The organism is Haloarcula sp. H-hyl6 (genome assembly GCF_056934455.1).
This window is the reverse complement of record NZ_JBRIIK010000002.1, coordinates 868,449-922,741: the sequence shown is the minus strand read 5'-3', so window position 1 is coordinate 922,741 and position 54,293 is coordinate 868,449. Positions and strand designations below refer to the sequence as shown.

The following is a 54,293-nucleotide window of genomic DNA, read 5'->3' as shown; positions in this document are numbered from 1 at the left end:
CGAGACAGCGAGCGGTGGGACCGTTCGCGCCGGACGTAGTTCGTCTCGGTCTCCTCGGTCTCCCGACTGTGTTCGGCGTCGATTGCGAGGGTCTGGTCGGTGATGAACACCTCCACGTCGTCCTTGGTGAACCCCGGGAGGTCGGCCGTGACGACGAAGGCGTCGTCCTCGTCTACGACGTCCACGCGCGGTGACTCCATCTCCGGCGTCCACGCCTCGAACCCGCCGCCCCATCGCTCGGCGGCCTCCTCGAACTGTCTGCTCATCTGTTCGAACCACGACTCCATGCTGTCGAGTGGTGACTGTCGCGCCATCACGAGAGTCCACTCCCGTCCGTCGCTTAGTTAGACAGGCAGTACGCCGAGAAAGCCAGACGTGCCAGCGGTTCGGTCTGCGTTCGCCCGCGGTAGGTTGACCTTTGCCGGCCGCAGTCACACCATCCCCTTGCCGAGGAGTTCGCGGGCGATGATGTTCTTCTGAATCTCGGTGGTCCCCTCGTAAATCTGGGTAATCTTCGCGTCCCGGTAGAACCGCTCGACGTCGAAGTCGTCGACGTAGCCCGCTCCGCCGTGAATCTGGACGGCCTCGTCCGCCGTCTCGACGGCGACTCTGGAAGCCTTCTCCTTCGCCATCGACGCGAGTTGCGTGAGTTGGTCGTCCGAGTTGTCGACGCTCCACGCCGACTTGTAGGTGAGTTGCCGGGCCGCCTCGATTTCGGTGAACATCTCCGCGAGTTTGTGCTGGATGGCCTGGAACTCGGAGATGGGCTTGCCGAACTGCTCGCGGTCCTGCGCGTATTCGAGTGCCCGCTCGGCCGCCCCGCGAGCGATGCCGACGCCCTGTGCGGCCACGCCGGTTCGGGTCTCGTCGAAGAACTGCATTATCTGGAGGAACCCCGCGCCGCGGGTGCCCACGAGGTTCTCCTCGGGAACCCTGACGTCGTTCAAAACGAGTTCCGCCGTGTCGGAGGCCCGGATGCCGAGTTTCCCCGTTATCTTCTCGGCCTCGAACCCGTCGCGGTCGGACTCGACCAGAATCTGGGAGAACCCGTTGTACCGACCCTCCGCGTCGGGGTCGGTCTGACAGAGGACCACGAAGTAATCGCCGACGGTCCCGTTGGTAATCCACATCTTGTTCCCGTCGACGACCCACTCGTCGCCGTCCTTTCGCGCCCGTGTCGAAACCGACGATACGTCCGACCCCGTGTCCGGTTCGGAGATGGCGGTCCCCATGATGGCGTCGCCCGTCGCGACCGGTTCCAAGTACTCCTCTTTCTGGGCCTCGGTCCCGAACCCGACGATGGCGTCCGCGCCGAACGCCGCCGACTGGATGCAGAGGCCGATGCCGGGGTCCGCCGCGAACAGTTCCTCGGCGATGATGGCGTTGGTCAGCGTGTCGTAGCCGACGCCGCCGTACTCCATCGGGATGTTCGCGCCCGTCAGTCCCATCTCGGCGGCCTTCTCGACGACCTCGCGCGGGAACTTCTCCTCGCGGTCGTACTCGGTGGCGACCGGGAGTATCTCGTTCTCGGCGAAGCGGCGGACCTCGTCTCGAATCTGGCGTTGCTCGTCGGACAGTTCGAAGTCCATGTGCGGTGTGTTGACGTGGGCGCCCAATAATGGTTTGTAATCCGAAATAAACGCCAGAGATGTTTATCCCCGAGAGAAACGTTGAAACGTCGGCCGACAGTGGGGATATATGTCATGGATTTCGAGGACATCGAGACGGTAGCAGTGCTCGGCGCGGGCAACATGGGCCACGGTATCGCAGAGGTGGCCGCCCTCGCGGGCTACGAGGTTCGGATGCGCGACATCAAAGAGGAGTTCGTCCAGAACGGCTACGACAACATCGAGTGGTCGCTGAACAAACTGGCCGAGAAGGACCAATTGACAGACGAAGAGGCCGAGGAGGCTCTCGAGCGGGTCACGGCCCTCGTCGACGTCGAGGCGGCAGTCGGCGACGCCGACGTGGTCATCGAAGCCGTCCCAGAGAAGATGGAGATCAAGAAGGACGTCTACACAGACGTCGAGGAACACGCGCCCGAGGACGCCATCTTCGCGACGAACACCTCCAGTCTCTCGATTACGGAACTCTCCGAGGTCACGGACCGCCCCGAGCAGTTCTGCGGGATGCACTTTTTCAACCCGCCGGTGCGGATGCAACTCGTCGAGGTCATCTCCGGGCGACACACCAGCGAGGAGACTCTCGAAACCATCGAAGCCCTCGCCGAGGACTTCGACAAGACGCCCGTTCGGGTCCGGAAGGACTCGCCCGGGTTCATCGTCAACCGCATCCTCGTGCCCCTGATGAACGAGGCCTGTTGGCTGGTCCACGACGACGTCGCCACCATCGCCGAAGTGGACTCGACGACGAAGTTCGACATGGGCCTCCCGATGGGGTCGTTCGAACTCTCCGACCAGGTCGGCAACGACGTCGGCCTCCACGTCCTCGAATACATGCACGAGGTGCTCGGCGAACCGTACGCCCCGTGTCCGCTCCTCGAGGAGAAAGTCGAGCGCGAGCAACTCGGGAAGAAGACCGGCGAGGGCTTCTACGACTACGAGGACGGTGGCGCCGACATCCCCACCGACGCCGGACGCGACGACATCGAGCGTCGCTTGCTCGCGGTGATGGCCAACGAAGTCGGGAAACTCGTCGAGAACGACGTGGCTCCGGTCGCCGACATCGACGAGGCCGTGATGCTCGGCGGCGGGTTCCCCGAGGGACCGGCGAAACTGGCCGACAAGGCCGGACTGGAGACGCTCGTCGAGACGCTGGAGACCGTCCACGAGGAGACCGGCGAATCCCGGTACGCCGTCTCGGACGGCCTGCGTGAGGCCGCGGAGTCCGGCGGGTTCTACGGCGGCCCGGACGAAGAGGCCGCCGACTTCGAGAACATCGCAATCGAGTACCCCGGCGAGATGGTCGGACACATCGTCCTCGACCGCCCCCACCGGATGAACACGGTCAGCCCCGACCTGATGGACGAACTCTCGGAGGCAATCGACCTCCTCGAGGACGACGACGAGGTCCGGTCCATCCTCGTCACGGGGGCCGGCGACAAGGCGTTCTCCGCGGGCGCCGACGTCCAGTCGATGGCCTCGAACGCCACGCCCCTCGAAGCCGTCGAACTCTCGAAGAAGGGACAGGAGACGTTCGGGAAACTGGAGGCGTGCTCCATGCCCGTCGTCGCCGGCATCGACGGCTACGCACTGGGTGGCGGGATGGAACTGGCGACGTGTGCCGACCTCCGAGTGGCCTCGAAGCGCTCGGAACTCGGCCAACCGGAACACAACCTCGGCCTCCTACCCGGGTGGGGCGGTACCGTCCGCCTCGCAAACATCGTCGGTGAGGGCCGCGCCAAGGAGATTATCTTCACCGCAGAGCGCTACGACGCCGAGGAGATGGCCGACTACGGCTTCGTCAACGAAGTCGTCGACAACGGGTCGCTGGAGGACCGCGCCTTCGAACTGGCCCGTGACCTCGCGGCCGGTCCGCCGGTCGCCCAGAAGTTCACCAAGCGCGCGATGCACGCCGGCCGCGACGACACCGACGCCGGCCTCGAAGTCGAGTCGCAGGCGTTCGGTCACCTCATCGGCACCGAGGACGTGATGGAGGGCATCACGGCGTTCATGGGCGACGGCGAACCGGACTTCCAGGGCAAGTAAGCCCAGACCGGCCGCCTGACCGTTCTTCTGTCTGTTTTTTGGCTGGACATCGATTGACGGAGGCCACTCGAACGTACCGTGTCACCGCGCCACAGATAGTGGTGATTTCGATGGGGTTAAATTGGAGCACCCGAAACGCAGGAATGCGCTCGGTTGGTGTAGTCCGGCCAATCATCTTGGCCTTTCGAGCCGAGGACATGGGTTCAAATCCCATACCGAGCACATTCCTGCCGCGAACGAAACTCTGAGCGCCAGCGTTGCGTCTCTTCTCTTGCGGTTACGCCGCCCCCTTGCGTAGTGGCCCGTCAACCGACCGGTTCTCGACCCGTCCCCTCCCGACGTGACCGACCGCTTCTGTCTTAGACGTGGGATAACCTCCCGATTGGGTCGGTGTCACGACCCAGTTAGGATGCCAGTAGCTATTTTTCCGGCGGGCGCCAGCGCCATACCATGCAAGCAATCGTACTCGCGGCCGGCGAAGGGACACGAATGCGCCCGCTGACCGCGAACACGCCAAAGCCGATGTTGCCCGTCGCGGATAGACCGCTCGTCGCTCACACGGCGGATACGGCCATCGAGGCAGGCGCGGACGAACTGATTTTCGTCGTCGGCTACGAGGCCGACGCCGTCCGAGAGTACTTCGGCGACTCTTACCGCGGCCACCCCGTCTCTTTCGCCGTGCAGGAGGAACAACTGGGCACGGCTCACGCCGTCAACGCCGCCAGCGAGTACCTCGACGGACCCTTCGCCGTCCTGAACGGTGACAACCTCTACGACGAGGCGAGTCTCTCCGCGCTGTTCGACGCGGCGCCCTCTATCGCCGCCTACCGGGTCCCGGACCCCTCGAACTACGGGGTCCTCTCGACGGACGGCGACACCGTCACGGGTATCGTCGAAAAGCCGACGGACCCGCCGACGGAACTTGCCAACGCCGGTGCCTACGTCTTCCCCGCCGAGGCCCGAAACTGGCTGGACGTTCCGCTCAGCGACCGGGGCGAACACGAGATTACTGACGTCCTCGCCCGCGTCGTCGAGGAGCAGTCGGTCACGGCCGTCGAGGTGGACCGGTGGCTCGACGTCGGCCGCCCGTGGGAACTGCTCGAAGCGAACGAGTGGAAACTCGGCCAGATGACACGCCGCATCGACGGGGAGATCCGCGGCGACGCCGACCTGCGCGGGGCAGTCGTCGTCGAAGAGGGGGCCGTCGTCGAACCCGGCGTCACCATCGAGGGGCCGGTGCTCGTCCGGTCGGGCGCGGAAGTCGGGCCGAACGCGTACGTCCGCGGGGCGACGATGCTCGGCGAGGACACCCACGTCGGCCACGGCGTCGAGGTCAAGAACAGCGTCGTGATGGCCGACTCCGCCGTCCCGCACGTCTCCTACGTCGGGGACAGCCTCCTCGGGACCGGCGTGAACTTCGGCGCTGGGACGCAGGTCGCGAACCTCCGACACGACGGCGACGCGGTGAAGATGACCGTGAAGGGGGACCGGGTCTCGACCGGCCGACGGAAGTTCGGCGTCGTCGCCGGCGACGGGGCCCACACCGGCATCAACACCAGCCTCAACGCCGGCGTCGTCCTCTCTGACGGCGCGACGACGGGACCCGGCGAGAGCGTCACGCGGGACCGATAGGGTCGGCGTCGGCGCGCGCCGAGTATGTGGGATTAAGTAGGGTGAAAACGACCCTCAGATAAGATGGTCGACCCGACTTCGGACCACCACGAAGACATCGACGAGGCGGACGCACCGAACTGCGAGGTATGCGGCGACGCGATAGCCAACGAGACGACACACCGCGTCATCACGTGGATAGAGGACGGCAGCGTCGAGACGGCCCACTTCTGTGACGACCGGTGCCGCGAGCAGTGGGACGGCGCGTAGGAGGCTTCGGTCACGACTAGCGTTTACAGAAGACCTTTTGTACGGTGGCTCGTCCCGGCGACCAGATGACAGATGCGTAGTTCGAGTCGCGCCGTCGCCCGAGCCGCCCTCGTAGTGATACTTCTCTCGTCGGTCCTCGCGGTCGGTCACTCCTACGCGACCACGACCGGACTCGCCGAGACGACAGTCTCCGCCGATGGCCCCTCTGCGACCGAACCGGCCGTCAGCGACGACGGACCCGAGCGCCGAGTGCGCGGACCCGTAGACGTCGAGTCGCGGTTCGCCGCCGCCCGCGACGGGACGGTCGGCGCGGAGAACTGGTCCACGCGGCGCGTCAGCGAGGCCGCGGCCGACTACGACCGGGGCCTCACCGTCGTCGCGACGCAGGGGTTCTACGTCAGCGACGAGCGAGCGGAACTGGCCGCGTTCCTCCCGAACGGGACGCTGGTCCACTACGACGACCGCTATCGCGTCTACTTCGACGTGGACCCGGTCGAAGGGGAGCGATACACCGTCGAGTACGTCGCCGCCGAGCACCTGCGGGGTGAGGCGTGCGCCGAGGTGGGCGGGGAACCGTGTACCCGCAACGTGGTCAACCGCGTCAATCTCACCACCGGCGAGGAAGAGCGCGTCTACAGCGAGGTGACCCCGCGGGTGTACTCCGCGCGCTGGCACGACGTCGACCGCATCAACGAGACGCACCTCCTCGTCGCAGACATCGTCGGCGACGGCGTCTACGCCGTCGACACGCGCGACGGGAGCGTCGCGTGGCGCTGGAACGCCTCGGCACACTACAGCCGCGACCAAGGTGGCTCCGACGCCGACTGGACCCACATCAACGACGTGGAACTGCTGGACGACGGGAGCGTCATGGTCAGCCCCCGCAACATGGACGAAGTCGTCTTCGTCGAACCCGGACCGGACGGCTGGGCCGTCGACGAGAGCCGGACGGTCGGCGAAGACGAGAACCACGACCTGCTGTACGAACAGCACAACCCGGACTACGTCCCGGCGGAGCGCGGCGGGCCGGCCGTCCTCGTCGCCGACTCGGAGAACGGCCGCATCGTCGAGTACGGTCGAACGGCCGACGGTACGGGATGGGAGCGGACGTGGACGTGGCGCGACGTGCGACTCCAGTGGCCCCGCGACGCCGACCGGTTGCCCGACGGCAACACGCTGGTCGTGGACTCCCACGGCGACAGAGTCGCCGAAGTGGGCGTGAACGACTCCGTCGTCTGGAGCGCCGACGTGGGGATGCCCTACGACGTCGAACGCCTCGGCACCGGTGACGAGAGCGCTGGGGGCCCCGCCGCGGAGTTCCGCGGCGTCGTGAACCGCCGGCCTGGCAACGCCACGGAGGTCATCGCCAACGTCACGAACGCGTCGGCGGTCGAAGACGGCCCGGCCGGTCGGTCGCTGGTCGACCGCTTCTGGCTCGGACTGAAGGCGCTCGTGCCGAGCCTCGTCGCCAACGGGTTGCTGTACGTCGCCCCCTCGTGGGTCCGGTTCAGCGACCTCGTGTTCGCGGCCACCGCCCTCGCCGCCGTCGTCGTCTGGGGCCTCACGGAGTTCTACTGGTCGCGGTACTCGGTCCGTGGATTCGGGCGCTGGGTCGCGGGGGCCGCTAGTCGCGGTACCGAGGCTATTCGGCGTCGGTGACCTCGATGTCGTCGTAGGTCCGTTCTATCGCCTGCTGGCCACCTACTCGGGCCGTCACCGTTCTGGTGAGTGCGTCGAACAGCGCCACCGCCGGGTACAGCACGAGTTCGGCGTAGCGGAGCGGTCGCACGATTCGCAGGGCGTACGACTGGGCGTGGCCCAGTCCGTAGGACTTCGGCACGATTTCGCCGGCGACGAGGATGACGCTACTCGCGACGACTGTCGTCAGCACCACGGCCGTCCCGGATTGGAACCGGTCGACGAACAGCGCCGTCAGGAGACTCGACAGTGCGATGTTGACGACGTTGTTCCCCACGAGAATCGTCACGAGGAGCCGGTGTGGGTCCGAGAGGACCTCCTCGACGGCCGCCGCTCGCGGGTCGTCTGCCGCCGCCTCGGCCACCAACTCACGCGAGAGCGAGAACAGCGCCGTCTCGCTGCTGGAGAAGAAGGCGCTACACCCGAGGAGCACGACGACGGCACCGAGCGTCGGCAAGACCTGTGTCGACATACGTCCTACTCAGGCGTGGCGGCCGTAAAGAAGCGACCCCGCAGTCTGTTCCCAATCACGAGTCGCTCGGGGCGGGAACGGGCCTCGCTGTCGCTCGGCACGTTCCAACTGAAGGATGCTCCGTCAGGGATTCGAACCCTGGTCATCACCGTGAGAGGGTGATATGATTGGCCGGACTACACCAACGGAGCGTACACTGAAACGAAGGGAGGTGGAACGTATAATGATTGCGTTTCGGGAGTGCCCTGTGTGGGTTTCTCACTCCTCGTCGAAGGGAGAACCGGCGGCGTCGGGTTCCTCGCCGGCGAGGCTGATGATGTTCTCCCGGCCGACGCGGAGTTTGCTGATGTCGCCGTCCTCCTCCATGTCCGAGAGGAGCATGCTCACCTTGGACTTCGACCAATCGGTCGTGTCCACGATGTCGACTTGCTTCATCCGGCCGCCGTTCTCTTCGAGGAGGTTGAGCACCCGGTCGCTGTCGCTCAGCAACTCCTCGTCGGAGACGGCCGGTTCCGGGTCAGTCTGTGCGGGTTCCTCGGTGGAGGGTCCCTGCTGTGTCGTCGACTCTACGGCGGTTCCACCGCTCTCGTCGCCGCCGAGGGCGGCCGCCGCGGCGCCGGACCGCCACGCGGCGGCGGCGACGGCCCCGAGAGCGAGGACGACGGCGACGACGGCCAGCGGCCACATCCCGTTCGCAGCGCCCGGGACGTCTGTCGTACCCCCCTCCTGTGTCGTCGCTTGCGCGCCGTCGGTGACGGCCGACCGGTCCCCGAGTTCGACGTAGGGGCGTCGGTCGGGGAACGACTGCTCGCCGACCCAACTGACGCTCTCGCTCCGGGCCAGCGAGTCGGGTTGGCTCCGGGAGTCCGGCGGCGGTTGGACCTGTGCGAACGCCAGTTCCGGTCCGCGTTCGACGACGAACGATTGGCTGGGCGCGATGTAGAACCCGCCCTCGAACACGTCGCCGACGACGACGCGGTCACCGGAGACGTTGGCGAAGTTCGTCCAGAGGAACTGCATCCGGACGGTACCGGTGCTCTGGACCGGGTTGGTCGACGCTGCCCGCTCGAAGTTCCGCGCCTCCATCTGCCGCCCCGTCTGGTTGGTGCCGTACTGGGTGAGCAAACCCGCCCGTTCGACGAAGTTCACGTACAACTCCGTCTCGTTCTGCTCGAAGGAGCGGGCGAAGTCCTCGAACCGCTGCCGCTCCGTCTCGTTGGTCAGCGGCGTCTGGTGTTCGATGGCCCACGTCGCAGAGCCGTTCTGATAGACGGTGACACGGAACGTGGTCTCCTCGAACTCGTCCGGCGTCTGAACCCGGGCCGGCGACTGAGCGCCGAGCGCGGGGCCGGCGGCGAGGCTGGCAACCAGCAGGAGGGCGACGACGACAGCGGCCGCGCGTGACATCTAGGTCGTAAGACCCAAGGACAGCATAAAAGGGCTATGAATAGCCGCCCTATCGTCCGGTCGTCCCCACGGCGTCTGCGAGTTTCTCTATCGGATGTGGGGGTTCGCTCGCGAGCGGTCTGTCGGCCAACTGCGTCCGACAGGAGGCCCCCGGTGCGACGACTTCCTCGCCGTCGCTGTCTGCTATCTGGTCGTAGAGGATGCCCGCGACCGCCTTGCTCATGGAGTAGTGTTCGGCCTCGTAACCGAAACTGCCGGCCATCCCGCAGCACCCGGAGTCCAGCGGGTCGACGTCGTAGCCCGCCCGACGGAGGACGCCGACCGCGTGGTGGTCCTTCTTCGTCGCCTTCTGGTGGCAGTGCCCGTGGTAGGTCAGCGACGTGGACGCCCCCGCCCAGTCGACGTTCGCGTCCAGCGCGAAGCGGTCGAGGTACTCACAGACGCCGAAGGTGTTCGCCGCCACCGTCGTCGCCTCGTCGTGGTCGTGGCCGAGCAGGTCCAGATAGTCCGACTGGAACATCACCGCGTCGGACGGTTCGACGGCGACGACGTCCCAGCCATCGGCGACCATCGGTTCGAGGGCCGCGACGTTGGTCGCCGCCCGGTCGCCGGCGACGTCGACGAACCCCTTCGAGTGGGCCGCCCGGCCCGACGCGGTCACCTCGTTGGGAACCTGCACGTGGACGTTCGCGGCCTCCAGTACCTCGACGGCGGCCTGTAACACCGCTGGGTGGCTGTAATTGTTGTAGGTGTCGGGGAACAGCAGGGCCCGCCGCTCCGCGTCGGCCTCGGCGACTCGTGGCCCGCGGTCGGCCCACCAGTCCTCGAAGGACTCGCGCTCGAACGTCGGCAGGTCGCGTTCGCGGGCGATACCCAGCAGTTTCTCACCGAGGTAGTCGCTCCCCGGGAGTTTCTGCGCCCAGTTCGAGACTGGCGCGAGCGCGCTCCCCACCTTGCTCACCGTCTCGACGTTGGCGAACACCTTCTCGCGCAGACTCGCGCCGTGTCGTTGGTGGTGTGCGTGTTCGACCTCCGTCTTCAGTTTCGCCATGTCCACCTCGCTCGGGCAGTCCTTCGCACACCCCTTACAGCCGATACAGAGGTCCATCACCTCGGAGACGAACTCGTCGTCGGTCGGGTCGTCGGGCAGGTCGCCGCTCATCGCCTGCCGGAGCATGTTCGCCCGGCCGCGAGTGGCCGTAATCTCCTCGTCGGCCGCCCGGTAGGTCGGACACATCACCCCGCCGGTCGTCTCCTGCGGTCCCCGACAGCCTCCGCATCCGTGACAGAGTTCGACCATCCCCTGCATCCCGTTCTCGTTGGGCCAGTCCAGCGCGGGGTCGAAGTCGAAGTCGAAGTCGTACTCCGGCGAGAAGCGCAGGTTCTCGGTCATGTCGACGGTGCGGGCCCGCGGCGGGGCCTCGCCCGCCTCGATAGTCGACTCGTCCACGCCGACGACCTGTCCCGGGTTCAGGAGCCAGTCCGGGTCGAACGCCGTCTTGAGGTCCTGAAACACCTTCCAGACGTCGTCGCCGTACAGTTTGTGGTTCCACTGCGTGCGTGCGCGGCCGTCGCCGTGTTCCCCAGAGACGGACCCGCCGTACTCTCTCACGAGGTCCGTCGCGCCGTCGGCGATGGCCTCCATCTGCTCGACGCCCTCCAGGGTCTTCGTGTTCACGAGCGGTCGGATGTGGAGACACCCCGGCCCGGCGTGGGCGTAGAAGGAGGCGAAGGTCCCCTGCTCTTCGAGGACGTCCTGAAAGTCCGCGACGTACTCCGGGAGGTTCTCCGGCGGGACGGCGGTGTCCTCGATGAAACTGATGTGTTTGGCGTCGCTGGTCCGGGAGAGGAGGATGGGGAGGCCGGACTTCCGGAGTTTCCAGAACCGCGTCCGCTCGGCCTCCTCGTGGGCCTCGCGGCCGTGGAAGGCCCGCAGCGGTGCGGCCGTAATCTCCTCGGCCCCCTCCTTCGGGACGGCGTCCGTCGAGACGTCGCCCACGCGGTCGGTGAGGAGGTCGGCCACCTTCTGCTTGCCCTGCGGGTCGTTCTCGGCGTAGAACTCCACGAGGAGGACGGCCCCCGTTCCGTCGGGGACGATTTCGGCCACGAGGTCGCCGAACTCCTCGGTGTCGGCCGCGAGGTCCAGCAACACGTCGTCCAACACCTCGACTGCGGCCGGGTCGTGGTCGAGGATGGGGGAGACGTCCTCCATCGCCGAGACGAGGTCGTCGTAGGCCAGCAACGCGAGCGACTTCGTCTCCGGGATGGGTTCGAGCGAGACGGTGGCCTCGGTGACGATTGCCAGGGTCCCCTCGCTCCCGGCCAGCAGTCGGGCGAGGTTGACGGTGCCGGCCTCGCCGTACTCGCCGTCGGCCTCGGCGACGAGGCGGTCGAGGTTGTACCCCGAGACGTTGCGCTTGAGGTCCGGGAAGGCGGCCTCGACGTCGTCTCGCTCCACGTCGAGGATGCGGGCGACCCCCGCGTGAATCCGGGCTTCGAGGTCGCCGTCGGGGTCCGCGTTCTCCCGAAGCGTCTCGACGTCCACTTCGCCGAACGTCGTCACCGTCCCGTCGGCCAACACCACCTCGCACTCCTCGACGTAGTGGTCGGTCTTGCCGTACTGCAGGGAGTGCGCGCCGGTCGAGTTGTTACCGATAGCGCCGCCGAGCGCGGACTTGTCCCCCCACGCGGGGTCCGGCGCGAACTTCAGGTCGTGCGGGGCGAGTTCCGCGTTCAGGTCCCCCAGCGTGGTCCCGACCTGTGCGGTGGCGCGGGCCGCGTCCGGGTCCACGTTCAACAGTGTGTCCATGTGGCGCGTGAAGTCGAGGACGACGGCCTCGTTGACCGACTGGCCAGCGAGACTGGTTCCGCCGCCCCGGGGCAGAACCGGTATCTCGCGTTGCGAGCAGTAGTCCATCACGGCCGCGACGTCGGCCGTCGACTCGGGGTAGACGACGCCGACGGGCGTCACCTCGTACGCACTGGCGTCGGTGGCGTAGAGTTGCCGCGAGTACTCGTCGAACCGTACGTCGCCCTCGACCCGGTCCGAGAGGTCGGCCACCATCGCGGGGCGGTCGACGGAGTCCGTCCGGTAGTCGTAGTCCGCCCGCGCGTCCGTGGCCGGGTCCTCGGTCGGTCCCTGTTCGGTTGCGCCCATACTCCGACGTTCGGCCGGCCCGACGTTAACCTGACGCACACGAGGGAACTTTCGGGCGTATCTGCCAGCAGACCGACGCGAAACCACCGGAGCGTTATTTACGCTCCAGTGTAGAAGCATTGCTAACCAATGGGTATCGCAGAAACTGTCTCGGGTAGCAGACGACTGGCAGTCGCGCGACCGGGAGCGGGTGTGGTCGCGACAGTCCTCGTCTATCTGGTCGCCGACCTCTTCACGAAACTGCTCGGAACGACCGTGTACGCCTTCGGGTTCCGGGTCATGGGCGGCGCGCTGACCGTCGGGTCGCTGGCCTCGATGGTCTTAGACGGCATCCTCGTGGGCCTCGCGGTCGGTCTGGCCGGCATCGGTCTCTCGATGACGTACAGCATCCTCGACTTCGCCAACTTCGCCCACGGCGATACGGTCACCGTGGGAGCGTTCCTCGGGTGGGTCGCCGCATACGTGACGGCGAATCTGGCCGTCAGCGCACCGCTGTCGTCCCTGTTTCTGTTCAACGGCGGGCAGCAGTTGAGCACGAGTGCGACGTGGGGACTGGTCCTGTTCGGGTTGGTCGTCGCCGCCGTCGGCACCGTCGCCGTCGTCCTCGTCGTCGACCGTCTCGTCTACCGACCGATGCGCAACTCCGACAACATCTCCTTGCTCATCGCCTCTATCGGGGTGGCGCTCGCCCTTCGCTACCTCGTCGCCTTCGTCTTCAGCACGCAGACCAGCGGGGTCGCCACCAGCGGCGCCCGCTTGCAACTGGTCGCCGGCGTCGCCATCACGGACAACGAGATAGCCCTGCTGGTCGTCTCGCTGGTCCTGATGCTCGGGGTCCACTTCCTGCTCCAGCGGACGAAACTGGGGAAGGAGATGCGGGCGATGGCCGACAACGAGGACCTCGCTCGCGTCACCGGCATCCCCACGGAGCGTGTCGTCCGTCTCACGTGGATTCTCGGAGGCGCGCTGGCGGGCACGAGCGGCTACCTCCTCGTCCTCGAGAGCGGGACCATCTCCTTCAACTTCGGCTGGATTCTCCTCCTCCTCATCTTCGCGGCGGTCATCGTCGGCGGCATCGGCTCTATCTACGGCGCGATGGCCGGCGGCGTCCTCATCGGCCTCGTCGACAGTCTGGCGCTCATCTGGCTCCCGTCGGGCCTGACGCGGGCCGCCGCCTTCGCCGTCCTCATCGTCGTGTTGCTGTTGCGTCCGTCGGGCATCTTCGGCGGGGTGAGTACCGCATGAGCGCCGTCGAGGACGTTCGGGACCGACTGGCGGAACTGCCCGACGCCGCGCTCGTCGTTTCGTTCCTCGCGGCCATCTGGCTCCTGCTGACGATACTGGCGTTCAGCGTCGGCGGCGCGCAGGCGGCGAACCTCGCCGCCGGGTTCGTCGGGAGCGTGACGGTGCTGGTCGGCGCCTACGCCATCCTCACGCTGGCGCTGAACCTCCAGTGGGGGTACACGGGTCTGTTCAACATCGGCGTCGCCGGGTTCATGGCCGTCGGCGCGTACACGACGGCCATCCTGACGGCACCGGCCGACCCGGGTGCCGGTGGGGTCCCCGGGTTCGGTCTGCCACTGTGGGTCGGTTTGCTCGCCGGGATGGTGATGGCCGCAATCGTCGGCGCCGTCGCCGCACTTCCCGCGCTTCGCCTCCGCGCCGACTACCTCGCCATCGTCACCGTCGCCCTCTCGGAGATTATCCGCCTGTTCGTCAACTGGGGCGGCGTCGCCGAAGTACAGGTGTTCGGCAAGCGGTTCGGGACGGGCGGCGCGACGGGCATCTCGTTCGCCTCGCCGGACGACATCGTGGCAGACGTCGTCAACGGTCCCGGCCGACCGCTCGTCGTCGCCGCCGAGAGCGTCGGCATCTCCGGCCCGAACGTCGTCAACATCGCCTACGGTCTCACCCTGCTCGCCGTCGTGGCCGGCACCTACTGGGTCCTCAGCCGCGTCGTCAACTCCCCGTTCGGCCGCGTCCTGAAGGCCATCCGCGAGGACGAACAGGTCACCCAATCGCTCGGGAAAGACACTCGCCTGTTCAAAATCAAGGCGTTCATGATTGGCTGTGCGCTGATGGGGCTGGCCGGGGCCCTGTTCCGGGGGAGCGCCGGCTACATCAGCCCCGCGCAGTTCCGCCCGGCGATTACGTTCTACGTGTTCGCGGCGCTCATCATCGGCGGGTCGGGGTCGAACACCGGGAGCATACTCGGGGCGGCGACGTTCTCGGCCCTGCTGTTCTATCTGCCGGCCCGCCTCGGGGAGTACTTCCCGACGTTCGGGACGAGCGCGCCGGGAAACGTCTTCGAGGCCATCGCGGCGCTCGGGTCGCTCGACCCGACCCCGCTCGTCGCCTACACCGTCGGCAACGTCAGCACGCTCCGGTTCGTCCTCATCGGCGTCGTCCTCATCTACATCATCCAGAACCGGCCGCAGGGGCTGCTGGGACACCGCAACGAACCCGCGGCGAGCGTGGACTTGACTCGGCCTCGCGGCACCGACGGAGGTGTGGACGATGAGTGACGCCGAAGCGGTCGGCACGGAGCAGTCGCCGGAGAGCGACGTGCCGACCACGAGCGACGCCATCGACTCGCCGCTCCTCGAAGTAGAGGGACTCCGCAAGGAGTTCGGCGGGGTCACCGCCGTCGACGGGGCGTCGTTCAAAGTCGGGACCGGGGCGTTCACCGGCCTCATCGGACCGAACGGGGCCGGGAAGTCCACGACGTTCAACTGCATCACCGGCATCCACGACCCCACCGGTGGAACGGTCCGGTTCGACGGGCAGGACGTGACGGGCCTCGCGCCCTACACGCTCGCCAAACGGGGACTCGTCCGGACGTTCCAAATCGCCCGCGAACTCTCCGAGATGACCGTGCTGGAGAACGTGATGCTCGCTCCGCCCGGACAGGTGGGCGAGTCGGCGCTCCGCTCCGTCGTGCCGGGTCTGCGCGAACGGGTCCAGCGCGACGAGGCCGCCGTCGTCGAGGAGGCGTGGGAGACGCTGGAGTTCTTCGAAATCGACCACCTCGCACACGAGAACGCCGGGACACTCTCGGGCGGCCAGCGGAAACTGCTGGAGATGGCGCGCGTGCTGATGACCGACCCCGAGATGGTCCTGCTCGACGAACCGTTGGCCGGCGTCAACCCGACGCTCGAAGAGAAGTTGCTGGACCGCATCGACGAACTGCGCAAGCAGGGCCTGACCTTCCTGCTGGTCGAACACGACATGGACGTCATCATGAACCACTGCGAGCACATCATCGTCATGCATCAGGGACAGGTTCTCGCCGAAGGCGACGCCGACGCCATCCAGTCGGACCAGCGCGTTCTCGAAGCGTACCTCGGAGGTGACGTATGAGCCAGCAGGCACAGCGGTCCGAGGACGCGACACTCCCGGACCCCGCGGAGAGCCTGCTTGCGGTCCGTGACCTAGACGCCGGCTACGGCGACCTGCAGGTGCTCGAAGGCGTCGACATGGACGTCGCGGACGGCGAGTACGTCGTCATCGTCGGCCCGAACGGCGCGGGGAAGTCGACGGTGATGAAGTCCGTCTTCGGACTGACGACGTACATGGGCGGGTCCGTCGAGTTCGACGGCGAGGACATCAGCCAACGTCGCCCAGACCAGATAATCCACGAGGGCATCGGCTACGTCCCCCAGACCGACAACGTGTTCGCGTCGCTGTCCGTCCGAGAGAACTTGGAGATGGGGGCGTACATCCTCGACGAAGTGCCCGAAGACCAGATTCAGGCGGTGTACGACCGCTTCCCCATCCTCGGAGAACGGTCGACCCAGAAGGCCGGGACGCTCTCGGGCGGCCAGCGGCAGATGCTGGCGATGGGACGGGCGCTGATGCTCGACCCCGACCTGCTCTTGCTGGACGAACCGTCGGCGGGACTGGCACCGGACCTCGTCGACGAGATGTTCGACCGCATCGACGGCATCAACGACGACGGCACGGCCGTCCTCATGGTCGAACAGAACGCCAAGGAGGCGCTCCGTCGCTGTGACCGCGGCTACGTCCTCGTGCAGGGGCAGAACCGGTATCAGGACGCCGGGGAGACGCTCCTCGCGGACCAGCAGGTCAGACAGGACTTCCTCGGCGGATAGCGCGAAAAACCGGCTGTTCGGTTACTGGTTCAGTGCGCTGTTGATTTGGGAGGTGTACGAGGACTGCTGGGACTCGAAGCCCACCTGCTGAGCGATGCTGCCGCCCTGCTCTTCGAAGGCCGTGGCGAACGCCTGTTGGAGCGCCTGCCCGTAGCTGTTGTTCAGGTACAGCGTCGAGGCGGTCGAAGCGCCCAGTTCCTCGGTGGCAATCTGTGCGAGCACCTGCCCCTGCAGGGCGTCGCTCGGCGGCGTCCGGAAGAGGAAGTCCTCGTCCTCGAGCGTCGTAATCGCCGGCGACGTCGCCGACGGCGAACAGCCCACGACCTGATTGTCGACGTAGACGTTCCGGGCGACCTGAATCGTCGCCTCGGAGCCTGCGGGACCCGTGATAGACGGGAAGCCGGCGCTCACGAGCGAGTTGGCCGCGTTGACCGCCGCCTGCGCCGTCGACTGCGTGTCACCGACCTGCGTCTCGATGGTCTGGTCGATGGAGTCACGGAGTTGAATCGCGGGGAGGAGCGCCCCGTCGCGGATGGCCTGCCCGAGCGGACCGAGGTCGCCCGTCTCTGGCTGGAGGACACCCAGTCGAACCGTCCGGTCGCTCCCGCTACCACTCCCGGACGGTTCCGGTTGGGCGAGGTCAGCGTTGCCACCGAAGTCGATGGTCTGTTTCGTCTCGACGCCTTCCTGCGTGAACCCGAAAACCTGATACTGCGCCGAGGTGATGTCCCCGGCGTCGTCGAAGTTGACGTTGCTCGATGCTCCCTCGTACTGGATGTTCTCGCCGGCCGCCGCCGCTTCGGCCGCCTCTGGCAGTTCGGATGGCGTGTACGTCGTCCCGCCGGGGTTCGCGACGACGCGCATGTGGTCGCGAATCGCGGTGCCGTCGTTCTCGCCGGCCATCAGGTTGGCCAGAATCTGGACCGCCGAGGCGTCGTACGCCTGCGAGGTGAACACGCCGGCCTCGTCGTAGTCGAACTCCGACGTGAAGAGGTCCGTGAACGTCTCGACGCCGGGCCCAGCCGCCGACGGTGCCGACCCCTGTACGTTGGACATGTCGTTGCCCACGTCGCCGGGGAGACTCCCGTCTTGCAACCCGTCCGTGACGAGGATGTCGACGGTGTCGTCGCCGTAGTCAGAGTAGTAGTCCTTGAACAGTTGGACGCCGCTCTGGGGGTAGCCGACCACCATCAGGACGTCGGGCGTGTCCGCACCGCCACCGCCGTCACTCCCGCCGTCGCCGGTGGTGCCGCCGTCGCCGCCGTCGCTACCACCGTCACTACCGTCACCGCCACCACCGCCGTCGCTCGGTTCCGTCGAACACCCTGCGAGTCCGACGAGACTCAGTGTACTGAGCGCACCGGTGCGCTTGAGGAACGTTCGTCGACTGGTATCACGACTCATATCTATCCGTCTTTGAACCCACTAGTAGAAATATGTTGCCCGTGCTGGGACGCTGTACGGCGGCCTGATAGCGTGTTCTCTCCCGCTCGGTCGACGTGGTTGGCGACCTGTCAGGGAGCGAGCCTGTTCTTGCGGTTCTTCATCTCGCGCTCGTAGTGGTCGAAGGTGATGGGGCACCACTCGCCGGCGATGTCCAGCAGTTCCTCCGTCAACTCGCGAATCTCCCACTGGGCGTCGGCGGCGGCGCGCATGTCGGCGACGTGCATCAGCATCCGCGCGTTCATCGACATCACGATGTTGACCTCCGTCCCGATGGGGAGGACGAACCGGGCGTCTTCGGGCGGCATCCCGAGGTCCAGCAGTTCCTGATAGGACTCGACGGCGTCCGAGATGGCGTCGCGGAAAATCTCGGCCCGTTTCTCCACGTCGCCCTCGTCGACGGCGCCCTGTTTCTGGTTGCGACCCACCCACTCGGGGTCCGTCGCCGACGGCGGCACGACGACCATCTCGCCCTCTCGGACGTCTTCGGGGTCCACGTCGTCGAAGGAGACGTACCGCATCGACTGCACGTCGAAGGAGACGTGGCGGTGGCGCGTAATCTGTGCCATACAGGACCGGGAGACGCCCTCCACGGCGAACGTTATCTGGGGGTGCTCGAACGGTCCGAAGTGGCCGTGGTCGAGCAAGTGCCCGATGAGCGTCGCTTTCTTCTCGTCGAGGGTCTCTCCCTCCACCGTCTCCATCGTCGCTTCGAGGGACTGCCCGCCGACGAACTCCCCGCTGTAGTCGTTGCGGGCCGCCTTGCAGACGACGTCCTCCGGGTCCTCTGTGGCTTCCAACAGCGTGACTTCCATACCGGGTGGGAACGCCCGAGGGTGAAAATACTTCCTCCCCGACCGCGACAGCATGCAGAACCATCGGCACGGCGGCGGCTTCCGAAGGGGCTTCAGATGCGCTTCCAGTCGGTCGGTTCGCCCGCCAGACCGAGGAGGCGCGACTCTCGGCCGCCGCCCTCGGCGTCTCTGACCTCGATGAGACCGTCGAACGCCTGCTTGATGACCTGAATCGTCTGCTCCTCGTGGGCGCCGGAGTCGATGGTGAACACGCCGATGTAGTCTGCGGCGTCCAGTCGGGACGAGAGGACGTGGCAAAACTTGAACACCGTCTTCTTGTCGGTGTAGGTGAGCATCGTCGACAGCGAGATGAGGGCCAGTCGACCCCGCTCGCGGCCCGAGTTGTGCAGCCCCTCCAACGTCTTGGTGATGCCGATACCGATGCCCGTCAGGTCGGCCGGCGAGGACACCTGATGGACGTACGCGCCGTCGACTGACCCGCTCTCGGACCCGCTCTCGCGGCGGCAGTCGACCACGCCGAGTTGGGACTCCTCGAGTTCCGGGACCCGCTCACGGAACTCCGAGACGACGTCCGTCGCGTTGTCGCCGGTCGTCACGACGACGGTGCCGTCGCCGTTTTTCGCACCGTCGGCCAAGATGTCGTAGGCCAGCCGTTGCTTCCCGGTCATCGCCGGGCCAGAGATGAGGATACTGGACCCAGGCGAGACCTCAGACAGCGCCTCGAAGTCGAGTACAGATGAGAGGTCGTACATATCTTCCGCCACCTCAGTTCTCTTCGCCATTGCTCAGTCCCCGCAGTGTTGCGATGAAGTCGTCGTCGTCCTCGATACCGCCCAGCGTATCCGAGAGTCCGTCCCGCATCTCGGCGACTTCGGCTTTGAGCGCCGCGTACTCCTCGCTGTCTGCGAGTTCCGCGTTCGACTTCGTCGCTTCGAGCGTCGCTTGCTTCTCGACGAGAGCGTAGTAGTCCTGTAGAAGTGTGTCGTACTCGGAACGTTCGAGCAGGTTCGAGACCGTCTCGTGGAGCTGTTCGCTCCGAATCGGCTTCGAGAGGTAGGCGTCGAACCCCATCTCGAGGATGTCGAAGTCCGGTTCGACGGCCGTCACCATGGCGACCCGGCACCCGAGGTCTCGCTCCCGGATTCGGTTGAGCACTTCGTCGCCGGAGAGCCCCGGCATCATCCGGTCGAGGAGAACGACGTCGACGGAGTCGTCGAGCAGTTCGAGACCCTCGTCTCCGTTCTGGGCCATCCGGACCTCGTAATCACCTTCCAACCACAGTTTGTACGTCTCGGCGACGTCCGGTTCGTCTTCGACGATGAGTACCACAGGCGGGTCCGATTCTGACATACTGGTCTTACTGTTGCCGTTTTACTATCCACATACATAGCCCTGTGGGTGCTGACACGGGCGGGTGCGTGTGTTAACCGGTGCCAGCGGACCGTTCCGGGCCAGAACGACACCCACATTGGGGTCCCTCGGCTACGGGGAGACATGATACGGAACCTGTCTCGTGGCGTCCAGTCGTTCACGAGTAACGCATTCCTCGTCACCGGGGAGCGGACCGTCCTCGTGGACGTCGGCAACGAGTACGATATCGCCTCGAAAGTACGGGACCACGCCGACGGCCTCGACGGGGTCGTGCTGACCCACACCCACTACGACCACGTCGGCAATCTGGACGACGTCGTCTCGGCGTTCGACGTCGACGTGTGGGGATACGACACCGAACAGACGGGCGTCGACCACGCCGTCGGCGACGCGGAGACAGTGACGCTGGGCGACCACGACTACCGGGCGCTCCACACACCGGGACACAAGAACGACCACCTCTGCTTCTACTCGCCGGCCGCGAGCGTCCTGTTCGCCGGGGACCTCGTCTTCGCCAACGGGAGTTTCGGTCGGACCGACCTGGAAGAGGGTGACCGCGACTCACTCGTAGAGAGCATCGACCGGGTCCTCGACGTGGTCGACGAGGACCTCGGCGCGATGCACACCGGACACGGACCGAGCGTCACGGACGACCCCTACCGCGACATCGAGTTGGCGTGGCAGGCCGCACGGTTCTGACCGGCGCGGCCAAACCTCTTTGGCCCGACCGTCCGACGTGTCGACCATGGGACTCCCGATAGACCCGTCGGCGCTCGACCCAGAGGACATCGGCGAGAAGCGAGCGACCCTGGAGATGGACCACGAGGACGCCATCGAACACGTCCGCGAGGTGTTCACCGACGCCGGGTTCGGCGTCGCCACCGAGTTCTCGCCCTCGGAGTTGCTCAACGAGAAAATCGACGCCGACCGTGACCCGTACTACGTCCTCGGCGCGTGCAACCCGGAGATGGCCGACCGGGCACTCGACGCCTCCGAGAACCGCATCGGGGCGCTGTTCCCGTGTAACGTCGTCGTCTGGCAGGAGGAACCCGGCGTCCAGACCGTCTACCACGTCAGCATCATGCGCGCCGCCCGACTTCTCGGGATGGCTCCGGACGACGACGTGATGGCGGACATCGTCAGCGACACGGGCGAACTGGTGGACGAGGCGTTCTCGAACCTCGACAGCGTCGAGTAACGAGTCAGTCGAACGCCGTCGCCAACAGCGCGTCGTAGGCGTGGTCGTAGGCGTCGGCGACGGCGTCGGGGTCGGCCCGCGTCTCGCCGTCGAGGGCCGGCAGTCTGACCGCGCCCGTCCGGTCGATGAGGTCGACCACGTTCCCGACCCGTTCCTCTAACTGCCCGTCGCCGGGACTGCCGGTCGCAACCTCGCAGGCCTTCGCGTAGCGTCGGCCGTCGTAGAAGCGGGCCCGACCGGGTTCGACGACGGCGACGGCGTCCGGTTCGAACCCGTCGAGCGGTCGGGCCACGTCGCCGTAGGACTCGACGACGGCACGGTCGGCGTCGGCGATGTCGGCCGCCACCGCAGACAGCGCGTCGGCGTGCATCGCCGCCATGAGGTCGTTGAAGTCCGGGAGCGAGGTGGCTCGGGGGGCTTCGGCCACGGGCAGTCGCTCGGCCACGGAGTCCGGCAGGTCGACGGTGCCGTTGACGACGAACTCCCCGGACCCCTCGCGGCCGCCGACGCGGTCCACGACGAACTGTCGGCGGTCGCTCCCGAGAATCCCGGTTCCCGCTCCGGGCGACGGGTGCCAGAGGCGGTGAATCGCGTTGATGCTCTCGGGCCGGACCTCGCCCGGGGACGCGTCCGCCAGTCGCTTGGCGTCCTTGCCGAACAGTCGCCCCTGTTCGGTCGCGTAGCCGTAGTCGTCGTGGTCGAACCAGTAGTTGTTGCCGGCCCGCGGTTTGAACCCGCGAGCGCCGGTGTGAGCCAGCAACCCGACGGAGAACGTCGTCTTGCCGGCGTCGACTCGGTCGGCACCGGCCACGAGGAGCTTCATCTGTCGTCGAGGCCGTAGAGGCCGACCACGTCCTCGGCGTCCGGTTCGGCGAACACCAGACTGTCCTGATTGTAAATCATCCACGGGATGGCCCAGTCGATGAACACCGACTCGTTGAAGTCGCTCAACTCGGCGTCGACGGGCAGTCCCTGCAACAGACGCGCGAGTTCCGGAATCGTGTACAGCAGGTCCGGGTCGAGGATGTCTTCGGGTTCGTGCAGTTCGAACGCGCGGACGTCGTCGAATTCGGCCTTCTCGGCTGGCATGGCCGCTGGTACGCCGAGGGGGTGGGTAAATCCCTCGAACCAGCCAGAACCACTATAACGATGGACAGACAGTACTCGCCAGATGGTCTCCGTCTACGTCGTCTACGCTATCCTTCTCCTCGCGACGGCGGTGTTCGTCGCGGCGCTGTCGGCCTACGTCTGGCAACGACGGGACCGTAACGGGGCCGGCGCCCTGACCGCCTTGCTGGTGGGGCAGTCCGTCTGGTGCGTCTGTGCGTTCGCCGCCATCGCGACGAGGGGGACTCGGTGGGCCCTGCTCTGGTCGCGACTCTGGTACGTCGGTATCGTCGTCGTGGTGGCGGGCCTGTTCGTGTTCTCGCTCGCGTACACCGGCCGCGAGCGGTTCTGCAATCGCTGGACCTACGCCGCGCTGGCGATAGAGCCGGCGGTCCTCTTGACCGTCTCGGCCGTCGAACCGCGCGGTCTCCTCTACACTACCCTCGGCCGGTCGAGCGAGACGATGCTCGGGTGGACTGTCCAGTCTGGGCCGGTCTTCTGGGCCCACGCCGCCTACTCGTACGCCCTCGTCGCGGTGGCGAGCGCCCTCATCATCGAGTTCGCACTCACTTCCGACTCGCTTCGCCAGAAGCAGGTGAACGGCCTCGCCGTCGCCATCTTCGCGCCGTGGTTCGCCAACGGCCTCTACCTGTTCGGTGACCTCGGGTTCGACCCCACGCCCGTCGCGTTCTCGGTTACGGGTATCGCGCTGACGTGGACCGTCGTGCAGGCGGGTCTCCTCGAGATATCGCCGGTCGCCTACCGGGAGGTCGTCGACTCGCTCAACAGCGCCGTGTTCGTCGTCGACACCGAGGAGCGATTCGTCGAGGCCAACCACGCCGGCAGAGCCCTGCTCGAAGACAGCGTCGTGGTCGGAAAACGCGTCGAAGAGGCGTTGAGCGAGTGGCCGGCCCTCTACGAGCAGTACGAGTCGCTGAGCGACGTGACCGAGCGAGCGGAACGGGTCATGAAACAGAGCGGCCGCTACTTCGACGTGCAGGCCTCGCCGGTGTACGACGACCACGGTGACTTGCTCGGCCGTGTGTTCCTCGTCCACGAGATAACCGACCGGAAGCTCAGAGAGCGGGAACTCGAACGCCGGAACCGACAACTGGACCAGTTCGCCAGCGTCGTGTCCCACGACCTCCGGAACCCGTTGAACGTCGCCAGCAGCAGTCTCGCGCTCGCCGAGCAGACCGGCGACGACGAACACTTCCGGCGGGTCGAGCGCGCCCACGACCGGATGGAAGGGCTCATAGAGGACGTGTTGGCGCTCGCACGCGACGAGACGACCGTCGAGTCGGAGCCACAGTCACTCTCGGCGCTCGCGCGAGCGGCGTGGGAGCACGTCGAGACGGAGGCGGCCTCGCTGACCGTCGAGAGCGACCGGACGGTCGCCGGCGACCGAGACCAGTTGCTTCGTCTGTTCGAGAACCTCTTTCGGAACGCCGTGGAACACGGTGGGGACGGGGTGGCCGTCACCGTGACGGCGACGGCCGACGGGTTCGCCGTGGGCGACGACGGCCCGGGCGTCTCGCAGGACGAACCGGCGTCGGTGTTCGACCACGGCGTCACCACGTCGTCGTCGGGCACCGGTCTCGGCCTCGCAATCGTCGAACACGTCGCCGCGAGTCACGATTGGGACGTGACGGCCACGGAGAGCGCCGCCGGCGGGTTCCGGGTGGACGTGACCGGCGTCGACGACGGTCCCAGACCGGCCCGAGTGACGGACTCCAACGGGTGAGCCGTCGGCTGGTCGGTTTGCGCGCGAAAAAATGTGCGGGTGAGGAGCGTTACTCGAAGTGCTCAACCGACTTCTGGTACTGTGCCGCGGCGTGGTCCCAGTCGACGACCTCGAAGAAGGCGTCGATGAAGTCGCCGCGGGCCGGACCGTAGTCGTAGTAGTACGAGTGCTCCCAGACGTCGAGGGCCAGGATGGGGTGTGCGCCCCAGAGCGCGCCCTGGTCGTGCTTGTCGACCTTGACGTTGCGAAGTTGCTTCGCAACGGGGTCGTAGACCAGCAGCGCCCAACCGCCGGCGGCCGATGCGGCGGCCTCGAACTCGCCCTTCCAGCCCTCGTAGGAGCCGAAGTCCTCCTCGATGCGGGCCAGCAGGTCGCCCTCGGGTTCGCCGCCGCCGTTGGGGTCCATGTTCTCCCAGAACAGCGTGTGGAGATAGTGGCCACAGCCGTTGTGGGTCACGTTACCCAGCGCACCGGCGGACGAGGAGAAGTCCCCCGACTCACGGTTCTCGGCCAGCGTCTCTTCCGCCGACCCCAGCCCGTTTACGTACCCCTGATGGTGGGTGTCGTGGTGCCACGTGAGCACCTGCTCGGAGATGTGTGGCTCCAGGGCGTCGTAGTCGTACGGAAGCGGTGGCAGTTCGGGTTCGGAGTGTTCGGACATATGAAATCGCCTCCACATGAACGGTCGTGCGCGCGACTGTTAAACGTTTAGGAGCAGGATGATACCACGTCACAGACACCGGCAGGCGACGGCGTGATACGGCAGCCTACCGCGGTTCGTGACAGCCGCCAAATGAGGCCGAGGTGAGGTGTCAGACGGCCCAATCGAACCGCACTGCCTCGGTGCTCACTCGGGGACGGTCCGCGGAAACGTCAGTTCCAGTACCGTGTGGTAGCCGTCCGTCCCCACGGAGAGTCGGCCGTCGGCCTGTTCGACTCCCCAGTTGATGAGCCACCGGCCCATGTCGTCCCGGTCGGCCGGTCGCGGTTCGGCACCGTGGAGGAGGACCGCCTGTTCGTGATCGGTCAACGGGACGCCCCTATCGCTGACCGTCACCGTGACGCTGTCGTCGTCGGCGGTGACAGAGATGCCGACGACCGACTCCGCGTCGGCGGCCTGCGACCGCTGGGCGGCGTGGCGTAGCGAGACGCGGAACACCGGTTCGAACAGGCCGCTACAGTAGGCCCACTCGCCGAGGCTGGCTTCGAGGACGAACGTCACCTCGGGGCGCCACTCGCGGGCGGCGTCTATCTCCTCGTGGATTATCGGTACGATGTCGGCCGGCGGTCCCTCCTCGGGCGAGACCATCGTGGCCAGTTCCGCGGCGCGGTCGCTGACGTCCAACGCGACCGAGGCGCGTTCCCGCAGGACGTCCACGTCGGAAATATCGTCTTCGTCGTCGGTAACCCGCTGGACGGTCGTCATCTCCTCCTGAATCGTGGCCCGCAACACGTCGTTCAGAGCGTCGAGGCGCTGTTTCCGTTCGCGCCGTTCGGTCACGTCCCGGAACGTCACCACCTCGCCGAACACGTGGTCGGCGTCGCCGTCGATGAGTGCCGTCTGGACGTCGTAGTGCGCCTCCCGACCGCCCGTCTCGACGGTGACCGTCGTACCCGGGACGTCGCCGAGATTCGCGAGTAGGGTCACGTCTGCGGCGGTCCGCCCGAGGAGCGACTGGCGGTCGGTCCCCAGTAGCGAACAGGCGGCGGGGTTGCAGTCGACGACGACGCGACTCCCGTCGAGAACGAACACCGGGTCGTCGATGGCCTCGACGACGGTTCCGGACGCGAGATGTGTCGACACCGGCGCCCGCGAGAACATGTCGTACTCCAGAATGGCGACCAGCGCCAGCAGACTCGACAGCGCGAACGCTATCGGCGTCGGGTCGAAGACGGCCGTGTCGACGAGGTCGGTGGCGAAGACGTAACTCGCGCCGACCGGAACCACCGCGGCCGCGACGAGCGAGAGCGCGCGCCCCTTGTACAGGGACCGCTGTTCGAAGACGAACTCGACGAGCAGTACCGCACCCGAACCGACACAGAGCCACGCGTACAGCGCGAACAGCCACAGCACGGGGGCGAACCCGCCGGTCAGGGCACTCACACCGCCGTACGCCTCTGTCTCGATGGCCTTGCGGATGGTCCCCTCGTACGAGAGGAGCGCTGCTCCGAGCGTCACCGCCGGGACGACGGAGAGCGCCAGCAACAGGTCCCGAGTGAGATACTCACCCCGGCCGGTGTACTCGAGGACGAACGCGACCCACGCCACCGGCAACACGACGACGCCGACCCACTCCAGGCGGGCCAGTAGAAACGTCGTCGGCGGCGTCCCGGCCAGCAGTTCCCCGGCGTAGGTGACTATCCACCACAGTTCGCCCAGAGACAGGGCCAGTAGCGGCATCGCTCCCGGCATCGAACTGTGCCGGAGTGTCAGCACCACCACCACGAGGCAGAAGAGCGCCGCTAGCCCCAACGCCCCGAGGAACAGGTCCCCCACCATTCTCGTACGACGTACGCACAGCCACCCGCAAAAAGTAACTGGTTCGAAGCGGTGAAATTTACGGCGCAGTTCGCCCACGCGACGTTCGACTGCCGTCCGTGCGCTCGTCGCTCGCTTCGACTCCCGACGCGCCTCGCATCCGGTTCCCCAGGCGGCCGGCGGGGCCGCGATACTCAGCTCTCACCCCTCGCTCGCTCGAACATCCCGATTGCCTCCGCACGTCGCTCGCTGTGGTCCACGATGGGGTCGGGATACTCGGGTGCGGCGTTGCGGCGCTGGGTCAGCGACGCCTCGTGCCACCCGTGGATTATCTCGGGGTCCGCGTCTTCGAGTTCGGGGACGTAGCGCTTGATGTACTCGGCGTCGGGGTCGTAGCGTTCCCCCTGCGTCATCGGGTTGAACACCCGGAAGTACGGTTGTGCGTCCGTCCCCGTCGAGGCGGCCCACTGCCACCCGCCGTTGTCGTTTGCGGTGTCGTGGTCGACTAGTTTCTCCCGGAACCAGTCGTACCCGTGCCGCCAGTCCATCAACAGGTCCTTCGTGAGGAACGAGGCCACTATCATGCGGACGCGGTTGTGCACGAACGCCTCCTCGCGGAGTTGGCGCATCCCGGCGTCGACGATTGGGTAGCCCGTCTCGCCGTCCTTCCACGCCCGCAGGTGGTCCTCGTCGTAGGTCCACTCGATGTCGCGGGCGTACGTCTTGTAGTTCGCCGTGACGACGTTCGGGTTGGCGAAGAGGACCTGCGTGTAGAACTCCCGCCACGCGAGTTGGGACTGGAACTCCTCGACCGACTCCTCCTCGGCGCTCCCCGGTTCGGCGGCGTCTCTGGCCTCGGCAGTGGCCGCGTACACCTCGCGGATGCCGACGGTGCCGAACTTCAGGTGCGCCGAGAGGCGGGAGGTGCAGTCGTCGGCCGGATAGTCGCGGCGCTCCTCGTAGCGGTAGACGTCGTCGTCGAGGAAGGCGGCGAGGAGTTCGCGGGCGCGGTCGGTCCCGGCCGGCGGTACGTCCGCCTCCGGGTCGTCGAAGCCGAGGTCCGCGAGCGTCGGAAGGTCGTCGCCGGGGACGTCGGCCAGCGAATCCGCGGCGGGCGGGTCGTACGGGTCGGCCTTCTCCCTGTCGTGCCACTTTCGACCGAAGTAGGTGAACACGCTGTATGGGTCCCCGTCGTTGGTCGTAATCTCGCCCGGTTCGTGGAGGACGGCATTCTGGACGGCCTCCCGGGCCACGTCCGCGTCGTCGAGTGCCTGCCGGACCTCGGCGTCCCGTTCCCGGGCGAGACCCGAGTAATCCTTCCCCCACGTCACCCTGTCCGCGCCGTACTCCGCGGCGAGTTCCGGGAGGACCGTCCGCGGGTCCCCGTGGGCGACGACGAGGTCCGACCCGCGCTCGCGGTACCACGACCGGAGGCCGGCGAGTGCGTCGAGCATGAACGCCACCCGCGGCGGGCCGGCGTGTGTCAGCACGTCCGAATCGAAGACGAACACCGGGACGACCGGGTCGTCGGGGCTCGCCGGGACGAGACCCGCGTTGTCGTCCGCACGGAGGTCTCGCCGATGCCAGTGAAGACGCATACGTCGGGATGGGACGCCCCAGTCAAAAAGCCGCACCCAACAGGGTTTGGTCGGACCGGCGGCAGAGTTATCTCGCCGGGCCCGGTGGTCGCGGGTATGCCAGAAGATGCCGTCCTCCTGACTATCGAGGACGACGTGGCGACGGTGACGTTGAACCGACCGGACGTGCGCAACGCCCTCGCCGAGGAGACGTCCGAGCGGTTGCTGGAGCGCTTCGAGACCATCGCCGACAGCGACGCTCGCTGTGTCGTCCTCGAAGGCGCCGGCCCGGCGTTCTGTGCCGGTGGCGACGTGGGCGCGATGGTCGAGGGCGTCGCCGGCGACCAACCCCCCGCGGAGCGCGTCGAACTCGTCGTCTCGGCCATCCACGGTGCCATAGAGGCGGTCCACGACTGCCGTATCCCGGTGGTAGCGAAGATAGACGGCGCGACGTTCGGGGCCGGCGCCGGCCTCGCACTCGCCTGCGACGTGCAGTTGGCCAGTCCCGACGCGAAGATTGGCTTCGGGTTCCGGCGGGTCGGTCTGGCCATCGACTCCGGCGTCTCGTACTTCCTGCCGCGCCTCGTCGGCCCGAACAAGGCCAAGGAACTCGTCTTCACCGGCGAACTGCTGGACGCGGACGCCGCCCGCGAACTGGGTATCTTCACCCGACTGTTCGAGGCCGATGAGTTCGAGGCCGGCGTCGAGAACGTCGTCTCGACCATCGCGGAGGGGCCGACGGTCGCGCTGACCCAAGCCAAGCAGTTGCTCGACCGCGGCACCGAAGCCACCTTCGAGCAAGCGCTGGAGAACGAGGCCACCGCACAGGGTCTCGCGTTCACGACGGCCGACCACGAGGAGGGCGCGACGGCGTTCATGGAGCAGCGTTCGCCGGAGTTCGAAGGGCGCTGACCGACAGAGGGCAGGCCACCGCCATTCATCAATCCGTATCAACGAACCAGTTGACCGTTCCCGTATGACGGCAGGCACGGTCCGACTCTCGGCCGACCGAGACGACCCCCCGTCTCGTCGTTCCCGTACCGCCGGACCCGACGGAAAAACTGTGACAGACGCAACTGTCAAATCCCGTGACAGAGGAGTGTCCGTATGGTAGCCGAGACGCCGGACTGGGAGTTCAAGGAGCGCGACGTCCACATACTTCGGGAACTTGCGGCCGACCCACAGCGCTCGTCGCGAGAGTTGGCGGGCATCTTGGAGAGCGAGTACTGCATCGACGTCTCGCACGTCACCGTCAGCGAGTCAATCCGCAAGATGCGAGAGGAAGACGTCTTCCGGGAGGCCATCGTCCCCAACGAGTCGCTGTTCAACTTCGCGCTGTTCGAGTTCAAGTTCAACCCGGAACACTTCGCCGACGCGTGGCACGACGCGATGGTGGCTATTCGCGACGACAAGCACACGCTGTTTTACTTTCTCTCCGACGGCGAGTACCAGTGGAAGTCGGTGATGATGTTTCCGACGCGAACCGCCGAGTCCCGGTGGATTCACGAGTTCTACAAGGACCACGGCGAAGTCGTCCAGAACGTTCGTAACTCCGTCGTCCACAACGTGCTGAAGTTCCGGACCGACCCGGAGATGTTCACGGAGCTACACGAGGACGAGTAGAAAGACGGCTAGAGAGATAGCAGGCAGACGACTGCCGTGGCCGGTTACAGTTTGCGCTCGGCGTCTTCGGCCAGTTCCTTCATGCGTTTGCCGACCCGGCCGGCGTCCGAGAACTCGTCCTCGCTCATCGCGGTCGCCAGCGCGTTCCCGAGGACGAAGACGGCGTGCTTGTGCTCGCTCTTCGACTTGTGCACGTCAGAGGGTCGGACGTCTAGCTCTTGATAGGGGTCGAACAGGCTCGGGTCGACGCTGTCCATCTCGTCCCGGAAGAACTCCATAATCGTCACCATCTGTTCGTGTAGCTCCAGAAGCTCGTCTTTGTGCATTGTCGTGTGCTATGCGACGGGACTCGTATAAGAATTGCTTGAGAAGGGATACCAGACTGTCACTGTTCGATACTCAGAAGACGTACTCGTCGTCGTGCCCCATCATACCGTCGTCCTCGAACCCTGGTTCTTCCTCCTCGTCCTGCGGACCGGACGTCTTGTACGCCTTCAGTCCGGTCGAGAGGAGGTCTTCGATGGCTTCTTCGCGGTTGAGGAACTCGCCTTGCTCGACCAGTTGGGCGATCTGCATTTCGAGGTGTTCCGGGATGTTGATCTCTACCTTTGGCATCGCAACGTTGCCTCCTTTGACCAAGCCCTATTTAAATTTGACGGGGGTAGTTACGCGTTTCGCAAACCCAGCCTCCAGATTACTCCGGATTCGATTCTCGAAACCGGAGATTAATTTCTCGATTTGGGAATCGAGTGCCCGAGACGCCACGGCAGGTCGACCGGTCGAGGGTATAGTCAGGCTCAAAGGGTCCCAATCCTAAGACAGGGGTGATGGAACCTCTGCGTGGCGACGAGTCGACGGTGGGTGAGACTGCTGTCGTCACACGCGGTTGTCGAATCGAGCGTGGGGCACCGCGGACCGTCCTCGAAACCGACGCTCGGCCGCGCTTCGCGTGGGCGACAGGGAGTGAGTCGATAGCGGCGGGCGGGGCCGCCGCCAGCGTCACCGCCGAGGGCGCGTCGCGGTTCTCCGACGTGCAGTCGGCCGCGACGGCGCTGTTCGACCGCTGTGACGTCCCCGTCGACCTCCCGAGCGTCGCCCGCCCCCGGCTGTTCGGGGGCTTCGCCTTCCACGAGGGCGACCACGAGTCCGAGGACTCACCGTGGGGCGGGTTTCCGGGCGCGGCGTTCTTTCTCCCCGAGGTGCAGGTGACGCGAACGAACGGGAAGACGTGGCTCACGACGACCGGAACGGGGCCGTCGGCGGCGGCGGACGCCGACAGACGGCTGGAATCGTGGCGCGAACGACTGACCGACGCCGGGGACGACGACCCCGCCGGACCGCCCGGCATCGAGTCCCGCGAACGGACGCCCTCGCAGGCGACGTGGCGCGACCAGGTGGGAGCGGCGCTGGAGAGCGTCGAACGCGGGAGTCTGCAGAAAGTGGTCCTCGCGCAGGCGTTGCGCGTGAGCCTCCGGTCGGACCTCGACGTGCCGTCGGTACTCGACCGGTTAGCCGCGACTTACCCTGACTGTTACCGCTTCATGCTCGCCCCCTCCGAGGGCGGGACGTTCTTCGGTGCGACGCCGGAACGGCTCGTCTCCCTCCGGGGCCGAACCGTGCGGACGGAGGCGCTTGCCGGGTCGACCGGACGAGGCGACACGCCCGCAGAGGACGAGTGGCTGGCCGCGGAACTGCTCGAGAGCGAGAAGGACACGCACGAACACGAACTCGTCGCCGAGGCCATCCGCGACCAGTTGGAACCGTTCGCGAGTTCGGTCCGCATCGGCGACCGGACGGTCCGTCGGTTGGCGACGGTCCAGCACCTCCGGACATCTATCACGGCGGAACTGAAGCGCGACGAGCACGTTCTCTCGCTCGTCGAGGCGCTCCACCCGACGCCCGCCGTCGGGGGCCTCCCGCCGGACGAGGCGCTCCGGACCATCCGCGAGACGGAGGCGTTCGACCGAGGGTGGTACGCCGCGCCTATCGGGTGGGTCGACGCCGCCGGCAACGGCACCTTCGCCGTCGGTATCCGCTCGGCGGTCGCACAGGGTCGACTCGCCACCCTGTTCGCCGGGGCCGGCATCGTCGCCGACAGCGACCCGGACCGGGAGTGGGACGAGGTCCAACTGAAGTACCGACCGATGCTGGACGAACTGGAGTGACCGACGTGAGCCACCCCAACGTCAACGCGCTGTGGGCCGAGACGCTCGTCGAGGAACTCGTCGCCGGCGGCGTGTATGCGGCCTGTGTCTCGCCGGGCAGTCGCTCGACGCCGCTGACAGTGGCCTTCGCCGAGCACCCCGGCGTGACCGTCTACTCCCACCTCGACGAGCGGTCCTCGGCGTTCTTCGCGCTCGGGCGGGCCAAGCGGACCGGCGACCCGACGCCGCTGGTCTGTACCTCCGGGACAGCCGCGGCCAACTTCCACCCGGCGGTCGTCGAGGCGAACCAGTCGGGCGTGCCGATGCTCCTCCTGACCGCCGACCGACCGCCGGTACTCATCGACAGCGGCGCGAACCAAACCGTCGACCAGGAGAAACTGTACGGCGACGCGGTCCGCTGGTACCGCGACATGCCGGAACCGGCGGCCAGACCCCGGGCGGTGCGGATGCTCCGGACGACCATGGCCCGGGCGCTCGCAGAGGCGACCGGGGCCGACCCCGGCCCAGTCCACCTCAACTGCCGGTTTCGGAAGCCGCTCGAACCGACGACGGTGCCGGACGACGACCCGGACGGCGTCCCGGCGGACTGGGCCGACGGTGACGCACTCGCCGCGTCGGGACGGGACGGTCCCTTCGTCAGGACGACGCAGGGCGTCGTCGAGCCACCGGCCGCGGAACTGGCCCGACTCGCACGAGCGGTGGAGTCCGTAGACTGCGGCCTCGTCGTCGCCGGCCCCGACGACGCCGGCCTGAGCGCGGCAGCACTGGAAGCCCTCGCCGACGCCACGGGGTTCCCGGTGCTCGCGGACCCGCTCTCTGACCTGCGCTTCGGACCGCACGTGGAGCATCTCGACCCGCCCGTCTGTGGCGGCTACGACGCCTACCTCGGGTCCGAGGCCACCGAGTCGTGGCCCGACCCGGACCTCGTCGTCCGCTTCGGGGCCTCGCCGACCTCCAAACCCCTCCGCCACTACCTCCGGGACGCGGACTGCCGACAGGTCGTGGTCGACCCGTCCGGTGGGTGGACCGAGGCGGAGTTCACCGCGAGCGACCACCTCGTCGCCGACGCGGACGCCGTCGCCGAGGGCATCGCCGCCCGGGTGACGGACCCGGCCACCGACGGGTGGCGCGACCGGTTCGAACGGGCCGAGCGCATCCACCGAGAGGCCGTCGCCGAGACCCTCTCGGACCGGTACTGGGAGGGGGGCGTGCTAGCAGACGTGGCGGCAGACCTGCCCGACCCGGCGACGCTGTTCGTCTCGAACAGCATGCCCGTCCGTGACTTGGACCGGTTCGGGGTGCCTCGGACGGCCGACCTCACGGTCCTCGGCAACCGCGGTGCCAGCGGCATCGACGGCGTCACGTCGACGGCGCTCGGCGCGGGGAGCGCCACCGACGACCCCCTCGTCCTCGCCACCGGTGACCTCGCGTACTACCACGACATGAACGGGTTGCTGGCGCTCGGTCGGTGCGGTGTCGACGCCACGATAGTCCTCCTCAACAACGACGGCGGCGGCATCTTCCACGTCCTCCCCATCGAGGACCACGACACCTTCGAACCCCAGTTCAAGACGCCGCACGGTCTCGACTTCTCGCCGACCGGAGACCTCTACGACCTGTCGTTCACCAGCGTCGAGGGCCGCAAGGCGTTCCGCGAAGCGTTCGCGGACTCGGTCGGCCGAGACGGTACGCAGGTCGTGGAAGTCCCGTTCGACGCCGAAGCGAGTCACGCGGTCAGGGACGACCTGACCGCCCGCGTTCGGGAGACTATCGCCACTCGCTGAGCGACTCTTCGAGGACGTCGACGGGGACCGACGTGGTCTGCTCCTCTATCTCCGGGAACTCCGTGAACGCCGTCTCGTTTCTGCTGTAATCCGGGCGCTCGCCCCGAGTCCCGGTCGTCGACCCGGAGACGACGCCCACGACCTCACCCTCCAGCGTGACCAGCGGTCCACCGCTGTTCCCCTGTTGGGTGGGCACCGTCGAGAGGAGCCAATCGATGCCGTCCAGGACCCGCAGATAGCGGCCGAGGCTGAGTATCCACTCTCCCAGACGGCTCGGGTGACCGACGGCGACGAGGGGGTCGCCCCGGGAGAGGTCACCCACGTCCCCCAGCGGCAGCGGTGAACCGGACAGGTCCGTCTCCAGCAACGCGACGTCGGGCGCCAAGTCCTCGTGGTAGCCGACCCGCTCTGCGGTCCCGGTCCGCCCGTCGAACGTCTCGACCGACAGCGTCGGCGACCCGTCCGCGACGTGGGCGTTCGTCACGAGTTCGCCGTCGCCGACGAACCACCCCGTCCCGCCGCGGTTCCCGTCTCGGAGGACGACCACCGACTCCCGAACAGTGGTTCCCACCTCCGACGCCCGCGCACGAACATCCCGGCTGAACGTCTCGTCGACTGGCTCTCCCTCCGTTCGCGTCGGCCGCGTCGACTGCGACGCCGACTGCGGGTTCGCCGACACGTCCGACGGTCTCTCGCCGACCGGTACCGACGGGGATTCCACGTCGACTACCCGGCTACACCCCGATAGCCCGACAGTCGCGGCGACCGATGCGAGAAACGCGCGGCGACGCTGGTCCATACTCTCCGGACGGGACCGTGCCCACATAGGTCTACTTCTACAGTCGCAGGACGGAGTACGTGAGCACCGAGAAGCCGAACGGGAGCCACGTCCCACAGAGGGCGACGACGCCGACGAGCGAGAGGAGACCGACGTTCAGCGCCACGAGGGCCAGCGGCGTGACCAAACTCCACGCCCCGAACACCAACAGCGCGATTCGCGGCATCGACTGGAGGTAGCCGACGACGAGGACGGCACAGGCGCCGATGACGACGTTGACGAACAGCGGGAACGCCGGGAGCAGGGCGCTGAACAGCAACACGGGGTAGAGCGCGAAGACGATGCCCAACAGCGTCAGTTCCCGGCCGCTGGGCACGAGGCTGTCGTACCTCCGGCCGGGTTGGACGTCCGCCCTGACGGCGTAGGTCCTGCCGGAGCGCCACGTCGCGGCACCGCCGCCGTCCGCGTACCCGCCGCTGTCGCCGGGTCTCGCGCTGTGGGCGCCGGTTTCGGCGGCGTCGGTGTCGTCCCCGCTCGGACCGCCGGCGTCGCCGCTCGCCGCTCGGTCGGCCCGGACTCGCTCGCTGGCGCGTCGCTCTCGGTCGGCGCGGTTTCCACGGGAGGTGGCGGCGGACCCCGCCGACGTCCCCTCGTCCGAAGCCGAATCGGCGGACTCGCCGTACCCGGCCGTCCGTGCCGCCGAGGCGACGGTGCTCTCGTCCACCGAGGACGCCGTACCGACGTAGGCGTCGTGGCCGAGACGGTCGTAGCGCGCCCGCTCTTCCTCGTCGGCGAGGACGTCACGCGCCTCGACGAGCGCCTTCGTGACCGCTCGGGCGTCCGCGGCGTCGCTCACGTCCGGGTGCGCCTGCTTCAAGCGCTCCCGGTAAGCCGACTCTATCTCGTCGGTCGTCGCGTCCTCGGCGACGCCGAGTAGGTCGTAGAACGTCTCGCTCATGTCGGGGGTGAACTAAACCATAGTCTGCCACAGCGGCGCATAAATCCTCCCGCTGTAGACCTCAGGACTCCCGTTCTAGTTCGCGCTCCCGGTCGGGCACTCTCTCGTCTCCGTCGAAGGCCACCCTGTCGCTCGCTCGGCCCCCGTCGGTACGCTGGACCGCTAGCTGTTCCAGTGCCGACGCGATGCGGGCGAGCACCCGGATGAGGTGATAGAAGAGGTAGACGCCCCAGATTGCGGCGATGGCGAACAGGCCGAGCAGTATCTGTTGGACGATGACGAGACTGTACGCGAGGACGAGCACCGAGAGGACGGCGAGTCCCGCTTTCAGCGTTCGGTCGGCGGAGTTGGAGGGCATGCACGTGCGCTGACGGGTGGCCGCGCCGAAAGCGTTTCGACGGCACTGGGAATCTTTTTGCGCCGTCCACCGTCATGCCCGGTATGGTCTCTGAGCTATTCGACCCGGACCGGTGGGAGCCTATCGAGCGGTTCGACTTCACCGACATCACCTACCACCGCTCGACGGAGACGGGCGCGGTCCGCATCGCCTTCGACCGCCCCGAGGTCCGCAACGCCTTCCGCCCGGAGACGGTGGACGAACTCTCCGAGGCGTTGGACCACGCGAAACGGCTCACCGACGTCGGCTGTGTCCTCGTCACCGGCAACGGCCCGTCACCGAAGGACGGCGGGTGGGCGTTCTGCTCCGGCGGCGACCAGAGCATCCGCGGGGAGAGCGGCTACGAGTACAGCGAGTCGCCGGGCGACTCGGGACAGACGAGCGGGGAGCGAAGCGACCCGCGAGACGAAGACGACGAGGACGCCCCCGAGAACGTCGGCCGCCTCCACATCCTCGAAGTCCAGCGCCAGATTCGTCACATCCCGAAGCCAGTCGTCGCCGTCGTCCCGGGGTGGGCAGTCGGGGGCGGCCACTCCCTGCACGTGGTCTGTGACCTCACGCTCGCCAGCGAGGAACACGCGAAGTTCCTCCAGACAGACCCCGACGTGGGGTCCTTCGACGGCGGGTTCGGCTCTGCGTACCTCGCCCGGCAGGTCGGTCAGAAGAAGGCCCGCGAGGTGTTCTTCCTCGGGAAGACGTACGACGCCGACGAGGCGGCCGAGATGGGGATGGTCAACGACGTGGTGCCACACGCGGAGTTAGAGGACGTGGCAATCGAGTGGGCCGAGCGCATGAACGAGAAGTCACCGACGGCGATGCGGATGCTGAAGTACGCGTTCAACCTCGACTCCGACGGCATGGTCGGCCAGCAGGTGTTCGCCGGCGAGGCGACCCGTCTCGCCTACATGACCGACGAGGCACAGGAGGGGCGCGACGCGTTCAACGAGGGACGGAAACCCGACTTCGACGACGTGCCGTGGCACTACTGACGGTTCGGCGCCGGTGGTTCCGCACGCGGGAACCGGAGTTCGACGACGGTGCCGGTGGGGGCGTTGTCCCGGACGGCCAACGACCCGCCGCTGTTGACCGTCATCCACCGGACGAACCACAGGCCGAGGCCGGTGGTGTGTTGTAACTCCGATTCGACGCCGGCGGTGAGCGCCCGTCGCTCCGTCTCGGTCATCCCCGGTCCGTCGTCCCCGACTGTGACGACGACACGGTCACCGGTCACCTCGACGGCCACGTCGATTTCGACACCGCTCCCCCCGTACTCTGCGGCGTTGTCCAGCAGTTCGCCCAGCGCCATCTGGACCGACGCGTGAGCCCACGCCCACGCCGAGTCGGGGAGGGTAGCACGGACGGACACTCCGTCGTTGCCGAGTCGCGTCTCCTCGACGACCTGTTCGACGTGCGGGACTAAGTCGGTCGGCCGCACGCTGTCGCTCTCTCCGGGGTCCAGCGTGTCGTGGAACTCACGGGCCGTCTCGCCGAGGCCGAGGAGGTCCCCCGCGGCCCGCTCGATTGCCGCGGCCGGCGTCAGGACAGCCTCGTCGTCCGACGCCTCGCGGACGAACTCCACCTGCGCCAGCACCACGTGCAGTTTGTTCCGGAGGTTGTGCCGGAGGACCCTGTCGAGCACCGACAGTCGGTTCTCTCGCTCGCGGTGGCTGGTCACGTCGCGGCTCACGCAGACGACGCCGTCGAACTCCGACCCCGGTATCATCGCCACTGCCGTCTGGTACGTCCGGTCCCGGCCCCGAGCGTCGGGGATTACGGTCTCTATCGTCGTCTGGTCGGTCCCGTCGCCAGCCAGTTCGAGGATTGCGTCTGCGAGCGCCCCGGCGTGGCGTCTGCCCAGCACCGATTTGACGTGTTCGCCCAGCAGGTCGTCTCTCTCCTCGCCGGCGAGGGCCACGGTGGCCTCGTTCAACAGCGTGAACTCGAGGTCGGCGTCGAGCGTGTAGATGGGGTCGCCGGCGGCCCGCACGATTTGCTCGTACCGTCGGAGGGTTCGCGTGCGCTCGACCCGCTCGGTGACGTCCTGTTGAAACCCGACGAAGTGCGTCGGTTCGTCCCGGCCGTATATCGGGACAATCTCGACGTGGTTCCAGAACGGGGTCCCGTCGCGGCGGTAGTTCAGGAGTTCGACGGTGACGGGGGCACCCTCGTCGATGGCTGCTCGCATCTCCCGTATCGGTTCATCGTCGGTGTCGGGACCCTGCAGAAACCGGCAGTTGCGACCGAGAATCTCCGAGCGGTCGTATCCCGTCAGCTCGACGAACGCGTCGTTGACGTACACCAACTCCTGGTCGCCGTCGGCCCGCGCGATGGTGAGGCCCGTGACGGCCGCGTCCATCGCCCGGCGAAAGAGAGTCAGTCGGCGGGACTGACGGCGGATGCGCAACAGCGACTCGACCCGGTTCCGAAACACCTGCTTTGCAGTCGGCACCCGTAGCACGTCGTCGACGCCGCTCGGAAGCGTGCGCAGGTGCCGTTCGGAGTCGGACGGTCCGAGGACCAGCAACACCGGGAGGAACGTCGGGTTCGACTCGGCTTTCCGCTCGGTCAAGCGGTCGGCGACCCGTCGGTACGTGCGCGTGTCGACCAGACAGATGTCGAACTGCGGCAGGTCGTCGAGCGAGTCGGGGGTGACGACCGTCGTCTCCGAGAACTGCTCGGCGACGAGTTCCCGGTCCCGGTCGTTCTCGACGAGGAGCAGCGCCCGCTCTCGCCTCCCGAGGACGTCGTCGAAATCGGGGGTGTCGTGTGTCATAGACGGTCACTCGGACTGCTTCGTCGGTGTCCCGGTGAGCACACCCCGCAAGTCGTCCAGCGTATCGCCGACGTGGATGCCGTCGCCGTCGATACTGAACTGGCGGAGGGTGGCCTCGAAGTCGCCGAAGCGCTTCTTCAGGACGCCGATGGCCTTCTGTATCTCGCCGTCTACCTCGATGTAGCGGACGAAGACGACGTTGTCGGCCAGATACGAGAGTTGCGTGTCGGAGGCCTGAAACGGCCCGGTGACCGAACTGACCTCGTCGCTGAGGAGCACGGTCACGCCCTCGTTCCGCAGGTACCGACAGAGCGCGTTCAACTCCGCCTGCAGGCTCTCTGTCTCGTCCCGTAGTGCCATCCGGTAGCCGGCAGTCCCGTCGATGAGCACGAACTCGGTTCCGTTCGCCGCCACGTCCTCGCGGACGACGTTGGCGAACTCGTCGGCGGAGATGGTGAGCGGTTCGACCTCGGTGAGTCGGAACTGCCCGTCGGACGACAGTTCGTCGAGGCCGAGACCGATGGCTTCCGAGCGATGCCGGAGACTGTTCTCCGTCTCCTCCAGCAGGTACGCGTTCACCACCGCCCCCCGTTGGGCCGCCGCGCGGAGGAACGCCGTCCCGGTCGTCGACTTTCCGACGCCGCTGGGGCCGCTGACGAGAGTGATGCTCCCCCGTTCGATACCGCCCCCGAGGAGCGAGTCCAGCGACTCGATGCCCGAAGAGAGCGTCTCGTAGTCGGAGTCGTGCGAGGGGGTCCCGGGGACGACGCTGGGAAACACCGAGATGCCACCCTCGCCCTCGATTCGGAAACTGTGCGGACCGCCGCTGAAGTCGGACCCCCGGAACTTCTCGACTTCGAGTTCGCGCCCGTACTCCGACCGTCGGAGCGTGATAGACCCGTCGCTGAGGTACTGCAGGTCGTGGTCGGACTGGAGGGCAGTCGACTGGGTGGTGAACAGCGTCGTCACGCCCCGCTCTTTGAGGTACCGCATCATCGAGGCGGCCGTGCGCTTGAACTGGTACTCGTCGGGGGAAAGGTGGCGCAACAGCGTCAGGGGGTCGATGAACACGCGGTCCGGGTCGTGCGCGTCGATGGCCTCGGAGACCCGTGCCAGCATGGAGGTCCCCTCCACTTCCCGGGTTCGAAGACGCTGTACTGGTCCTCCTGCAGGAACGCCTCCGAGGAGGGACTCATGTCCTCGACCACGACGTCGTCGGTGTCGAATCCCAGCGAGGCCGCGTTGGCGGCGACGTCGTCGGCCCGCTCCTCGAACGCGAGGAACAGCGCGGTCTCACCGTTTTCGACGCCCTCTGTCAGGAAGTGGTACCCGAGGATAGTCTTGCCAGTCCCCGAATCACCGCGTATCGTGTAGGTTCGCTCGCTGATGAATCCTCCATCGAGAACCTCGTCGAGTCCGGGTATCCCGCTCGACACTCGCTCGTTCTCGAAACCGGTCATAGGTGTGTTAACGTGTCTGGACGCAAAAACGTATCCGCTAACGTACTAGACGGCGACCAGTCTCGGACGAGTCAGTTAGCACCTAGTCACACTGGAGACGAGCGGAACCACCGAACCACAGTCGCTTTGGGTGTAGCGTCCCGAGTCACGGGCAATGAGCACAGCGACGGCAGACGTCTCGAAGCGGAAGGCGTGGCTGATGGCCGCCCGCCCGCAGACGCTCCCCGCGGGGGCCGCCCCCGTCGTCGTCGGGGCCGGCTTGGCCGTCCACGCGGGCGTGTTCGCGCCGCTCCCGGCGGTGGCGGCCCTCGTCGGCGCCCTCCTCATACAGGTGGGGACGAACTTCGCGAACGACTACTACGACGCGGTGAAGGGGGCCGACACAGACGACCGAGAGGGGTTCACCCGGGTCACGGCCGGGGGACTCATCGAACCCGACGCGGTCAAGCGGGCGATGGTACTGACGTACGCGCTGGCCGTCGTCGTGGGCGTCTACCTCGTGGCCGTCGGGGGCCTCCCCATCGTCGTCGTGGGCCTCTCGGGTATCGCCGCTGGCATCCTCTACACCGGCGGCCCCTTCCCGTACGGCTACCGCGGACTGGGCGACCTGTTCGTCTTCGTCTACTTCGGCCTCGCGGCCGTCACCGGAACGTACTACGTGCAAGCGGTCGCGACGATGCCCGGCGTCGGCACGTTCCCGATGACACTGCCGACGGGCAGTGTCACGCTGGCCGCCGTCGTCGCTAGCCTCCCCGCCGCGGGCCTCTCGACGGCCATCCTCGTCGTCAACAACGTCCGTGACAGGGAGACAGACATGGCCGCCGGGAAGAAGACGCTGGCCGTCTACATGGGCTACCGGTGGAGTCGAGCCGAGTTCCTCGCCCTCGTCGGCATGGCGTACGTCGTCCCGCTCGTCTTCGCCGCGGACCCGGCGTACGGTCTACCGGCGCTGGCACCCCTGCTCTCGCTCCCGCTGGCGGCCAGAACCACGGAGACGGTGCTGACGAACACCGACGGGGCCGCACTCAACCCGGCGCTGGAGCGGATAGGGCAGACGCTGTTCCTCCACTCCCTCCTGTTCGCCGCCGGCCTCGCCATCCCGCAGGTGCTATGAGGACGGCACCGTTCTCGCTCACGCTTCGAGAGCCCCTGACGACGGCCAGCGGAACGATACGCGAGCGCGAGGGGGTCGTCGTCCGGTACGACCACCGCGGAGAGACGGGCGTGGGAGAGGCGACGCCGCTCCCGGGGTGGACCGAGTCGCTGGACGCGTGCCGGGCGGCCCTCGACGAGGCGGCCGGGGCCGAACCGGACGGCGGCCACACCGCGGCGATGCGCGCCCTCGACGCCGCCGATGCCCCCGCCGCCCGACACGGCTTCGCTACGGCGCTTCTCGACGCCGACGCACGGGCCGACGGCGTACCGCTGTACCGCTGGTTCGACGGCGGCCGACGGTGTGACACGGTCCCGGTCAACGCCACAGTGGGCGACGGGACCCCGGCGGAGACCGCCGAGGCCGTAGCCGACGCCATAGACGACGGGTTCGACTGCTGTAAGCTGAAGGTCGGTGCCCGCTCGGTGTCCGAGGACGTGACGCGGGTCGAGGCCGTCAGAGAGCGAGTCGGAGAGAGCGTTACGCTCCGGGCCGACGCCAACGGGGCGTGGACCGGCGACGAGGCCGAGACGGCGTTCGAAGCGTTCGCCGAACTGGGCGTCGAGTACGTCGAACAGCCACTCCCAGCCGACGATATAGCGGGGCACACGGCGCTCCGTGGCGGCCCGGTCGGCGTCGCACTCGACGAGTCGCTGGTCGAACGGCGTGCCGACGCACTCTTCGAGGCCGACGCCGCCGACGTGCTGATACTCAAACCGATGGTCCTCGGCGGGCCGGGAACCGCGTACACGCTGGCGATGCGGGCCCGCGAGCGGGGTATCGAACCCGTCGTCACGACGACCATCGACGGGGTCCTCGGGCGACTGGCCGCGCTCCACGTCGCCGCCGCGATTCCGAAGGTCGGTGCGTGCGGACTGGCGACCGGCGACCGATTGGAGAGGGACCTCGGACCGGACCCCTCGACGGTCTCCGGCGGGCGTGCGACCGTTCCGCAGTCGCCCGGCCTCGGCGTCGACCCGGCGGAGGTGGGTCCAGATGCGTGACCCGGTAGCGTGGCCGACTCGGGACCTCCTGACTCACAGAGTGCGGACGACGCCGGAACGGACGGCGCTGATAGACGCCGAATCGGGCGAGACGTCGACCTACCGGGACCTCGACCGGCGGGCCGGAGACGTGGCCGCGACGCTCGCCGGGCGACTCGACACGCCCGGTGCCACCGTCGCGACGCTGGTGGACACTCGCCCAGCGGTCGCTCGCCTCCTGTTCGGGGGGATGCGCGTCGGCGCGACCATCGCACCGCTCAACGTCGACCTCGACGCCGACAGCCTCTCGACCCAGTTAGCCGCGCTGGACGCCGAGGCGGTCGTCTGCGAACGCGGAACCGAACGGCTGGCGACGCGCGTCGCGGACTGCCCGGTCGTCTCGGTGGACGACCCGACGACGGCGGACGTGGCCGGCATCGAGGCAGATTCCTCGGGGGTCGAACCGGTCGAACTCGACCGGGACGCGACCCAACTCGTCCTGTTCACCTCCGGGACGACGAGCGACCCGAAGGGGGTCCGCCTGACCGTCGGCAACCTCGTGGCGAGCGCCACGGCCTCGGCGTTCAGACTGGGGGTCGACCCGGCGGACCGCTGGCTGGTCTGTCTGCCGACCTACCACATGGGCGGGCTAGCGCCGTTCGTCCGTGCCACTCTCTACGGGTCCGCGGTGGTGGTCCAGCGGTCGTTCGGCCCGGCGGCGACGGCCCGCGTGCTCTCGGAACACGACGCGACGGCCGTCTCCCTCGTCCCGACGATGCTCGGACGACTGCTCGACTCGGGATGGTCGCCGGACCCCGAACTCCGGTTCGTCCTGCTGGGCGGCGGTCCCGCCAGCCCCGAACTGGTGGACCGCTGTCGCGACAGCGAGGTGCCCGTCTGTCCGACCTACGGGATGACCGAGGCGGCCTCACAGATTGCGACCGCCCGTCCGGAGACTGCGTTCGCCCACCGCGAGACGGTCGGGCAACCCCTCGTCTGTACCGACGTGACCGTCGTGGCCGACGGCGACCCGGTCGGGCCGGGCGAACCCGGCGAACTCGTCGTCGACGGTCCCACCGTGACGCCGGGCTACCTCGACGAGGACCGAACTGCGGCGGCGTTCGGCCCCTACGGGTTCCACACGGGCGACCGGGGGTACCGCGACGAGGACGGGCGACTGTGGGTCGTCGGCCGGGTGGACGACCGAATCGTCACCGGCGGGGAGAACGTCGAGGCGAGCGTCGTCGCCGCCGCCATCCGCGAGTGCCCCGGCGTGAGTGACGCCGCCGTCGTCGGCCTCCCCGACGCGGAGTGGGGCGAACGCGTGGCCGCGCTGGTGGTCGGGGACGTGGACCCGGAGACGGTCCGGGAACACTGCCGAGCGGAACTGGCCGCCTACGAGGTGCCGAAGACGGTCCGGGTCGCACCCGCGCTTCCTCGAACTGCGTCGGGGACCGTCGACCGCGACGCCGTGCGCGAGCGGTTACGGGAGTGACTGTCGACGGTCGCCGCCCAAGCCGTTTTCTCCCCCTATCGCCTACTCACTCCCGTGTGTACAATCGTCCTCGCGTGGCAGGTGTTCGACGGAACGCCCGTCGCGTTCGCCGCGAACCGTGACGAGCGAGTCGACCGCCCGTCGGAACCGCCTGCCGTCCGACACTGGGGGTCCCGCGTCGTCGCACCGGCCGACGCAGAAGCGGACGGGACGTGGGAAGGCTACAACGAACACGGACTGCTCGCGGCCGTCACCAACCGCTGGGTGGACGCCGACCTCGCCGGCGAGCGGTCGCGCGGCCTCCTCGTCCGGGACTGCCTGAGCCACGAGACGGCCGAAGACGCCGCCCGCGCCGTCGAACGAGCCACCCGTGAGGCCGAGTACGCGGGGTTCAACCTCCTCTTGGCCGACGAGAACGCCGCCGTGCTGCTGGAGTGGGACGGCCAACTCGCGGTCCGGAACCTCGAACCTGGCGTCCACGTCGTCGTCAACGTCGGCGCCGACGGCGACTACCGGATTCCTAGTCACCGCCCAGACGTGGGCGAACAGCAGGCCGTGAACGCCGACCGACTCCGCGAGGCCATGCAGGTCGAACCCGGCGAGGGCGCCGACGCGTGGCTCGACCGCGCGGGCGAAACCATCGCCGACCACGACTACGGCGTCTGCGTCCACGGCGACGGCTTCGGCACCCGGTCGTCATCGCTCGTCGCCCTCAGCGAGGGCCAGCGCTACGACTTCGCCGACGGGCCCCCCTGCACCACCGACTACCACCCGGTCGAAGGTCAGATTTAAGCGCCCGACCGTCGGTTGTACATGATACATGAGTACGGCAACGTCGGAGGCGGACCTCTCCGAGGACGAGCGAGCCGGGTTGGAGCTCATCCGCGAGTCCGGCGGCATCCACCAGAGCGACTTTTGGAAGGAGTTAGACGTCTCCTCCCGGAAAGGCAGTCGTATCGTCGAGTCCCTCTTCGAGAAGGGATTCATCCAGCGCGAGGAGACGGTGTACGAGGGACACAACACGTACCACCTCACGCCCGCGGCCCGCGACCTCGACTTCTCGCTGTTGATGGCCGGCGACCAGCTATCCCCGTTCATCGGTGACGAGGAGGTCGACCCGCACGACGACGCGTTCTCGCAGTGGGTCATGAACCTCGCCTACCAGAGCTGAACGGTCGACCACTTCTCGCGGATTCGACGTCCCGTAGCGGTCGCTACCTACCGGCAGGGGAGAGAAAGGGCCGCGTCAGTTCAGTCTTCCAGCGCGTCGGCGATGCGGTCCAGCGAACGGCGCACGTCGTGGACCTCGTCGCGGAGTTTCCGAATCTCGCGGGTCAGTTCCTCGTTGTCGCCCCCGCTCTCCTCTTCGCGGGCGTGTCCGGGCGGGCCGCCACCCATGCCACCGGGGCCGCCGGGGCCGCCGCCCATCATGCCGCCCATCATCTGTGCGAAGGGGTTGCCGCCGCCGCCCATGCCGCCGGGGCCGCCGCCACCGCCCATCATCTCCTCCATGCGCTCCTCGCGGCTCATCTCGCCCTCTTCGCCCTCCTCGCGCTCCTCGGCGCGCTTCTGGCGAATCTCCTCGACTCGCTCGCGGAAGGACTTCTCCTCGTCGCCGTTCTCGCTCGACTCGGCCGCGTCGTCCGTGTTCTCGGGTTCGTCGTCTGCCATGCCTCGCCGTTCGCTCGGGCCGCTGAAAAGGGTTGTCGTGTCAGGTCAACCGGCGCACGAGCGCCGAGAGGCCGACGCCGCAGGCCAGCAGGACGACGAGGTTGAATCCCGCCATGAACAGCGGTCGGTACCGGTGGGTGACGAACGTGTCGACGGCCGCCGACACCGCAAAGTAGAACCGGACGGTGGCGACCAGCGCGACGAGGATGAGGACGGCCAACGCCGCCCACTCGACGTACTCGACGGCGGAGCGGCCGCCGCCGGCGTCTGTCGACGGCGGGGAGTCGTCGGGCGGACGGGGCGGAGCGTCGGAGTCGTCCTGTCGCTCGTCTGGCGGTGCAGTCGATTCGGTGGTGGGTTCCTCGGTCATGCGTGTCTCCGTACGAGTCCGAGCGTCGCGAGGACGAACGCAATCATCGCGGCGAGTGCGGTGAAGCCGGGACCACTCCCGCCGGCAGTCGTCGCCTCCGCTCGTTCGGTCATCGCTTCCGGTGCCTCCGTCGCTTCCTCGAAGTCGCCGGAGTCGAACCCGACGTCGCGACGCGTCTCGTTCTCGGTTAGCGTCTCCTGTGGGTCGAGGTTCGCGGGTGCGCTCTCCGTGGCGACGATGACGCCGTCGGACTGGAGGATGCCGTCGAGCCAGTAGTTGTAGCCGTCGGGGGCGGTCAGCGTGGTGCTGACGGTCTGCGTGCGGCCGGGGCGGATTTGTCCCACTTCGAGCGCCGACTCGTCGGCGACGACGTTCGACTCCGCCTGCCGGGCGCGCATCCGCAGCGAGAGGCCGCCCGCCGGGTCGTCGCCGCTGTTGGTCAGATAGGCAGTCACGTTCAGCGTCGTCTCGTTGTTCTCGACGTCGACGATTCGGTACGAGATGGCCCGGAGCGGCGTGTTCGCGTTCTCGAACCGGTGGAAGGAGACCGTCGAACGGGCGTACGCGGGGGTGAGCGCGTCGACGTTGCGGACCGTCCGTCGCTGGACGGACACGCGCCGGCCGTCCTCGTACACCGTCGTCTCGATGCGGTAGTCGCCGTCGCGTTCGACGGTGAGGTTCCGGGTGAAGGTGACGTCTCTGTCGCCGCTGACGTCTCCGAGCGACTGTCGCTCTGTCGTCGCTACCAGTCCGGTGTCGGCGTCGATGGCACGCGTCACGGCGGTGACGTTCTCGGCCGTCCCGCCCCGGTGTTCGAGGCTGGACGTGAGCGAGAGCGTCACTGTCTCGCCGGAGACGTCGTGGGCGTCGACGTAGGACTCTCGGAGGTCGAGATGACTCCGACGCACGTCTTCGGTCGGTTCCGAGAGGACGCCGGGGACCGCCATCGCACTGGCGACCATCGTCAGCGTGAGGAGGGCGATGGCCCCAGCGAGGAGTACTTCGCGTCGCACGAGTGTGAACGCGACACCGTTCGGTAAGTGTTTTGTGTGTGAACAGAACCGCGCGGAGAGAACCTACACGAACGCGCCGAGACTCGACTGCAGGTCGCGGTCGGTGCCGCCCTCGGTGAGTTCCCAACCCACGAGGGCACGCAAGTCGACGGCGTACGTGCTCCCGTTGTTGTCGAGGACGGCGACGCGCCCCTTCGTCCCGCGGACCGTCCCCGTGGCCAGCGTCTCCGCCATCGGCCGCTCCGAGAGGTCGAGGCCGTACTCGAAGTCGTAGGTCGCCACCGCCTCGTACTCGTCTACGAGTGTCGACCAGAACTCCTCGTCGACGGACTCGTGGAGGCCCGCTATCTTCGTCGGGACCCGGACCCGGTCGCCGACGTCGGCGGCTATGTCGGCCTCTATCTGGCGGGCGATGCGGCCGTCGGCGACGGTCCGGAGGTACGCCGCCCTGTCGGCACCCTGCTCTCGCAACCGGGTTTCGAGGCGCCACGACCGGGTGACGCCGACTTTGACAGTATCGGGTGCGAAGGCCGCCAGATAGACGGCGTGTTCCTCGTCGCAGGCCTCGATGGGTTTGTTACAGTCGCCGGTACACCGGGCACAGGGCCATCTGCTGGTGTGTTCGGGACAGTAGGGCGCGTCCGCTGCGTCGCACGCGTAGTGGGTCTCGCCGTCCACGGCCCCGGCGCAGTACCGCTCCCCCAGCGCGTAGGTGAGTTCGGTCCCCGGGTCCAGTCGCTCGACGGTGACGCTCCCCTCGTCCGCGAGGAGGAGTGCGGCGTGGTCTTCGACGCGCGAGCGGTACCCGACGACCTGCACGGCCAGGGGTTAGCGAGCGACCGGCAAAGGGCTACCGGGACGACGTTTTTGACGCTCGAGAGACAACTCTCCGATATGGCGGACCTCGAACTCACCAGTCCGGCGTTCGACGACGGCGAACGGATTCCCGAGAAACACGGCTACGCGGCGGCCAACGTCAGTCCGCCGCTGGAGATACACAACGTGCCCGACGACGCCGAATCGCTCGTCCTCGTCGTGGACGACCCGGACGCGGAGAAACCGGCCGGGAAGGTGTGGGACCACTGGGTGGTCTGGAACGTCCCACCGGACGTGCGCGAGATTCCCGCGGGGACGACGCCCGACGGCGCGAGCGAGGGGCAGAACGACTTCGGCGAAACCGGGTGGGGCGGGCCGAACCCGCCGGACCGCGAACACACCTACCGGTTCCTGCTGTACGCACTCGACACGACGCTCGACCTCTCGCCCGGCGCGAAAAAGGACGACGTCTACGACGCCGCCAGCGGCCACATGGTCGGCAAAGCGGAACTGACCGGGACCTACCCCGCGAACTAGAGTTCGTCGATGAGTTCGCGGGCGGACTGCCGAACCGCGTCGTCGCTCGACTGGTCGGGTTCCCAACCGAGCGCCGCGAGTTTGTCGATGGAGAGGCGCATCCGCGGGACGTCGCCGGTCCACCCCCGGTCGCCACCGGTGTACTCGTACTCGGGGTCGATACCCATCTCGTCGGCGACGATGTCGGCGATGCGGTCGACGGAGGTGGTCGTCCGCGTGCCGAGGTTGAACACGTTGTGGTCGGCGTCGGCGTGCGAGACGGCGTACTCCATGGCCTCGACGCACTCCTCGACGTGCATGTAGGACTTCTGCTGGCGGCCGTCCCCGAGGATGGTCAGCGATTCGGGGTCCTCGCGCAACTTCTCGACGAAGTCGGGGATGACCGCCCCGCGCAGGCGCGGACCGACGATGTTGGCGAAGCGGAACACCCACGACTGGAGGTCGTGGCTGTGCGCGTACGTCGAAATCAGGGATTCCTCGGCGAGTTTCGTCGCCCCGTAGACGCTGATGGGTTCCAGCGGCGCGTAGTCCTCCGGCGTGGGCCGAGGTGCCTCGCCGTATACGGTCGACGACGACGTAAACACGAGGTTCTCGACGCCCACCTCGTCCATCCGTTCGAGGACGTTGTAGGTCATGTCGCTGTTGTCGGTGAACTGCCGTCGCGGTGCGTCGGTGTCGACGAGTTTCGACGCGGCGAGGTGGACCACGGCGTCGGTGTCTGCGGTGACGGCCTCGGCGACGACGTCGGGGTCGGTCAGGTCGCCGTCGACGAGGGACGCCTCGTCGTGCACCCATTCGAGTCGACCGTTCGACCCGTCGTCCACGACCACCACGTCGTTGTCGGCGACCAGTCGTTCGACGAGGTGGGACCCGATGAAACCTGCACCGCCCGTGACGACGATGCGCTGCCCTTCGAGGTTCATACCGTCCGTCCGCGCGCGGCGTCAAATAGCGTTCCGGTACCGCGATGAACGGCGTTTTATAGCTCCCGGGGCGAGTAGTGGGTATGACACGACTCAGTCGTCGCGACTTCGTCGCCGGAGGCGTCGCGCTCGCCGGTGCGACCGCTGGCTGTCTCTCCGGCGGGTCCGACGGAGGCGGGTCCGACGGCGGTTCGGTCCCGACGGCGAGCGGCCAACCCCTCTCGGCCCCCGTCGCGGGCGACCCGGAGGCCGACGTGACGGTGGCCGTCTACGAGGACTACGCCTGCCCGCACTGCAAGACGTACTCCACGACCGTCTACCCGAAGGTGGCCGAGAACTACCTCTCGAACGAGTCGATTCGCTACGAGTTCCACGACTTCCCGATTCCCGTAGACGAGACGGTCTCGTGGCAGGCCGCGAGCGCCGCCCGGAAGGTGCAGGACGCGGCGGGCGACGCGGCGTTCTTCACCTACTCGAAGCGCCTGTTCGAGAACCAGGGGAGTCTCGGCCCCGACGTGTACGCCGAACTCACGAACGACATCGACGTCGACGGCGAAGCGGTCCGAACGGCCGCGACCGGCCGGACCTACGACCCGACCGTGCAGGCAGACCGCGACGAGGCGGTCGAGATGGGGCTTCGCGGCACCCCGACCGTCCTCGTGAACGGCGAGACGGTCGACTGGCAGGAGGTCGCCTTCCCGCCGGTCAGAGACGCCATCGAGTCGGCGCTGAACGGATGAGAGGCGACCACGACGTGACGGTCCTGCGCCTCGGCCACCGGCCGGGGCGGGACGAACGTATGACCACCCACGTCGGCCTCACCGCCCGTGCGCTGGGTGCCGACTGCGTTCTGTTGTCCGGGTCCGCCCGCGACCGAACGGACACCATCGTCGACATCACCGAGCGCTTCGGCGGCCCCTTCGAGGTGGCGGTTACACAGGAACCGAAGCGGCTCATCCGCGACTTCGAGGGCACCGTGGTCCACCTCACGATGTACGGCGAACCGGTGCAGGACGTCGAGTCCGATATCCGGGACGCCCACGCCGAGGGACCGCTCCTCGTCGTCGTCGGCGCCGAGAAGGTCCCCTTCGAGGTGTACGAGAACGCGGACTACAACGTCGGCGTGACGAACCAGCCACACTCCGAAGTGGCCTCGCTCGCTGTGTTCTTAGACCGGTTGTTCGAGGGGCGCGAACTCGAACGCGAGTGGGAGGACCCGGACCGCGTCGTCGTCCCGAAGGAGACTGGCAAGCGCGTGGTCGACCCCGAGGACGCAGACGGAGACGAGGCATAGGCATGTGACCTCTGGCGAGTAAGCCGGAGGTGAGCAAACGCCGTGTGTTTGCGAGCCCCGGGGCGCGAGCGACAGCGAGCGACCCGATGGTTTTAACCACGTGACCGCCCGAGACACGGATAATGGCTTTTGAGGACCTCCTGGAGGACCCGGTTATACAGAAGTACCTCCACGAGCTAGTCGGACCGAAAGGGATGCCGGTCGCCGCCGCGCCGCCGGACGGCGAAGTGACCGACGAGGAACTGGCCGAGGAACTCGGACTCGAACTCAACGACGTGCGCCGCGCGCTGTTCATCCTCTACGAGAACGACCTCGCCTCGTACCGCCGCCTCCGCGACGAGGACTCGGGGTGGCTCACCTACCTCTGGACCTTCGAGTACGAGAAGATACCCGAACAGCTAGAGGAGGAACTGTACCGCCTGCTCGACGGTCTCGAAGAGCGCCGTGAGTACGAGCGCAACAACGAGTTCTACCTCTGTGAACACTGCGGCATCCGCTTCGAGTTCGGCGAGGCGATGGAGTTCGGCTTCGAGTGTCCCGAGTGTGGCAATCAGGTCGAGGCGATGGAGAACACCCGTCTCGTCACTGCCATGGAAGACCGCATCGAGGAACTGCGCGACGAACTGAACGTCGAGACGGAAGCCGAGGCCTGATGGTCGTCCTCGGAACCAAAGTGTACGTCACGGGCGACGCCCGTGACCGCGCACTCGATAGTTTGCGGTCGCTGGTCGGCAACGAACTCGGCGAACTCGACGTGGAGTTCGACGTGGGCCACAGAGAGGACGACTTCCCGACGGTCACCGTCGACGGTCCCGACGCAACCGTGGCCCGGAACCTCCTGCGCGAGGAGTTCGGCGAGATGGTCCCGACCCACGAGGACGGCGAGACGTACGTCGGGACGCTGGACTCGTGGGACGACGAGGGGTTCGTCCTCGACGTCGGGTTCGGCCAGTCAGTCCGCATCCCGGCGTCGAACCTGGACCTCGGGCAGGGGTCGCCCGTCCAGATTCGCAAGCGGTTCGGCATCGTTCAGCACATGCCGCTCCGGTTCGTCGCCGGCGACGAGCCACGACTCGCCGACGAGGAGGTGGACCGCCTCTACGACTGGTCCCGCGGCAACGGCCGAGTCAACGCCAACAGCGTCACGCGGTCGAACGCCCGCGCGACGGTCAACCGCGCCGGCCACGCACAGGACATCGTGACCGTCGAGCGCATCGGCCTCCTCGAACAGAGCATCGTCTGCAACCCCGACACCGACGCGCCCGGCCTGCTGTCCGACATCGGCCGGTTCATGCAGTCGGAACTCCTCGCCGTCGTCCCCTGAGCTATGCACCGCCGCCACCTCGCTCTCGTCGGTATCGTCGCGCTGGTCGCGCTCTCCGGCTGTAGCGGTATCTTCGGGCCGCAGGAGGCCGACCCGGCCCGTCTCAACCAGAACGCGAGCTACGACTGGGACGACGAGGCGGACGTCTCCATCGTCCTCGACCGCTCCTCGTACCGCGCCGTCTACCCAGTCGAGGGCAACGACACCCTCGAAGTGTACGACCGTGACGGCCTCGGCCGGGAGCGGACCGTCCCGATTCGCGCGCTCCGGTTCCGCTACGAGAACGGCACCGTCATCAGCGCCGCGAACTCGTCGCTGACGGCCACGCAGGGGGGGAGCAAGACCACCATCGAGTTGCCCGGGAACGTCACCGGGCAGGTCGCATACAGCGCTCCCCGGAACGGGAAGTCCTACGCCACGCCGACCCACGTGGACGGGGCCACCTACGCCGTGACGATGCCGCCGGGTGCCCGCGTCGGCATCCCCCTCCTCTCGCAGGTGAGTCCGGGCGGGTACGGGACCAGCGTCGACGACCGGACCAACCGGATGACCGTCCGGTGGTCCGAACCCGTCGACGCTCGACAGGTCAGCGTCCGCTACTACCTCGAACGCGACCTGCTCCTGTTCGGCGGCCTCGCCGTCGTCGCCGTCCTCGTCGGGGGCGGTGGGTCGCTGTACTACTACCGCCAGTTGCAGGCGGTAAAGCGCAAGCGCAAGGAGGCGGGCATCGACCTCGAAGAGGAACGGGACGACGACGACCCGCGGGACCGCGGTCCGCCGCCGGGAATGCGGTAGCCGGCGACCCACAGTATTTGTATCGCCCCGCCCTACCCGGGCGTATGCGCGTCGCGGTGGTCACGGTCGGAGACGAACTGCTCGCCGGAGAGACGGTCAACACGAACGCCGCGTGGCTCGGCCGCCAACTGGCCGACCGCGGGGTGACGGTCGAACGAACGACCGCCGTCCCGGACCGGACCGCCGACATCGCTCGCGTCGTCAACGAGTACCACGCCGACTACGACGCCGTCGTCGTCACCGGCGGCCTCGGCCCCACGCACGACGACGTGACCATAGACGGCGTCGCCGCCGCCTTCGGCCGCGACGTCGTGGAGGACGAGGAGGCCCTCGCGTGGCTCGAAGAACACGGCGGCTACACCCGTGAGGACCTCACCGACGGGACCGCCCACGTCCCCGAGGGGAGCCGCGTTCTCCCCAATCACGAGGGGGTTGCTCCCGGATGTGTCGTCGAGAGTTGTTACGTCCTGCCGGGCGTGCCCGGCGAGATGAAGCGGATGTTCGAGGAAATCGCGTCCGAGTTCAGCGGTCAGCAACGCTACGTCCGGACCGTCGACGCCGCCGAACCGGAGAGCGCGTTACTCGACCGACTGGAGGAAGTACAGGACCGGTTCGCCGTCAAAGTCGGGAGCTATCCCGGCGAGAACGTGACAGTGCGGTTCGAGGCCACCGACGAGTCGGCCGTCGAGGACGCGGCGGCGTGGCTCACAGAGCGCGTCGAATCGCCGGAGGAAGGCTGAGTCAGCGGTAGAGGTACTGGAGCCACAGTGCCGTCAGGAGAAGTCCGCCGAGCGTGATGACCGCGCCGGCGGCGCTGATGGCACCGGTCTGGACGTTCGCCTGCAGTAGTGGAAGCATACCCGGGTGTTCCGTGGCGGGTGGCTTGAAAGACACGTTCCCGGGTGCCTTTTGCCGGCGCGTGCCCAACGAGTCGCCATGCGACGAATCGGTGTGGTGGTCAATCCAATCGCCGGCATGGGTGGCCGCGTGGGGCTGAAGGGAACCGACGGGAAGGTCGACGAGGCGCGGGAGCGCGGCGCGGAGCCACGGGCACCGGACCGTGCACGCGAGGCGCTTCAGTCGCTCTCCTCGGCCGTTCGCGACGTCGAACTCGTCACCTACGGCGACCCGATGGGGGCGTCGCTGGCCCGCGAGGCGGGGTTCGACCCCGTGGTCGTCGGCGACCCGGCGGACCCCGAGGAGACCACCGGTGAAGACACGAGAGCGGCCGTCCGAGCGTTCGTAGCCCACGGCGTCGACGTCGTGGCGTTCGTCGGCGGCGACGGGACGGCCGTCGACGTGGCGGAGACGCTGGACGAACTGGACGACGACACGCCGATGCTCGGCGTCCCGGCCGGCGTGAAGGTGTACTCCTCCGTGTTCGGTGTCTCCCCGCGGGCCGCCGGGCGCATCCTCGCCACGTTCTCCGAGACGGAACCCGCGGAGGTCAACGACATCGACGAGGACGCCTTCAGGGGCGGGGAAGTGGTCACGGAACTGCGCGCGGTGGCGACGGTGCCCGTGGCCGACCAGCGCCAGTCGGCCAAGCAGTTGGGCGGTGGAACCGTCGAGACGCTCGCCGAGGGCGTCGCCGAGAGCGTCCGACCGGGCGTCACGTACGTCCTCGGGCCGGGCAGTACGGTCGGCGCAATCAAGGAGCGCCTGGGGTTCGAGGGAACGACCCTCGGCGTCGACGTCTGGCGGGACGGGGAACTCCTCGTCGCCGACGCCGCCGAGTCGGACATCCTCAACGCCCTCGGCGAGGAGAACGTCATCGTCGTCTCGCCGATAGGCGGGCAGGGGTTCGTCTTCGGACGCGGCAACCAGCAACTCTCCCCGGCGGTCATCCGAC

Annotated in this window: 54 protein-coding genes, 2 tRNA genes and 1 pseudogene (2 of these 57 cut by a window edge); 30 read left to right on the top strand and 27 right to left on the bottom strand. The window is 67.5% G+C overall.

Annotated features, from left to right (window positions below):
* Together Hhyl6_RS18370 and Hhyl6_RS18365 are read right to left on the bottom strand one after the other, a co-directional pair.
* Positions 1-314: the 5' portion of an Hsp20/alpha crystallin family protein gene (locus Hhyl6_RS18370; RefSeq protein ID WP_483740693.1), read on the bottom strand. The gene continues 127 nt to the left of window position 1, outside the view; only the first 314 of its 441 coding nucleotides appear in the window; the start codon lies at positions 312-314; its stop codon lies off the left edge, out of view.
* Positions 315-431: 117 nt separating this feature from the next.
* Positions 432-1,589, bottom strand: coding sequence for an acyl-CoA dehydrogenase family protein (locus tag Hhyl6_RS18365; protein WP_483740692.1), 1,158 nt, complete (start codon positions 1,587-1,589; stop codon positions 432-434).
* 114 nt (positions 1,590-1,703) lie between these two features.
* Between Hhyl6_RS18365 and Hhyl6_RS18360 the strand changes: the two genes are divergently transcribed.
* From Hhyl6_RS18360 to Hhyl6_RS18340, 5 genes are all read left to right on the top strand, one after another.
* Complete coding sequence (locus tag Hhyl6_RS18360) at positions 1,704-3,668, top strand: 3-hydroxyacyl-CoA dehydrogenase/enoyl-CoA hydratase family protein (protein ID WP_483740691.1); 1,965 nt, start codon at positions 1,704-1,706, stop codon at positions 3,666-3,668.
* 147 nt (positions 3,669-3,815) lie between these two features.
* Positions 3,816-3,890: transfer RNA gene (locus tag Hhyl6_RS18355), tRNA-Glu, on the top strand.
* Positions 3,891-4,118: 228 nt separating this feature from the next.
* Positions 4,119-5,300, top strand: a complete 1,182-nt coding sequence (gene glmU / locus Hhyl6_RS18350) for a bifunctional sugar-1-phosphate nucleotidylyltransferase/acetyltransferase (RefSeq protein WP_483740690.1) — start codon at positions 4,119-4,121, stop codon at positions 5,298-5,300.
* Positions 5,301-5,363: 63 nt separating this feature from the next.
* Positions 5,364-5,549, top strand: a complete 186-nt coding sequence (locus tag Hhyl6_RS18345; protein WP_483740689.1) for a DUF7576 family protein — start codon at positions 5,364-5,366, stop codon at positions 5,547-5,549.
* Between the two features lie 72 nt (positions 5,550-5,621).
* The gene (locus Hhyl6_RS18340) at positions 5,622-7,208 is read left to right on the top strand and encodes an aryl-sulfate sulfotransferase (RefSeq protein ID WP_483740688.1); all 1,587 of its coding nucleotides are present in this window, start codon (positions 5,622-5,624) and stop codon (positions 7,206-7,208) included.
* On the opposite strand, the gene Hhyl6_RS18335 is transcribed toward Hhyl6_RS18340, so the two are convergent.
* The 4 genes from Hhyl6_RS18335 to Hhyl6_RS18320 form a co-directional block, all read right to left on the bottom strand.
* The gene (locus Hhyl6_RS18335) at positions 7,192-7,719 is read right to left on the bottom strand and encodes a CNNM domain-containing protein (RefSeq protein WP_483740687.1); all 528 of its coding nucleotides are present in this window, start codon (positions 7,717-7,719) and stop codon (positions 7,192-7,194) included. The genes Hhyl6_RS18340 and Hhyl6_RS18335 overlap by 17 nt on opposite strands.
* Before the next feature lie 116 nt (positions 7,720-7,835).
* Positions 7,836-7,910: transfer RNA gene (locus tag Hhyl6_RS18330), tRNA-Glu, on the bottom strand.
* Positions 7,911-7,977: 67 nt separating this feature from the next.
* Complete coding sequence (locus Hhyl6_RS18325; protein WP_483740686.1) at positions 7,978-9,126, bottom strand: helix-turn-helix transcriptional regulator; 1,149 nt, start codon at positions 9,124-9,126, stop codon at positions 7,978-7,980.
* A 49-nt stretch (positions 9,127-9,175) separates the two neighbouring features.
* Positions 9,176-12,283 (bottom strand): FAD-binding and (Fe-S)-binding domain-containing protein, encoded by a 3,108-nt coding sequence (locus tag Hhyl6_RS18320; protein ID WP_483740685.1) that lies wholly within the window; start codon positions 12,281-12,283, stop codon positions 9,176-9,178.
* A 129-nt stretch (positions 12,284-12,412) separates the two neighbouring features.
* On the opposite strand from Hhyl6_RS18320, the gene Hhyl6_RS18315 reads away from it, so the two are divergent.
* Genes Hhyl6_RS18315 through Hhyl6_RS18300 form a run of 4 tightly spaced genes read left to right on the top strand, consistent with a single transcriptional unit; the run spans position 12,413 to position 16,395 of the window.
* Positions 12,413-13,528, top strand: a complete 1,116-nt coding sequence (locus tag Hhyl6_RS18315; RefSeq protein WP_483740684.1) for a branched-chain amino acid ABC transporter permease — start codon at positions 12,413-12,415, stop codon at positions 13,526-13,528.
* The gene (locus tag Hhyl6_RS18310; protein WP_483740683.1) at positions 13,525-14,808 is read left to right on the top strand and encodes a branched-chain amino acid ABC transporter permease; all 1,284 of its coding nucleotides are present in this window, start codon (positions 13,525-13,527) and stop codon (positions 14,806-14,808) included. The genes Hhyl6_RS18315 and Hhyl6_RS18310 overlap by 4 nt, the downstream gene beginning before the upstream one ends.
* Positions 14,801-15,643, top strand: coding sequence for an ABC transporter ATP-binding protein (locus Hhyl6_RS18305; protein ID WP_483740682.1), 843 nt, complete (start codon positions 14,801-14,803; stop codon positions 15,641-15,643). Before Hhyl6_RS18310 ends, Hhyl6_RS18305 begins: the two co-directional genes overlap by 8 nt.
* Positions 15,640-16,395: an ABC transporter ATP-binding protein gene (locus Hhyl6_RS18300; RefSeq protein WP_483740681.1), complete on the top strand. Its 756-nt coding sequence runs from the start codon at positions 15,640-15,642 to the stop codon at positions 16,393-16,395. The genes Hhyl6_RS18305 and Hhyl6_RS18300 overlap by 4 nt, the downstream gene beginning before the upstream one ends.
* A gap of 21 nt (positions 16,396-16,416) precedes the next feature.
* Here the strand turns inward: Hhyl6_RS18300 and Hhyl6_RS18295 are convergent, their stop codons facing one another.
* From Hhyl6_RS18295 to Hhyl6_RS18280, 4 genes are all read right to left on the bottom strand, one after another.
* Positions 16,417-17,799: an ABC transporter substrate-binding protein gene (locus tag Hhyl6_RS18295; protein ID WP_483740680.1), complete on the bottom strand. Its 1,383-nt coding sequence runs from the start codon at positions 17,797-17,799 to the stop codon at positions 16,417-16,419.
* A 110-nt stretch (positions 17,800-17,909) separates the two neighbouring features.
* Complete coding sequence (gene thyX / locus Hhyl6_RS18290) at positions 17,910-18,653, bottom strand: FAD-dependent thymidylate synthase (RefSeq protein ID WP_483740679.1); 744 nt, start codon at positions 18,651-18,653, stop codon at positions 17,910-17,912.
* A gap of 92 nt (positions 18,654-18,745) precedes the next feature.
* A complete protein-coding gene (locus Hhyl6_RS18285; RefSeq protein WP_483740678.1) occupies positions 18,746-19,435 on the bottom strand; it encodes an RAD55 family ATPase in 690 nt (229 codons plus the stop codon).
* Positions 19,419-20,003: a HalX domain-containing protein gene (locus Hhyl6_RS18280; protein ID WP_483740677.1), complete on the bottom strand. Its 585-nt coding sequence runs from the start codon at positions 20,001-20,003 to the stop codon at positions 19,419-19,421. The genes Hhyl6_RS18285 and Hhyl6_RS18280 overlap by 17 nt, the downstream gene beginning before the upstream one ends.
* A 144-nt stretch (positions 20,004-20,147) precedes the next feature.
* On the opposite strand from Hhyl6_RS18280, the gene Hhyl6_RS18275 reads away from it, so the two are divergent.
* Together Hhyl6_RS18275 and Hhyl6_RS18270 are read left to right on the top strand one after the other, a co-directional pair.
* On the top strand, positions 20,148-20,723 hold the full coding sequence (locus tag Hhyl6_RS18275; protein WP_483740676.1) for an MBL fold metallo-hydrolase: 576 nt from the start codon (positions 20,148-20,150) through the stop codon (positions 20,721-20,723).
* A gap of 46 nt (positions 20,724-20,769) precedes the next feature.
* The gene (locus tag Hhyl6_RS18270) at positions 20,770-21,222 is read left to right on the top strand and encodes a DUF302 domain-containing protein (RefSeq protein WP_483740675.1); all 453 of its coding nucleotides are present in this window, start codon (positions 20,770-20,772) and stop codon (positions 21,220-21,222) included.
* A gap of 4 nt (positions 21,223-21,226) precedes the next feature.
* On the opposite strand, the gene Hhyl6_RS18265 is transcribed toward Hhyl6_RS18270, so the two are convergent.
* The gene (locus Hhyl6_RS18265; RefSeq protein ID WP_483740674.1) at positions 21,227-22,045 is read right to left on the bottom strand and encodes an ATPase; all 819 of its coding nucleotides are present in this window, start codon (positions 22,043-22,045) and stop codon (positions 21,227-21,229) included.
* Positions 22,042-22,311, bottom strand: coding sequence for a DUF5827 family protein (locus tag Hhyl6_RS18260; protein WP_483740673.1), 270 nt, complete (start codon positions 22,309-22,311; stop codon positions 22,042-22,044). The genes Hhyl6_RS18265 and Hhyl6_RS18260 overlap by 4 nt, the downstream gene beginning before the upstream one ends.
* A gap of 82 nt (positions 22,312-22,393) precedes the next feature.
* Here Hhyl6_RS18260 and Hhyl6_RS18255 point away from each other — a divergent pair, with 82 nt between their 5' ends.
* Complete coding sequence (locus tag Hhyl6_RS18255; RefSeq protein ID WP_483740672.1) at positions 22,394-24,073, top strand: histidine kinase N-terminal 7TM domain-containing protein; 1,680 nt, start codon at positions 22,394-22,396, stop codon at positions 24,071-24,073.
* A 49-nt stretch (positions 24,074-24,122) separates the two neighbouring features.
* On the opposite strand, the gene sod is transcribed toward Hhyl6_RS18255, so the two are convergent.
* The 3 genes from sod to Hhyl6_RS18240 form a co-directional block, all read right to left on the bottom strand.
* Positions 24,123-24,734, bottom strand: a complete 612-nt coding sequence (sod, locus tag Hhyl6_RS18250; protein WP_483740671.1) for a superoxide dismutase — start codon at positions 24,732-24,734, stop codon at positions 24,123-24,125.
* A gap of 186 nt (positions 24,735-24,920) precedes the next feature.
* The gene (locus Hhyl6_RS18245; protein WP_483740670.1) at positions 24,921-26,573 is read right to left on the bottom strand and encodes a histidine kinase N-terminal 7TM domain-containing protein; all 1,653 of its coding nucleotides are present in this window, start codon (positions 26,571-26,573) and stop codon (positions 24,921-24,923) included.
* A 173-nt stretch (positions 26,574-26,746) separates the two neighbouring features.
* Positions 26,747-28,150 carry a cryptochrome/photolyase family protein gene (locus Hhyl6_RS18240; protein ID WP_483740669.1) on the bottom strand — a complete coding sequence of 468 codons (1,404 nt, stop codon included), beginning with the start codon at positions 28,148-28,150 and terminating at the stop codon, positions 26,747-26,749.
* Between the two features lie 96 nt (positions 28,151-28,246).
* On the opposite strand from Hhyl6_RS18240, the gene Hhyl6_RS18235 reads away from it, so the two are divergent.
* Positions 28,247-29,041, top strand: coding sequence for an enoyl-CoA hydratase/isomerase family protein (locus Hhyl6_RS18235; RefSeq protein ID WP_483740668.1), 795 nt, complete (start codon positions 28,247-28,249; stop codon positions 29,039-29,041).
* Positions 29,042-29,236: 195 nt separating this feature from the next.
* A complete protein-coding gene (locus Hhyl6_RS18230; RefSeq protein ID WP_483740667.1) occupies positions 29,237-29,752 on the top strand; it encodes a winged helix-turn-helix domain-containing protein in 516 nt (171 codons plus the stop codon).
* A gap of 44 nt (positions 29,753-29,796) precedes the next feature.
* On the opposite strand, the gene Hhyl6_RS18225 is transcribed toward Hhyl6_RS18230, so the two are convergent.
* Both Hhyl6_RS18225 and Hhyl6_RS18220 read right to left on the bottom strand, forming a co-directional pair.
* Positions 29,797-30,078, bottom strand: a complete 282-nt coding sequence (locus tag Hhyl6_RS18225; protein WP_483740666.1) for a UPF0058 family protein — start codon at positions 30,076-30,078, stop codon at positions 29,797-29,799.
* A gap of 73 nt (positions 30,079-30,151) precedes the next feature.
* Positions 30,152-30,367 carry a ribbon-helix-helix domain-containing protein gene (locus Hhyl6_RS18220; protein WP_483740665.1) on the bottom strand — a complete coding sequence of 72 codons (216 nt, stop codon included), beginning with the start codon at positions 30,365-30,367 and terminating at the stop codon, positions 30,152-30,154.
* Between the two features lie 212 nt (positions 30,368-30,579).
* Between Hhyl6_RS18220 and Hhyl6_RS18215 the strand changes: the two genes are divergently transcribed.
* On the top strand, positions 30,580-31,917 hold the full coding sequence (locus Hhyl6_RS18215) for an isochorismate synthase (protein ID WP_483740664.1): 1,338 nt from the start codon (positions 30,580-30,582) through the stop codon (positions 31,915-31,917).
* Positions 31,918-31,922: 5 nt separating this feature from the next.
* Positions 31,923-33,701 carry a 2-succinyl-5-enolpyruvyl-6-hydroxy-3-cyclohexene-1-carboxylic-acid synthase gene (gene menD / locus Hhyl6_RS18210; RefSeq protein ID WP_483740740.1) on the top strand — a complete coding sequence of 593 codons (1,779 nt, stop codon included), beginning with the start codon at positions 31,923-31,925 and terminating at the stop codon, positions 33,699-33,701.
* On the opposite strand, the gene Hhyl6_RS18205 is transcribed toward menD, so the two are convergent.
* The 3 genes from Hhyl6_RS18205 to Hhyl6_RS18195 all read right to left on the bottom strand — a co-directional run bounded on the left by Hhyl6_RS18205 (position 33,685) and on the right by Hhyl6_RS18195 (position 35,795).
* Entirely contained in the window at positions 33,685-34,500 is an 816-nt protein-coding gene (locus Hhyl6_RS18205; RefSeq protein ID WP_483740663.1) for a S1C family serine protease, read from the bottom strand. The two genes, menD and Hhyl6_RS18205, sit on opposite strands and share 17 nt — an antisense overlap.
* A gap of 37 nt (positions 34,501-34,537) precedes the next feature.
* Positions 34,538-35,437 (bottom strand): J domain-containing protein, encoded by a 900-nt coding sequence (locus Hhyl6_RS18200; protein ID WP_483740662.1) that lies wholly within the window; start codon positions 35,435-35,437, stop codon positions 34,538-34,540.
* A 61-nt stretch (positions 35,438-35,498) separates the two neighbouring features.
* Positions 35,499-35,795, bottom strand: coding sequence for a DUF8066 domain-containing protein (locus tag Hhyl6_RS18195; protein WP_483740661.1), 297 nt, complete (start codon positions 35,793-35,795; stop codon positions 35,499-35,501).
* A gap of 83 nt (positions 35,796-35,878) precedes the next feature.
* Here Hhyl6_RS18195 and Hhyl6_RS18190 point away from each other — a divergent pair, with 83 nt between their 5' ends.
* A complete protein-coding gene (locus Hhyl6_RS18190; RefSeq protein ID WP_483740660.1) occupies positions 35,879-36,823 on the top strand; it encodes a 1,4-dihydroxy-2-naphthoyl-CoA synthase in 945 nt (314 codons plus the stop codon).
* Here Hhyl6_RS18190 and Hhyl6_RS18185 read toward each other — a convergent pair.
* Both Hhyl6_RS18185 and Hhyl6_RS18180 read right to left on the bottom strand, forming a co-directional pair.
* Positions 36,817-38,607 (bottom strand): PAS domain-containing sensor histidine kinase, encoded by a 1,791-nt coding sequence (locus Hhyl6_RS18185; protein ID WP_483740659.1) that lies wholly within the window; start codon positions 38,605-38,607, stop codon positions 36,817-36,819. The two genes, Hhyl6_RS18190 and Hhyl6_RS18185, sit on opposite strands and share 7 nt — an antisense overlap.
* A gap of 6 nt (positions 38,608-38,613) precedes the next feature.
* Positions 38,614-40,067, bottom strand: a pseudogene (locus Hhyl6_RS18180) (ATPase domain-containing protein).
* 154 nt (positions 40,068-40,221) lie between these two features.
* Here Hhyl6_RS18180 and Hhyl6_RS18175 point away from each other — a divergent pair.
* Genes Hhyl6_RS18175 through Hhyl6_RS18155 form a run of 5 tightly spaced genes read left to right on the top strand, consistent with a single transcriptional unit; the run spans position 40,222 to position 44,869 of the window.
* On the top strand, positions 40,222-41,181 hold the full coding sequence (locus tag Hhyl6_RS18175) for a 1,4-dihydroxy-2-naphthoate polyprenyltransferase (protein ID WP_483740658.1): 960 nt from the start codon (positions 40,222-40,224) through the stop codon (positions 41,179-41,181).
* Positions 41,178-42,224, top strand: coding sequence for a mandelate racemase/muconate lactonizing enzyme family protein (locus Hhyl6_RS18170; protein ID WP_483740657.1), 1,047 nt, complete (start codon positions 41,178-41,180; stop codon positions 42,222-42,224). Before Hhyl6_RS18175 ends, Hhyl6_RS18170 begins: the two co-directional genes overlap by 4 nt.
* Complete coding sequence (locus Hhyl6_RS18165; RefSeq protein ID WP_483740656.1) at positions 42,217-43,698, top strand: class I adenylate-forming enzyme family protein; 1,482 nt, start codon at positions 42,217-42,219, stop codon at positions 43,696-43,698. The genes Hhyl6_RS18170 and Hhyl6_RS18165 overlap by 8 nt, the downstream gene beginning before the upstream one ends.
* Positions 43,699-43,752: 54 nt before the next feature.
* Positions 43,753-44,490 carry an NRDE family protein gene (locus tag Hhyl6_RS18160; RefSeq protein ID WP_483740655.1) on the top strand — a complete coding sequence of 246 codons (738 nt, stop codon included), beginning with the start codon at positions 43,753-43,755 and terminating at the stop codon, positions 44,488-44,490.
* Between the two features lie 28 nt (positions 44,491-44,518).
* Positions 44,519-44,869 carry a helix-turn-helix transcriptional regulator gene (locus tag Hhyl6_RS18155; protein ID WP_483740654.1) on the top strand — a complete coding sequence of 117 codons (351 nt, stop codon included), beginning with the start codon at positions 44,519-44,521 and terminating at the stop codon, positions 44,867-44,869.
* 80 nt (positions 44,870-44,949) lie between these two features.
* Here Hhyl6_RS18155 and Hhyl6_RS18150 read toward each other — a convergent pair whose 3' ends face one another.
* The 4 genes from Hhyl6_RS18150 to Hhyl6_RS18135 all read right to left on the bottom strand — a co-directional run bounded on the left by Hhyl6_RS18150 (position 44,950) and on the right by Hhyl6_RS18135 (position 47,571).
* The gene (locus Hhyl6_RS18150) at positions 44,950-45,369 is read right to left on the bottom strand and encodes a hypothetical protein (protein WP_483740653.1); all 420 of its coding nucleotides are present in this window, start codon (positions 45,367-45,369) and stop codon (positions 44,950-44,952) included.
* A gap of 40 nt (positions 45,370-45,409) precedes the next feature.
* Positions 45,410-45,739: a DUF8060 family membrane protein gene (locus tag Hhyl6_RS18145; RefSeq protein ID WP_483740652.1), complete on the bottom strand. Its 330-nt coding sequence runs from the start codon at positions 45,737-45,739 to the stop codon at positions 45,410-45,412.
* Entirely contained in the window at positions 45,736-46,752 is a 1,017-nt protein-coding gene (locus tag Hhyl6_RS18140; RefSeq protein WP_483740651.1) for a DUF7490 domain-containing protein, read from the bottom strand. Before Hhyl6_RS18140 ends, Hhyl6_RS18145 begins: the two co-directional genes overlap by 4 nt.
* A 63-nt stretch (positions 46,753-46,815) precedes the next feature.
* Positions 46,816-47,571 (bottom strand): DUF2797 domain-containing protein, encoded by a 756-nt coding sequence (locus Hhyl6_RS18135; protein WP_483740650.1) that lies wholly within the window; start codon positions 47,569-47,571, stop codon positions 46,816-46,818.
* 75 nt (positions 47,572-47,646) lie between these two features.
* Here Hhyl6_RS18135 and Hhyl6_RS18130 point away from each other — a divergent pair, with 75 nt between their 5' ends.
* Entirely contained in the window at positions 47,647-48,105 is a 459-nt protein-coding gene (locus Hhyl6_RS18130; RefSeq protein ID WP_483740649.1) for a YbhB/YbcL family Raf kinase inhibitor-like protein, read from the top strand.
* On the opposite strand, the gene Hhyl6_RS18125 is transcribed toward Hhyl6_RS18130, so the two are convergent.
* Positions 48,102-49,028 (bottom strand): NAD-dependent epimerase/dehydratase family protein, encoded by a 927-nt coding sequence (locus Hhyl6_RS18125; RefSeq protein ID WP_483740648.1) that lies wholly within the window; start codon positions 49,026-49,028, stop codon positions 48,102-48,104. The two genes, Hhyl6_RS18130 and Hhyl6_RS18125, sit on opposite strands and share 4 nt — an antisense overlap.
* Before the next feature lie 83 nt (positions 49,029-49,111).
* On the opposite strand from Hhyl6_RS18125, the gene Hhyl6_RS18120 reads away from it, so the two are divergent.
* The 7 genes from Hhyl6_RS18120 to Hhyl6_RS18090 form a co-directional block, all read left to right on the top strand.
* Positions 49,112-49,768, top strand: coding sequence for a DsbA family protein (locus Hhyl6_RS18120; RefSeq protein ID WP_483740647.1), 657 nt, complete (start codon positions 49,112-49,114; stop codon positions 49,766-49,768).
* Positions 49,765-50,322 carry a tRNA (cytidine(56)-2'-O)-methyltransferase gene (locus Hhyl6_RS18115; protein ID WP_483740646.1) on the top strand — a complete coding sequence of 186 codons (558 nt, stop codon included), beginning with the start codon at positions 49,765-49,767 and terminating at the stop codon, positions 50,320-50,322. Before Hhyl6_RS18120 ends, Hhyl6_RS18115 begins: the two co-directional genes overlap by 4 nt.
* Positions 50,323-50,444: 122 nt before the next feature.
* Positions 50,445-50,975 carry a transcription factor E gene (gene tfe, locus Hhyl6_RS18110; RefSeq protein WP_483740645.1) on the top strand — a complete coding sequence of 177 codons (531 nt, stop codon included), beginning with the start codon at positions 50,445-50,447 and terminating at the stop codon, positions 50,973-50,975.
* Positions 50,975-51,646 (top strand): DUF2110 family protein, encoded by a 672-nt coding sequence (locus Hhyl6_RS18105; protein WP_483740644.1) that lies wholly within the window; start codon positions 50,975-50,977, stop codon positions 51,644-51,646. Before tfe ends, Hhyl6_RS18105 begins: the two co-directional genes overlap by 1 nt.
* A gap of 3 nt (positions 51,647-51,649) precedes the next feature.
* On the top strand, positions 51,650-52,441 hold the full coding sequence (locus Hhyl6_RS18100) for a DUF5803 family protein (RefSeq protein WP_483740643.1): 792 nt from the start codon (positions 51,650-51,652) through the stop codon (positions 52,439-52,441).
* A gap of 44 nt (positions 52,442-52,485) precedes the next feature.
* Complete coding sequence (locus Hhyl6_RS18095) at positions 52,486-53,181, top strand: competence/damage-inducible protein A (protein WP_483740642.1); 696 nt, start codon at positions 52,486-52,488, stop codon at positions 53,179-53,181.
* Between the two features lie 196 nt (positions 53,182-53,377).
* Positions 53,378-54,293, top strand: partial view of an ATP-NAD kinase family protein gene (locus Hhyl6_RS18090; protein ID WP_483740641.1) — the 5' portion only. It continues 158 nt past the right edge of the window; only the first 916 of its 1,074 coding nucleotides appear in the window; it begins with the start codon at positions 53,378-53,380; the stop codon falls past the right edge of the window.

What these genes read in the sequence shown, in the direction of transcription:
- Hhyl6_RS18365 (WP_483740692.1), bottom strand. Translation starts at nt 1,589, where the DNA reads ATGGACTTCGAACTGTCCGACGAGCAACGCCAGATTCGAGACGAGGTC.
- Hhyl6_RS18360 (WP_483740691.1), top strand. Translation starts at nt 1,704, where the DNA reads ATGGATTTCGAGGACATCGAGACGGTAGCAGTGCTCGGCGCGGGCAAC.
- glmU (WP_483740690.1), top strand. Translation starts at nt 4,119, where the DNA reads ATGCAAGCAATCGTACTCGCGGCCGGCGAAGGGACACGAATGCGCCCG.
- Hhyl6_RS18345 (WP_483740689.1), top strand. Translation starts at nt 5,364, where the DNA reads ATGGTCGACCCGACTTCGGACCACCACGAAGACATCGACGAGGCGGAC.
- Hhyl6_RS18340 (WP_483740688.1), top strand. Translation starts at nt 5,622, where the DNA reads ATGCGTAGTTCGAGTCGCGCCGTCGCCCGAGCCGCCCTCGTAGTGATA.
- Hhyl6_RS18335 (WP_483740687.1), bottom strand. Translation starts at nt 7,719, where the DNA reads ATGTCGACACAGGTCTTGCCGACGCTCGGTGCCGTCGTCGTGCTCCTC.
- Hhyl6_RS18325 (WP_483740686.1), bottom strand. Translation starts at nt 9,126, where the DNA reads ATGTCACGCGCGGCCGCTGTCGTCGTCGCCCTCCTGCTGGTTGCCAGC.
- Hhyl6_RS18320 (WP_483740685.1), bottom strand. Translation starts at nt 12,283, where the DNA reads ATGGGCGCAACCGAACAGGGACCGACCGAGGACCCGGCCACGGACGCG.
- Hhyl6_RS18315 (WP_483740684.1), top strand. Translation starts at nt 12,413, where the DNA reads ATGGGTATCGCAGAAACTGTCTCGGGTAGCAGACGACTGGCAGTCGCG.
- Hhyl6_RS18310 (WP_483740683.1), top strand. Translation starts at nt 13,525, where the DNA reads ATGAGCGCCGTCGAGGACGTTCGGGACCGACTGGCGGAACTGCCCGAC.
- Hhyl6_RS18305 (WP_483740682.1), top strand. Translation starts at nt 14,801, where the DNA reads ATGAGTGACGCCGAAGCGGTCGGCACGGAGCAGTCGCCGGAGAGCGAC.
- Hhyl6_RS18300 (WP_483740681.1), top strand. Translation starts at nt 15,640, where the DNA reads ATGAGCCAGCAGGCACAGCGGTCCGAGGACGCGACACTCCCGGACCCC.
- Hhyl6_RS18295 (WP_483740680.1), bottom strand. Translation starts at nt 17,799, where the DNA reads ATGAGTCGTGATACCAGTCGACGAACGTTCCTCAAGCGCACCGGTGCG.
- thyX (WP_483740679.1), bottom strand. Translation starts at nt 18,653, where the DNA reads ATGGAAGTCACGCTGTTGGAAGCCACAGAGGACCCGGAGGACGTCGTC.
- Hhyl6_RS18285 (WP_483740678.1), bottom strand. Translation starts at nt 19,435, where the DNA reads ATGGCGAAGAGAACTGAGGTGGCGGAAGATATGTACGACCTCTCATCT.
- Hhyl6_RS18280 (WP_483740677.1), bottom strand. Translation starts at nt 20,003, where the DNA reads ATGTCAGAATCGGACCCGCCTGTGGTACTCATCGTCGAAGACGAACCG.
- Hhyl6_RS18275 (WP_483740676.1), top strand. Translation starts at nt 20,148, where the DNA reads ATGATACGGAACCTGTCTCGTGGCGTCCAGTCGTTCACGAGTAACGCA.
- Hhyl6_RS18270 (WP_483740675.1), top strand. Translation starts at nt 20,770, where the DNA reads ATGGGACTCCCGATAGACCCGTCGGCGCTCGACCCAGAGGACATCGGC.
- Hhyl6_RS18265 (WP_483740674.1), bottom strand. Translation starts at nt 22,045, where the DNA reads ATGAAGCTCCTCGTGGCCGGTGCCGACCGAGTCGACGCCGGCAAGACG.
- Hhyl6_RS18260 (WP_483740673.1), bottom strand. Translation starts at nt 22,311, where the DNA reads ATGCCAGCCGAGAAGGCCGAATTCGACGACGTCCGCGCGTTCGAACTG.
- Hhyl6_RS18255 (WP_483740672.1), top strand. Translation starts at nt 22,394, where the DNA reads ATGGTCTCCGTCTACGTCGTCTACGCTATCCTTCTCCTCGCGACGGCG.
- sod (WP_483740671.1), bottom strand. Translation starts at nt 24,734, where the DNA reads ATGTCCGAACACTCCGAACCCGAACTGCCACCGCTTCCGTACGACTAC.
- Hhyl6_RS18245 (WP_483740670.1), bottom strand. Translation starts at nt 26,573, where the DNA reads ATGGTGGGGGACCTGTTCCTCGGGGCGTTGGGGCTAGCGGCGCTCTTC.
- Hhyl6_RS18240 (WP_483740669.1), bottom strand. Translation starts at nt 28,150, where the DNA reads ATGCGTCTTCACTGGCATCGGCGAGACCTCCGTGCGGACGACAACGCG.
- Hhyl6_RS18235 (WP_483740668.1), top strand. Translation starts at nt 28,247, where the DNA reads ATGCCAGAAGATGCCGTCCTCCTGACTATCGAGGACGACGTGGCGACG.
- Hhyl6_RS18230 (WP_483740667.1), top strand. Translation starts at nt 29,237, where the DNA reads ATGGTAGCCGAGACGCCGGACTGGGAGTTCAAGGAGCGCGACGTCCAC.
- Hhyl6_RS18225 (WP_483740666.1), bottom strand. Translation starts at nt 30,078, where the DNA reads ATGCACAAAGACGAGCTTCTGGAGCTACACGAACAGATGGTGACGATT.
- Hhyl6_RS18220 (WP_483740665.1), bottom strand. Translation starts at nt 30,367, where the DNA reads ATGCCAAAGGTAGAGATCAACATCCCGGAACACCTCGAAATGCAGATC.
- Hhyl6_RS18215 (WP_483740664.1), top strand. Translation starts at nt 30,580, where the DNA reads ATGGAACCTCTGCGTGGCGACGAGTCGACGGTGGGTGAGACTGCTGTC.
- Hhyl6_RS18205 (WP_483740663.1), bottom strand. Translation starts at nt 34,500, where the DNA reads ATGGACCAGCGTCGCCGCGCGTTTCTCGCATCGGTCGCCGCGACTGTC.
- Hhyl6_RS18200 (WP_483740662.1), bottom strand. Translation starts at nt 35,437, where the DNA reads ATGAGCGAGACGTTCTACGACCTACTCGGCGTCGCCGAGGACGCGACG.
- Hhyl6_RS18195 (WP_483740661.1), bottom strand. Translation starts at nt 35,795, where the DNA reads ATGCCCTCCAACTCCGCCGACCGAACGCTGAAAGCGGGACTCGCCGTC.
- Hhyl6_RS18190 (WP_483740660.1), top strand. Translation starts at nt 35,879, where the DNA reads ATGGTCTCTGAGCTATTCGACCCGGACCGGTGGGAGCCTATCGAGCGG.
- Hhyl6_RS18185 (WP_483740659.1), bottom strand. Translation starts at nt 38,607, where the DNA reads ATGACACACGACACCCCCGATTTCGACGACGTCCTCGGGAGGCGAGAG.
- Hhyl6_RS18175 (WP_483740658.1), top strand. Translation starts at nt 40,222, where the DNA reads ATGAGCACAGCGACGGCAGACGTCTCGAAGCGGAAGGCGTGGCTGATG.
- Hhyl6_RS18170 (WP_483740657.1), top strand. Translation starts at nt 41,178, where the DNA reads ATGAGGACGGCACCGTTCTCGCTCACGCTTCGAGAGCCCCTGACGACG.
- Hhyl6_RS18165 (WP_483740656.1), top strand. Translation starts at nt 42,217, where the DNA reads ATGCGTGACCCGGTAGCGTGGCCGACTCGGGACCTCCTGACTCACAGA.
- Hhyl6_RS18155 (WP_483740654.1), top strand. Translation starts at nt 44,519, where the DNA reads ATGAGTACGGCAACGTCGGAGGCGGACCTCTCCGAGGACGAGCGAGCC.
- Hhyl6_RS18150 (WP_483740653.1), bottom strand. Translation starts at nt 45,369, where the DNA reads ATGGCAGACGACGAACCCGAGAACACGGACGACGCGGCCGAGTCGAGC.
- Hhyl6_RS18145 (WP_483740652.1), bottom strand. Translation starts at nt 45,739, where the DNA reads ATGACCGAGGAACCCACCACCGAATCGACTGCACCGCCAGACGAGCGA.
- Hhyl6_RS18130 (WP_483740649.1), top strand. Translation starts at nt 47,647, where the DNA reads ATGGCGGACCTCGAACTCACCAGTCCGGCGTTCGACGACGGCGAACGG.
- Hhyl6_RS18125 (WP_483740648.1), bottom strand. Translation starts at nt 49,028, where the DNA reads ATGAACCTCGAAGGGCAGCGCATCGTCGTCACGGGCGGTGCAGGTTTC.
- Hhyl6_RS18120 (WP_483740647.1), top strand. Translation starts at nt 49,112, where the DNA reads ATGACACGACTCAGTCGTCGCGACTTCGTCGCCGGAGGCGTCGCGCTC.
- Hhyl6_RS18115 (WP_483740646.1), top strand. Translation starts at nt 49,765, where the DNA reads ATGAGAGGCGACCACGACGTGACGGTCCTGCGCCTCGGCCACCGGCCG.
- tfe (WP_483740645.1), top strand. Translation starts at nt 50,445, where the DNA reads ATGGCTTTTGAGGACCTCCTGGAGGACCCGGTTATACAGAAGTACCTC.
- Hhyl6_RS18105 (WP_483740644.1), top strand. Translation starts at nt 50,975, where the DNA reads ATGGTCGTCCTCGGAACCAAAGTGTACGTCACGGGCGACGCCCGTGAC.
- Hhyl6_RS18100 (WP_483740643.1), top strand. Translation starts at nt 51,650, where the DNA reads ATGCACCGCCGCCACCTCGCTCTCGTCGGTATCGTCGCGCTGGTCGCG.
- Hhyl6_RS18095 (WP_483740642.1), top strand. Translation starts at nt 52,486, where the DNA reads ATGCGCGTCGCGGTGGTCACGGTCGGAGACGAACTGCTCGCCGGAGAG.